This is a genomic window from Bradyrhizobium daqingense (assembly GCF_021044685.1).
GTDB classification, from domain to species: domain Bacteria; phylum Pseudomonadota; class Alphaproteobacteria; order Rhizobiales; family Xanthobacteraceae; genus Bradyrhizobium; species Bradyrhizobium daqingense.
This window is the reverse complement of sequence record NZ_CP088014.1, coordinates 4679672-4734927: the sequence shown is the minus strand read 5'-3', so window position 1 is coordinate 4734927 and position 55256 is coordinate 4679672. Positions and strand designations below refer to the sequence as shown.

General features: G+C 64.0%; 58 protein-coding genes (2 of these 58 running past the window's edge). 19 read left to right on the top strand and 39 right to left on the bottom strand.

Annotation, left to right across the window (positions count from 1 at the left end):
• The 4 genes from purF to LPJ38_RS22250 form a co-directional block, all read left to right on the top strand.
• Window positions 1-490 carry the 3' portion of an amidophosphoribosyltransferase gene (purF, locus tag LPJ38_RS22265; protein WP_145632446.1) on the top strand. 1034 nt of this gene lie to the left of the window's left edge, so the window shows 490 of its 1524 coding nt (coding positions 1035-1524); its start codon lies beyond the left edge, outside the window; it ends in the stop codon at window positions 488-490.
• A 138-nt stretch (window positions 491-628) separates the two neighbouring features.
• The gene (locus LPJ38_RS22260) at window positions 629-1369 is read left to right on the top strand and encodes an SDR family NAD(P)-dependent oxidoreductase (protein WP_145632448.1); all 741 of its coding nucleotides are present in this window, start codon (window positions 629-631) and stop codon (window positions 1367-1369) included.
• A gap of 81 nt (window positions 1370-1450) precedes the next feature.
• Complete coding sequence (locus LPJ38_RS22255; RefSeq protein ID WP_145632451.1) at window positions 1451-2599, top strand: NHL repeat-containing protein; 1149 nt, start codon at window positions 1451-1453, stop codon at window positions 2597-2599.
• Between the two features lie 169 nt (window positions 2600-2768).
• On the top strand, window positions 2769-3995 hold the full coding sequence (locus LPJ38_RS22250; RefSeq protein WP_167520431.1) for an ABC transporter substrate-binding protein: 1227 nt from the start codon (window positions 2769-2771) through the stop codon (window positions 3993-3995).
• 125 nt (window positions 3996-4120) lie between these two features.
• On the opposite strand, the gene LPJ38_RS22245 is transcribed toward LPJ38_RS22250, so the two are convergent.
• The 7 genes from LPJ38_RS22245 to LPJ38_RS22215 form a co-directional block, all read right to left on the bottom strand.
• On the bottom strand, window positions 4121-5374 hold the full coding sequence (locus LPJ38_RS22245) for a TCR/Tet family MFS transporter (RefSeq protein ID WP_145632454.1): 1254 nt from the start codon (window positions 5372-5374) through the stop codon (window positions 4121-4123).
• Window positions 5371-6753 carry a ribosome biogenesis GTPase Der gene (gene der, locus LPJ38_RS22240; RefSeq protein WP_145632457.1) on the bottom strand — a complete coding sequence of 461 codons (1383 nt, stop codon included), beginning with the start codon at window positions 6751-6753 and terminating at the stop codon, window positions 5371-5373. The genes LPJ38_RS22245 and der overlap by 4 nt, the downstream gene beginning before the upstream one ends.
• Window positions 6754-6857: 104 nt before the next feature.
• On the bottom strand, window positions 6858-7406 hold the full coding sequence (locus LPJ38_RS22235; RefSeq protein ID WP_145632460.1) for a hypothetical protein: 549 nt from the start codon (window positions 7404-7406) through the stop codon (window positions 6858-6860).
• A 30-nt stretch (window positions 7407-7436) separates the two neighbouring features.
• The gene (locus LPJ38_RS22230) at window positions 7437-8090 is read right to left on the bottom strand and encodes a tetratricopeptide repeat protein (RefSeq protein ID WP_145632462.1); all 654 of its coding nucleotides are present in this window, start codon (window positions 8088-8090) and stop codon (window positions 7437-7439) included.
• A gap of 169 nt (window positions 8091-8259) precedes the next feature.
• A complete protein-coding gene (locus LPJ38_RS22225; protein ID WP_145632465.1) occupies window positions 8260-9852 on the bottom strand; it encodes a class I adenylate-forming enzyme family protein in 1593 nt (530 codons plus the stop codon).
• A gap of 72 nt (window positions 9853-9924) precedes the next feature.
• On the bottom strand, window positions 9925-10509 hold the full coding sequence (locus LPJ38_RS22220; protein WP_145632469.1) for an NnrU family protein: 585 nt from the start codon (window positions 10507-10509) through the stop codon (window positions 9925-9927).
• 433 nt (window positions 10510-10942) lie between these two features.
• Window positions 10943-11920 carry an acyltransferase family protein gene (locus LPJ38_RS22215; protein ID WP_158644755.1) on the bottom strand — a complete coding sequence of 326 codons (978 nt, stop codon included), beginning with the start codon at window positions 11918-11920 and terminating at the stop codon, window positions 10943-10945.
• On the opposite strand from LPJ38_RS22215, the gene LPJ38_RS22210 reads away from it, so the two are divergent.
• Window positions 11880-13009, top strand: a protein-coding gene (locus tag LPJ38_RS22210; RefSeq protein WP_109866565.1) for an IS3-like element ISRj2 family transposase whose coding sequence is annotated in 2 segments (ribosomal slippage) — window positions 11880-12132 and window positions 12132-13009 — 1131 coding nt in all. Because the reading frame shifts where the segments join, the coding sequence is not laid out codon by codon here. The two genes, LPJ38_RS22215 and LPJ38_RS22210, sit on opposite strands and share 41 nt — an antisense overlap.
• A gap of 35 nt (window positions 13010-13044) precedes the next feature.
• On the opposite strand, the gene LPJ38_RS38325 is transcribed toward LPJ38_RS22210, so the two are convergent.
• From LPJ38_RS38325 to LPJ38_RS22190, 5 genes are all read right to left on the bottom strand, one after another.
• Window positions 13045-13491, bottom strand: coding sequence for an acyltransferase family protein (locus LPJ38_RS38325; protein ID WP_430640296.1), 447 nt, complete (start codon window positions 13489-13491; stop codon window positions 13045-13047).
• A 53-nt stretch (window positions 13492-13544) separates the two neighbouring features.
• Entirely contained in the window at window positions 13545-14807 is a 1263-nt protein-coding gene (locus tag LPJ38_RS22205) for a phytanoyl-CoA dioxygenase family protein (RefSeq protein ID WP_145640990.1), read from the bottom strand.
• Between the two features lie 257 nt (window positions 14808-15064).
• Window positions 15065-15646, bottom strand: coding sequence for a hypothetical protein (locus LPJ38_RS22200; protein WP_167520718.1), 582 nt, complete (start codon window positions 15644-15646; stop codon window positions 15065-15067).
• Between the two features lie 156 nt (window positions 15647-15802).
• Complete coding sequence (locus LPJ38_RS22195; RefSeq protein ID WP_145640994.1) at window positions 15803-16780, bottom strand: ABC transporter substrate-binding protein; 978 nt, start codon at window positions 16778-16780, stop codon at window positions 15803-15805.
• Window positions 16781-16837: 57 nt separating this feature from the next.
• Window positions 16838-18460: a peptide chain release factor 3 gene (locus LPJ38_RS22190; protein ID WP_060735831.1), complete on the bottom strand. Its 1623-nt coding sequence runs from the start codon at window positions 18458-18460 to the stop codon at window positions 16838-16840.
• 155 nt (window positions 18461-18615) lie between these two features.
• Between LPJ38_RS22190 and sugE the strand changes: the two genes are divergently transcribed.
• Window positions 18616-18930 carry a quaternary ammonium compound efflux SMR transporter SugE gene (sugE, locus tag LPJ38_RS22185; RefSeq protein ID WP_145640997.1) on the top strand — a complete coding sequence of 105 codons (315 nt, stop codon included), beginning with the start codon at window positions 18616-18618 and terminating at the stop codon, window positions 18928-18930.
• Here the strand turns inward: sugE and LPJ38_RS22180 are convergent.
• From LPJ38_RS22180 to LPJ38_RS22150, 7 genes are all read right to left on the bottom strand, one after another.
• Entirely contained in the window at window positions 18923-19927 is a 1005-nt protein-coding gene (locus tag LPJ38_RS22180; RefSeq protein WP_145641001.1) for an inorganic phosphate transporter, read from the bottom strand. The two genes, sugE and LPJ38_RS22180, sit on opposite strands and share 8 nt — an antisense overlap.
• Before the next feature lie 11 nt (window positions 19928-19938).
• A complete protein-coding gene (locus LPJ38_RS22175; RefSeq protein WP_008551979.1) occupies window positions 19939-20583 on the bottom strand; it encodes a DUF47 domain-containing protein in 645 nt (214 codons plus the stop codon).
• 154 nt (window positions 20584-20737) lie between these two features.
• A complete protein-coding gene (locus LPJ38_RS22170) occupies window positions 20738-21706 on the bottom strand; it encodes a branched-chain amino acid ABC transporter permease (RefSeq protein WP_145641004.1) in 969 nt (322 codons plus the stop codon).
• A 1-nt stretch (window position 21707) separates the two neighbouring features.
• Window positions 21708-22571, bottom strand: a complete 864-nt coding sequence (locus LPJ38_RS22165; protein ID WP_145641006.1) for a branched-chain amino acid ABC transporter permease — start codon at window positions 22569-22571, stop codon at window positions 21708-21710.
• Between the two features lie 78 nt (window positions 22572-22649).
• A complete protein-coding gene (locus tag LPJ38_RS22160; protein ID WP_145641008.1) occupies window positions 22650-23870 on the bottom strand; it encodes an ABC transporter substrate-binding protein in 1221 nt (406 codons plus the stop codon).
• Window positions 23871-23926: 56 nt separating this feature from the next.
• Window positions 23927-24673, bottom strand: coding sequence for an ABC transporter ATP-binding protein (locus tag LPJ38_RS22155; protein ID WP_145641009.1), 747 nt, complete (start codon window positions 24671-24673; stop codon window positions 23927-23929).
• A complete protein-coding gene (locus LPJ38_RS22150) occupies window positions 24666-25421 on the bottom strand; it encodes an ABC transporter ATP-binding protein (RefSeq protein WP_145641011.1) in 756 nt (251 codons plus the stop codon). Before LPJ38_RS22150 ends, LPJ38_RS22155 begins: the two co-directional genes overlap by 8 nt.
• Before the next feature lie 327 nt (window positions 25422-25748).
• On the opposite strand from LPJ38_RS22150, the gene LPJ38_RS22145 reads away from it, so the two are divergent.
• Window positions 25749-26429, top strand: coding sequence for a hypothetical protein (locus tag LPJ38_RS22145; RefSeq protein WP_167520719.1), 681 nt, complete (start codon window positions 25749-25751; stop codon window positions 26427-26429).
• Between the two features lie 25 nt (window positions 26430-26454).
• On the opposite strand, the gene LPJ38_RS22140 is transcribed toward LPJ38_RS22145, so the two are convergent.
• A complete protein-coding gene (locus LPJ38_RS22140) occupies window positions 26455-26808 on the bottom strand; it encodes an ArsC family reductase (protein WP_145641017.1) in 354 nt (117 codons plus the stop codon).
• A gap of 100 nt (window positions 26809-26908) precedes the next feature.
• On the opposite strand from LPJ38_RS22140, the gene LPJ38_RS22135 reads away from it, so the two are divergent.
• The gene (locus LPJ38_RS22135; RefSeq protein ID WP_145641175.1) at window positions 26909-27280 is read left to right on the top strand and encodes a tRNA-binding protein; all 372 of its coding nucleotides are present in this window, start codon (window positions 26909-26911) and stop codon (window positions 27278-27280) included.
• A gap of 2 nt (window positions 27281-27282) precedes the next feature.
• Here LPJ38_RS22135 and LPJ38_RS22130 read toward each other — a convergent pair whose 3' ends face one another.
• From LPJ38_RS22130 to LPJ38_RS22120, 3 genes are all read right to left on the bottom strand, one after another.
• Complete coding sequence (locus tag LPJ38_RS22130) at window positions 27283-27987, bottom strand: glutathione S-transferase family protein (protein ID WP_145641020.1); 705 nt, start codon at window positions 27985-27987, stop codon at window positions 27283-27285.
• A 415-nt stretch (window positions 27988-28402) separates the two neighbouring features.
• Window positions 28403-28543 (bottom strand): hypothetical protein, encoded by a 141-nt coding sequence (locus LPJ38_RS22125; protein ID WP_158644799.1) that lies wholly within the window; start codon window positions 28541-28543, stop codon window positions 28403-28405.
• A gap of 57 nt (window positions 28544-28600) precedes the next feature.
• A complete protein-coding gene (locus LPJ38_RS22120) occupies window positions 28601-29266 on the bottom strand; it encodes a DUF429 domain-containing protein (RefSeq protein WP_145641177.1) in 666 nt (221 codons plus the stop codon).
• Window positions 29267-30505: 1239 nt separating this feature from the next.
• Here LPJ38_RS22120 and LPJ38_RS22115 point away from each other — a divergent pair.
• Window positions 30506-31831: a vWA domain-containing protein gene (locus LPJ38_RS22115; RefSeq protein WP_145641022.1), complete on the top strand. Its 1326-nt coding sequence runs from the start codon at window positions 30506-30508 to the stop codon at window positions 31829-31831.
• Between the two features lie 82 nt (window positions 31832-31913).
• Window positions 31914-33254, top strand: a complete 1341-nt coding sequence (locus LPJ38_RS22110) for an RtcB family protein (protein WP_145641024.1) — start codon at window positions 31914-31916, stop codon at window positions 33252-33254.
• A gap of 76 nt (window positions 33255-33330) precedes the next feature.
• Here LPJ38_RS22110 and LPJ38_RS22105 read toward each other — a convergent pair whose 3' ends face one another.
• The 4 genes from LPJ38_RS22105 to LPJ38_RS22090 all read right to left on the bottom strand — a co-directional run bounded on the left by LPJ38_RS22105 (window position 33331) and on the right by LPJ38_RS22090 (window position 37516).
• A complete protein-coding gene (locus tag LPJ38_RS22105) occupies window positions 33331-34515 on the bottom strand; it encodes a serine hydrolase domain-containing protein (protein ID WP_145641027.1) in 1185 nt (394 codons plus the stop codon).
• Between the two features lie 68 nt (window positions 34516-34583).
• The gene (locus LPJ38_RS22100; protein WP_167520720.1) at window positions 34584-35276 is read right to left on the bottom strand and encodes a GNAT family N-acetyltransferase; all 693 of its coding nucleotides are present in this window, start codon (window positions 35274-35276) and stop codon (window positions 34584-34586) included.
• A 4-nt stretch (window positions 35277-35280) separates the two neighbouring features.
• The gene (locus LPJ38_RS22095; RefSeq protein WP_145641033.1) at window positions 35281-35628 is read right to left on the bottom strand and encodes a Lin0512 family protein; all 348 of its coding nucleotides are present in this window, start codon (window positions 35626-35628) and stop codon (window positions 35281-35283) included.
• A gap of 223 nt (window positions 35629-35851) precedes the next feature.
• Window positions 35852-37516 carry an acetolactate synthase large subunit gene (locus tag LPJ38_RS22090; RefSeq protein WP_145641036.1) on the bottom strand — a complete coding sequence of 555 codons (1665 nt, stop codon included), beginning with the start codon at window positions 37514-37516 and terminating at the stop codon, window positions 35852-35854.
• Between the two features lie 152 nt (window positions 37517-37668).
• On the opposite strand from LPJ38_RS22090, the gene LPJ38_RS22085 reads away from it, so the two are divergent.
• Together LPJ38_RS22085 and LPJ38_RS22080 are read left to right on the top strand one after the other, a co-directional pair.
• Window positions 37669-38541: a bifunctional helix-turn-helix transcriptional regulator/GNAT family N-acetyltransferase gene (locus LPJ38_RS22085; protein WP_145641038.1), complete on the top strand. Its 873-nt coding sequence runs from the start codon at window positions 37669-37671 to the stop codon at window positions 38539-38541.
• 57 nt (window positions 38542-38598) lie between these two features.
• Window positions 38599-38985, top strand: coding sequence for an ester cyclase (locus LPJ38_RS22080; protein ID WP_145641041.1), 387 nt, complete (start codon window positions 38599-38601; stop codon window positions 38983-38985).
• Window positions 38986-39006: 21 nt separating this feature from the next.
• Here the strand turns inward: LPJ38_RS22080 and LPJ38_RS22075 are convergent, their stop codons facing one another.
• The 3 genes from LPJ38_RS22075 to LPJ38_RS22065 form a co-directional block, all read right to left on the bottom strand.
• Window positions 39007-40227 carry an MFS transporter gene (locus LPJ38_RS22075; RefSeq protein ID WP_145641043.1) on the bottom strand — a complete coding sequence of 407 codons (1221 nt, stop codon included), beginning with the start codon at window positions 40225-40227 and terminating at the stop codon, window positions 39007-39009.
• Window positions 40228-40530: 303 nt separating this feature from the next.
• Entirely contained in the window at window positions 40531-41109 is a 579-nt protein-coding gene (locus LPJ38_RS22070; protein ID WP_145641046.1) for a DUF308 domain-containing protein, read from the bottom strand.
• A 74-nt stretch (window positions 41110-41183) separates the two neighbouring features.
• Window positions 41184-41768, bottom strand: coding sequence for a TetR/AcrR family transcriptional regulator (locus LPJ38_RS22065; protein ID WP_145641048.1), 585 nt, complete (start codon window positions 41766-41768; stop codon window positions 41184-41186).
• A 78-nt stretch (window positions 41769-41846) separates the two neighbouring features.
• On the opposite strand from LPJ38_RS22065, the gene LPJ38_RS22060 reads away from it, so the two are divergent.
• A complete protein-coding gene (locus LPJ38_RS22060) occupies window positions 41847-42344 on the top strand; it encodes a peptide deformylase (protein WP_145641051.1) in 498 nt (165 codons plus the stop codon).
• 113 nt (window positions 42345-42457) lie between these two features.
• On the opposite strand, the gene LPJ38_RS22055 is transcribed toward LPJ38_RS22060, so the two are convergent.
• Window positions 42458-43102, bottom strand: a complete 645-nt coding sequence (locus LPJ38_RS22055) for a hydrolase (protein WP_008552074.1) — start codon at window positions 43100-43102, stop codon at window positions 42458-42460.
• Between the two features lie 147 nt (window positions 43103-43249).
• Between LPJ38_RS22055 and LPJ38_RS22050 the strand changes: the two genes are divergently transcribed.
• Window positions 43250-44131: a LysR family transcriptional regulator gene (locus LPJ38_RS22050; RefSeq protein ID WP_145641054.1), complete on the top strand. Its 882-nt coding sequence runs from the start codon at window positions 43250-43252 to the stop codon at window positions 44129-44131.
• A gap of 33 nt (window positions 44132-44164) precedes the next feature.
• Here the strand turns inward: LPJ38_RS22050 and LPJ38_RS22045 are convergent, their stop codons facing one another.
• Window positions 44165-44527, bottom strand: a complete 363-nt coding sequence (locus tag LPJ38_RS22045; protein WP_145641056.1) for an ArsR/SmtB family transcription factor — start codon at window positions 44525-44527, stop codon at window positions 44165-44167.
• Window positions 44527-45189, bottom strand: a complete 663-nt coding sequence (locus LPJ38_RS22040) for an SRPBCC family protein (RefSeq protein ID WP_145641059.1) — start codon at window positions 45187-45189, stop codon at window positions 44527-44529. The genes LPJ38_RS22045 and LPJ38_RS22040 overlap by 1 nt, the downstream gene beginning before the upstream one ends.
• A 187-nt stretch (window positions 45190-45376) precedes the next feature.
• Between LPJ38_RS22040 and LPJ38_RS22035 the strand changes: the two genes are divergently transcribed.
• A complete protein-coding gene (locus LPJ38_RS22035) occupies window positions 45377-45727 on the top strand; it encodes a cupin domain-containing protein (protein WP_008552081.1) in 351 nt (116 codons plus the stop codon).
• 143 nt (window positions 45728-45870) lie between these two features.
• Here the strand turns inward: LPJ38_RS22035 and LPJ38_RS22030 are convergent, their stop codons facing one another.
• The 4 genes from LPJ38_RS22030 to guaA form a co-directional block, all read right to left on the bottom strand.
• The gene (locus tag LPJ38_RS22030) at window positions 45871-46752 is read right to left on the bottom strand and encodes an AraC family transcriptional regulator (RefSeq protein WP_145641061.1); all 882 of its coding nucleotides are present in this window, start codon (window positions 46750-46752) and stop codon (window positions 45871-45873) included.
• A 213-nt stretch (window positions 46753-46965) separates the two neighbouring features.
• Complete coding sequence (locus LPJ38_RS22025; protein ID WP_145641063.1) at window positions 46966-48225, bottom strand: serine hydrolase domain-containing protein; 1260 nt, start codon at window positions 48223-48225, stop codon at window positions 46966-46968.
• A 41-nt stretch (window positions 48226-48266) separates the two neighbouring features.
• A complete protein-coding gene (locus LPJ38_RS22020) occupies window positions 48267-49313 on the bottom strand; it encodes a hypothetical protein (RefSeq protein WP_145641066.1) in 1047 nt (348 codons plus the stop codon).
• 18 nt (window positions 49314-49331) lie between these two features.
• Window positions 49332-50930 carry a glutamine-hydrolyzing GMP synthase gene (guaA, locus tag LPJ38_RS22015; protein WP_145641068.1) on the bottom strand — a complete coding sequence of 533 codons (1599 nt, stop codon included), beginning with the start codon at window positions 50928-50930 and terminating at the stop codon, window positions 49332-49334.
• Window positions 50931-51138: 208 nt separating this feature from the next.
• Here guaA and LPJ38_RS22010 point away from each other — a divergent pair, with 208 nt between their 5' ends.
• Together LPJ38_RS22010 and LPJ38_RS22005 are read left to right on the top strand one after the other, a co-directional pair.
• Window positions 51139-51471: a DHCW motif cupin fold protein gene (locus LPJ38_RS22010; protein ID WP_145641069.1), complete on the top strand. Its 333-nt coding sequence runs from the start codon at window positions 51139-51141 to the stop codon at window positions 51469-51471.
• Between the two features lie 266 nt (window positions 51472-51737).
• On the top strand, window positions 51738-51947 hold the full coding sequence (locus LPJ38_RS22005; RefSeq protein ID WP_008141931.1) for a cold-shock protein: 210 nt from the start codon (window positions 51738-51740) through the stop codon (window positions 51945-51947).
• Between the two features lie 214 nt (window positions 51948-52161).
• Here the strand turns inward: LPJ38_RS22005 and LPJ38_RS22000 are convergent, their stop codons facing one another.
• Window positions 52162-53463: an RsmB/NOP family class I SAM-dependent RNA methyltransferase gene (locus LPJ38_RS22000; protein WP_145641072.1), complete on the bottom strand. Its 1302-nt coding sequence runs from the start codon at window positions 53461-53463 to the stop codon at window positions 52162-52164.
• A gap of 56 nt (window positions 53464-53519) precedes the next feature.
• Window positions 53520-53942, bottom strand: coding sequence for an MAPEG family protein (locus LPJ38_RS21995; protein ID WP_145641074.1), 423 nt, complete (start codon window positions 53940-53942; stop codon window positions 53520-53522).
• 153 nt (window positions 53943-54095) lie between these two features.
• On the opposite strand from LPJ38_RS21995, the gene LPJ38_RS21990 reads away from it, so the two are divergent.
• Both LPJ38_RS21990 and LPJ38_RS21985 read left to right on the top strand, forming a co-directional pair.
• Complete coding sequence (locus tag LPJ38_RS21990) at window positions 54096-54707, top strand: acriflavin resistance protein (RefSeq protein ID WP_167520721.1); 612 nt, start codon at window positions 54096-54098, stop codon at window positions 54705-54707.
• 68 nt (window positions 54708-54775) lie between these two features.
• A protein-coding gene (locus tag LPJ38_RS21985) for a metallophosphoesterase family protein (protein ID WP_145641076.1) crosses the window boundary here: on the top strand, window positions 54776-55256 show its 5' portion. The gene runs 362 nt beyond the window's last position; only the first 481 of its 843 coding nucleotides appear in the window; it begins with the start codon at window positions 54776-54778; the stop codon falls past the right edge of the window.

The window sequence follows — 55256 nt, the reverse complement described above, 5'->3', positions numbered from 1 at the left end:
TGTCGGCCGCACCTTCATCCAGCCGACGCAGGCGATCCGCGAATCCGGCGTGCGCATGAAGCATTCGGCCAACCGCGCCGCGATCGAAGGCAAGCGCATCATTCTGATCGACGATTCGCTGGTGCGCGGCACCACCTCGAAGAAGATCGTGCGCATGATGCGCGATGCCGGCGCGACCGAGGTGCACTTCCGCCTCGCCTCGCCCCCGATCCTCTATCCCGACTATTACGGCATCGATTTGCCCGACCGCGGCGGTCTTCTGGCGGCGACGCATTCGCTGGAGGAGATGCGCGAGATCATCGGCGCCGACTCGCTCGCCTTCCTGTCGATCGACGGCATGTACCGTGCCATGGGCGAGCCCGGCCGCGACCCCGCCAATCCGAAATTCTCGGATCATTGCTTCACCGGGGCCTATCCGACGCATCTCACCGACCAGACCCAGACCGAGCCGCAGCCGCGGCAACTGTCCCTGTTGGCGGAAGCGAGCTGACGCCTGTCGTCCCTGGGGGATCATCAGAGGCCCCTTTTCGTCATGGCCGGGCTTGTCCCGGCCATCCACGTCTGTAATACCCGCCGGAAAGAACGTGGATGCCTGGGTCAAGCTCGGGCATGACGGAAGTATTCGACGATGACAAAACCCCTCACCGACCGCATCGCTCTCGTCACCGGCGCCTCGCGCGGCATCGGCTATGCCACGGCCATCGCTCTGGCAAAGGCCGGCGCGCATATCGTTGCGGTGGCGCGGACGCAGGGCGGGCTGGAAGAGCTGGACGACGAGATCCGCAAGGACGGCGGCAGCGCCACCCTGGTGCCGCTCAACCTCACCGATTCCGACGGTATCGCGCGGCTGGGTGCCGGCCTGCATGAGCGCTACGGCAAGCTCGACATCCTGGTCGGCAATGCGGGCGTGCTCGGCCCATCCTCGCCGGTCGGCCATATCGAGCTGAAGGCCTTCAACGACGTGATGGCGGTGAACGTCTCCGCGAACTTCCAGCTGATCCGCTGCATGGAGCCGCTGCTGAAGCAATCCGATGCAGGCCGCGCCGTCTTCATCACCTCGGCGGCCGCCAACAAGGCCACCGCCTATGTCAGCCCCTACGCAGCGTCGAAGGCTGCGCTGGAAACCCTGGCGCGCGCCTGGGCGCAGGAGACCGCGAACACCAAGCTGCGCGTCAATCTGTTCAATCCCGGCCCGGTCCGCACCCGCATGCGCGCGACCCTGATGCCGGGCGAAGACCCCGAGACGCTCGATACGCCCGAGCAGGTGGCCGAATTCATCCTGCCGATGTGCGCGCCCGACTGGACCGAGACCGGCAAGTTCTACGACTACAAGACGCGCAGCCTGATGAGCTTCCGCCCGCCGGCCTGATTGACTCCATGACCTCCCCGCGATTGACTGCGCGCGCCTAAGCGGCAGCAAGCCGCAAGGCCAACAATAAGGGAGGTCGCCATGGCATCATGGCACGATCGCGCAAGCCTTGCGCGGGCGCTCGCGAAGGTTTCTCACGCAATTTCGCTTCTGATCGCAGCCGTCGCCCTCGTGCTTCCGGGCATGGCGAGCGCCGGCGACATCCCGACCTTCGCGGTCGATCCCTCCTGGCCGAAGCAGCTGCCGAACAATTGGATCCTCGGCCAGGTCGGCGGCATCACCGTCGATGCGCAGGGCCATATCTGGGTGATCCATCGCCCGCGCTCGCTCACCGACGACGAGAAAGGCGCAAGCCTCAACCCGCCGCGCTCCAAGTGCTGCGTATCGGCGCCGCCCGTGCTCGAATTCGACAGCGACGGCAACCTGCTGCGCTCATGGGGCGGCCCGGGCCAGGGCTATGAATGGGTCGGCCGCGAGCACGGCATCGAGGTCGACGAGCGCGGCTTCGTCTGGGTCGGCGGCAATGCCGACAACGACAACGCCATCCTGAAGTTCACGCTCGACGGCAAGTTCGTCGGCCAGATCGGCAAGTTCGCGCCGAGCCTCGGCAGCAACGACACGACGCAGCTCGGCAAACCCGCCGAGACCGCGATCGACAAGGAGGCGAACGAGATCTACGTCGCCGACGGCTATGGCAACCGCCGCGTCATCGTGTTCGATGCGACGACGCTGGCCTACAAGCGGCATTGGGGCGCCTACGGCAACAAGCCGAACGATGACAAGCAGGCGCCCTATGATCCCAAGGCCCCGGTTGCCCAACAATTCGGCAATCCCGTCCACTGCGTGAAACTCGCCAATGACGGGCTGGTCTACGTCTGCGATCGAATCAACAACCGCATCCAAGTATTCAGGAAGGACGGCACGTTCGTGAAGGAGTTTTTCTACGAGAAGAACACGCTCGGCAACGGCGCCGTCTGGGACATCGCGATCTGGCCGGATCCGAAGCAGACCTATCTGCTCAGCGCCGACGGCGAGAACAACGAAATCCGGGTGATCAAGCGCGAGGACGGCAGCGTCGTCGGCAGCTTCGGCCACAACGGCCGCAACGCCGGGCAATTCCACTGGGTCCATGCCATGGCAATCGATGCCAAGGGTAACGTTTATACCGCCGAGGTCGACACCGGAAAGCGCATCCAAAAATTCAGGCTGACCTCGGACGCGCTCAATTAGCGCCTCAACGCATTTTGACCAAATGTTAACTGACGGATGACGCTTCGACGCAGCGTCATCCGGCTTTAGGCGGATTGCCGCCGACCGTGGGACAGGCTAGAGCCATCAGCCGGAACAAAGGCTCCACCAAGAGGGCCGTCCACATATTTGACAATGGAGGAAGTCTTTCATGATGACGACGTTCGCACGCCATACCGCCGCCTTTCTGGCCTGCGCCGCTTTCGGTTTTGCCACATCCGCCCAGGCTCAGGACAAGACCGTCAAGATCGGCGTGCTCAACGACATGTCCAGCCTCTATGCCGACATCGGCGGCCCGAACTCCGTGGTCGCGATCAAGATGGCGGTCGAGGATTCCGGCCTGCTCAAGAAGGGCTGGAAGATCGAAGTCCTGAGCGGCGACCACCAGAACAAGCCTGACGTCGGCGTCAACATCGCCCGGCAGTGGATCGACAACGAGAAGGTCGACGCGATCGCGGACACGCCGAGTTCCGGCGTGGCGCTCGCGGTGAGCAACCTCGTCAAGGAGAAGAATGCGGTGCTGCTCAATTCGGGCGCGGCCACCGCGGACCTCACCGGCAAGGCCTGCACGCCGAACACCATCTCCTATACTTACGACACCTACATGCTCGCCAACGGCACCGGCAAGGCGCTGACCAAGGCCGGCGGCGACAGCTGGTTCTTCCTGACTGCCGATTACGCGTTCGGTCATGCGCTGGAGCGCGACACCGGCGCGGTCGTCACCGCCAATGGCGGCAAGCTGCTCGGCGGCGTCAAGCACCCGCTCAACACCGCGGACTTCTCTTCCTTCCTGCTTCAGGCGCAATCGTCGAAGGCCAAGATCATCGGCCTCGCCAATGCTGGCGGCGACACCACCAACGCCATCAAGCAGGCCGCCGAGTTCGGCATCGTCCAGGGCGGCCAGAAGCTCGCGGCGCTGCTGCTGTTCATCAACGACGTGCACTCGCTGGGCCTCAAGACCGCGCAGGGCCTGACCTTCACCGAGTCGTTCTACTGGGACCTGAATGACAAGACCCGTGAATGGTCCAAGCGCTTCGCGGCGCAGGCCAGCAAGAACGCAATGCCCTCGATGACCCAGGCCGGCAACTACGCCATGGTGCTGCATTATCTGAAGGCGATGGAAGCGCTCGGCGGCAATCCCCGTGATGGTGCCAAGGTCGTCGCCAAGATGAAGGAGCTTCCGACCGACGATCCGCTGTTCGGCAACGGCCCCCTGCGCCAGGACGGACGCCGCCTGATCCCGGCCTATCTGTTCGAGGTGAAGAAGCCCGAGGAGTCGAAGGGTCCGTGGGATTATTACAAGCAGATCGCCACGATCGCCCCGGAAGATGCGGCCAAGCCGCTCAAGGACAGCGACTGCCCGCTGGTGAAGAAGTGACCGCGTAGCGGTCATCGCAAAGGTCTTGACGGCGTCATGCCCGGGCTTGTCCCGGGCATCCACGTTTGAGGCCAGAGAGACAGAACGTGGATGGCCGGGACAACAAGCCCGGCCATGACGGACAATCAGCTTTCCTTCGCCCCACCCAACGTCCGCACCGCGATCGCGACGCACACCACCATCAGCACCGCAGCAAGCAGGAACGGCGCGCCGGGCAGATGCAGCGGGGCGCTGGCGCCGATGAAATAGGAAAATGTCAGCGTGAACAGGAACGGGCCGACGAGCTGCGAGACGCTCTGCACGCTCGCGGTCGCGCCCTGCAACTGGCCCTGCTGATCGGGCGCGACCAGCCGCGTCATCAGTGCTTGCGAGGCGGCGCCGGAGATACCCCATAGCGCTAGAATGGGAATGCCGAGCCAGGACAGCGGTCCCGTGGGCGCAGCGCCCAGGACGACGAAGCCGAGCGCGCCAGCGCACAGACCGAGCAGCAACGCGTTGCGCTCGCCGAGCGCGCGCACGATCGGGCCGATCGCAAGCCCCTGCACCACCATGGCGCAGATACCGACCATGGCGAGCGTCAGTCCTACGGTCTTGGAGTCCCAGCCGTAGCGATAGGTCGCATAGAGCACGAAGGTCGAGGGCAGGACGACATGCGCGACCTGCGCGATGAAGTTGACGACCGACAAGGCGGCCAGCACGGCATTGGACCGCAACAAATTCAGCGCCCCGACCGGACTGGCACTGCGCCAACGAAACGGTGCACGTTTGTCGGACGCTAGCGATTCCGGCAGGACAAAGAGCCCATAGAGCGCATTGGCGAAGCTTAAGCCCGCCGAGGCCCAGAACGGCAGGCGCGGATCGACATCGCCGAGCAGGCCGCCGAGCGCCGGCCCCAGGATGAAGCCCGCCCCGAAGGCCGCACCGATCCTGCCGAAGACCGCGGCACGCCGTTCCGGCGGGGTGACGTCGGCGATATAGGCGAACGCGGTCGAGATGCTCGCCGAGGTGATGCCGGAGATCACCCGGCCGATGAACAGCCAGAGCAGCGACGGCGCCAGCGCCATCAACACGTAATCGGCCGCGAGCCCGAAATTCGACAGCAGCACCACCGGCCGGCGCCCGAAGCGATCCGACAGTGCGCCGAGCAGCGGCGAGAACACGAACTGCATCAGCGCCCAGGCGGTGCCGAACAGGCCGAAGATGCGCGCCGCATGCGCGGTGTCGTTGTCGACGAAGCTTTCGATCAGCTTGGGCAGGATCGGCATGATCACGCCGAGCGCGAGCATGTCGAGCAGGATGGTGACGAAGATGAAGGCGACCGCGCCGCGCCGGATCGGCGCTGCACCCTGCGCCGTCGCCCCGCCGGAGCCGTCACTCACGACGGCCGCTTGCGCTTGTGCGCGAAGGGATTGGCCTTTTCGCGAAGCGTGATGCGGACCGGCGTGCCCGGCAGTTCGAACGTCTCGCGCATCGAGTTGGTGAGATAGCGCAAATAGGATTGCGGCACCGCATCGGCACGCGAGCAGAACAGCACGAAGCTCGGCGGGCGCGCCTTGGTCTGGGTGATGTAGTTCAGCTTCAGCCTGCGCCCGGAGACGGCCGGCGGCGGATTGGCCTGGATCGCCTGCTCGAACCAGCGATTGAGCGCAGCCGTCGGCACACGCCTGTTCCAGATCGCATAGGCGTCCTGGATCGCCTGCATCAGACGGTCGATGCCCTCGCCCATCAGGCCCGACACGGCGACGATTGGCACGCCCTTGAGCTGCGGCAGCCAATGGTCGGCGTCGCGGCGCAGGCCCGAGATCGCGCCGCCGCCCTTGGTCTCCATCAGGTCCCATTTGTTGACGGCAAGCACGACCGCCCGTCCCTCGCGCTCGATCAGATCGGCAATGCGCAGGTCCTGCTCCTCGAAGCGGTTCTGCGTGTCCATCATCAGCACGACGACTTCGGCAAAGCGCACCGCGCGCAACGCGTCCGCGACCGATAGCTTCTCCAGCTTTTCCTCGATGCGCGAGCGCCGGCGCAGGCCCGCGGTGTCGAACACGCGGAAATCGCGGCCCTTCCAGTTGATCTCGACCGCGATGGAATCGCGCGTGGTGCCGGCCTCCGGGCTGGTCAACAGGCGCTCCTCGCCGAGCAGATGATTGATCAGCGTCGACTTGCCGGCATTGGGCCGGCCGACGATGGCGACCCGGATCGGACGCGTGGCGGCCTCTTCCTCCGAGATCGGCGCGTCGTCCTCGTCCTCGTCCTCATCGACCGGCTCGGGCATCAGCTTGGCAAGCTCGTCATAAAGCTCGCCCATGCCCTCGCCATGCTCGGCCGAGATCTGGATGGGATCGCCGAGGCCGAGCGCAAAGGCTTCCATCGCACCGGCATCGCCATGCTTGCCTTCGCTCTTGTTGGCGACCAGCAGCACCGGCTTGTTGGCCTTGCGGGCGAAATCGGCGAAGGCACGATCGGTCGGCGTCAGGCCGATACGGGCGTCGATGACGAAGAACAGCGCGTCGGCCTGGGCGATCGCGGTCTCGGTCTGCTCCTGCATGCGCGCGGTCAGCGAGCCCTTGGCACCCTCGTCGAGGCCGGCGGTATCGATGATGGTGAACTCGAGATCGCCGAGCCTGGCCTCACCCTCGCGACGGTCGCGGGTGACGCCCGGCAGGTCATCGACCAGCGCGAGCTTCTGCCCGACCAGACGGTTGAACAGCGTCGATTTGCCGACATTGGGCCGGCCGATGATGGCGATCGTGAAGGACATCGGTCATTCGTGCGCTGCCGGGGCTGCGCCTGTCAATGCAACGGGACTAATTGTTTGAGCATGATCTTTTCGGAAAACCGCTTCACACTTTTCCGGATCATGCTCTATCGCGAGAAGCTGCCGCTCGGCAGCGGCGCCGGGAAGGCGCTTTGCGACTGCTGCTGCGGGGCCTGGGCCGGTTGCGCCTGCTGGACGGGCTGATCCGGCGGCGGCGCGGTGGTACGCCTGCGGACGATCTTGTGCTTGGGCGGGGGAGCCGCCGTCGCCGGCGCGGCCTCCGGCTGGACCTCGCCATCGACTTCGCCGGCGGGCGCTTCAGCCGGTGCGGCCGCCGTGGCGGGCTGCCTGGACTTCGCTGACTTGGCCCCCTTCGCCGGCCTCGCCGGCTCGGGCGGAGGCTCGGCAGGCAGCGCCGCGACGGCCGGCGCGTTCGGATCGGGCTGCTGCTGCGCGCCCTTGTACAGGTCCTTCGGCACGCCCTGCTCGAGGCCCGGCACGCCCTCGGGAAACACCGGCTTGCGGTCGCCCGGCAGCTTCTTCTTGGTGTCGAGGAAGTCGAGCATGTCGCTTGGATCGAAGCTGGAGCAGCCGCCCAGGACGCCAGTGAAGGCGATCAGGACAGCGGCTGCGATCAAGCGTGGCGTGCGGCGCATCTTGTGTCTCGTTACGTCAGAGAACCGTCGTCAGCTTTTGGCGACGGGGGGCAGCAGGGCTTGAAGCGCCTCGGCGCGCGAGCGCAGGCCGGGCGGTGTTTCGTTATCCTCGGAGATCGCGTCGAGCCATTTGCGGGCCGCGGTCATGTCGTTGTTGCGCCAGGCCGAAAGCGCCAGCATTTCGCGGGCGCTGTGGCGGAAGGTCGATTTCGGCGCGGCGGAGGCCTCCAGCCGCTGCTGCATGTCGGCATAGCTCGCGCTGTCGAGCATGAGACCGGCGGCCCGGAGCTTGGCCAGATCCTGCCACTCGCCGCCGACGCTGCGATCGGCGGCGATGTCGTCATACATTTTTGCCGCGGCCTTGGAATCGCGGCTGGCGGCCTCGCCCGCAGCGCGCAGCCGCGCCAGCGTGCGATAGCCCGACGGGGCCTTGGCGGCGAGCTCGGTGAAGGCCTTCTCCGCGTCCGCGTGCTTGTCCTGCTCGGACAGCTCGACGGCCTTCTCGAAGGCCGCGCCGGCCTCGGCGGCTTTCTTGGACTCCAGATACTGATAGCCGCGCCAGCCGGCGACGCCAGCGACGATCAGCACCATCAGGACGATGAAGTAGATCGAATACTTGTCCCACAGCTTCTTGAGCTGTTCGCGACGCATTTCCTCGTCGACTTCGCCAAATAAATCAGACACTTATGCCAATCCCATGCCCATTCGGGTGCGCGCGCCAAAGCGTTCGCGTCAGGAATCCCGTTCCCCACGTGGCGGCGAGGTACCCTAACGATATGGCGGTGGCAAGGCAAAGCGAGCCCAATCAAGGCGTTAACCACCCCGGAAAGGCCCGGAGAACCGTCTGCCCAGCTCAGCTTCCGAGCAGCTCCCGCAGCTGCCGCTTCAGCACCTTGCCATTGGCATTGCGTGGCAACGGCTCGGCGGTGATCGCCACGGTCTCGGGAACCTTGTAGTCGGACAGCCGCTCCGCGCACCAGGCCCGCAAGTCGGTGTCGGCGACCGGGCTGCGCGTCACCACGACGGCGTGGACGCGCTCGCCCAGCACCGGACAGGCCTTGGCGATGATCGCGCTCTCGACCACGGCGGGGTGGCCGGCCAGCACGGATTCGACCTCGGCCGAATAGATCTTCAGGCCGCCGCGGTTGATCATGTCCTTCTGCCGGTCGAACACGCGGACGAAGCCATCGGCATCGACGGAGCCGAGATCGCCGGAGTGCCAGAACCCGCTGGTGAAGCTCTCGGTGGTGGCCTTCGGATTGTTCCAATAGCCCTTGATGACGGAGGCGCTCTGGATCCAGAGCTCGCCGATCTCGCCAGGAGGCAGCTCGCGCCCGTCCGCCCCCATCGCGACGATACGCGCGCCCGGACACGGCAGGCCGACGCTGTCGATATGGCTCTCGGTCAGCTCGCCCGGCATGATCGTCGAGGGCGACGTCGTCTCGGTCGCGCCGTAGCAGTTCATCAGCTTCAGGCCGGGAATCTTCGCCTTGAGCCTCTCGATGGTCGCGACCGGCATCGGCGCGCCGCCGAAGCCGCCGATGCGCCAGCTCGACAGGTCATAGCCGTCGAAATCGGGCTGGAGCAGGCAGAGATTGTACATCGCCGGCACCATCACGGTGTAGGTGACGCGCTCGCGCGCGGCGAGCTTGAGGTAATCGGCCGCCTTGAACTCGGGCATGATGATCAGCGCGCCACCGCAGCGGATCATGGTCGTGATGTTGGCGACGACGCCGGTGACATGGCCGAGCGGCACCGCGGCGACCGAGCGATCCGCTGCCGTCAATTGCAGACAGGACACGAACACCATCGAGGAGTGGACGATGTTGCAATGGGCCAGCATCGCGCCCTTCGGCTTGCCCGTGGTGCCCGAGGTGTAGAGGATCATCGCGGTGTCCTCTTCGTTCACCTCGACCGGCGCAGGCGCCGCCGCGTTGTCGGAAAGCGCGGCGAAGCGGGACCGGGCCGGATCGTCGTCGATGGCGATGCGATGGATCAGATCGGGCGTATCCTGCGCATCGGGCAGCCGCTCGGCGAGCGCTGCCTCGTGGATCAGGAGCTTCGCGCCGCAATCGGCAAGCACATAGGCAATCTCCGGCTTTTGCTGACGCGTGCTGAGCAGGACTGTGACCAGCCCCTCATGGGCGGCGGCAAACAGCAGCAGCGGAAATTCGATGCGGTTGCCGAGCAGGATGGCGACGCGGTCGCCGCGCTCGAGGCCAAGCTTGCGGAACCCCGCCGCGATCCGCGCGGCCTGCTCCACCGCCTGCCGCCAGCTCAGGCGGACATCGCCGCAGATCAGCGCTTCGCCGTCTCCATTGCGGTCGCAGGCTTCCGCGACCATCGCCCAGAGGCCAGCCGGCCGCTCCGCGAACGCCGGCACCACCCGATCGCCAAAGCGCACCTCGAGCCGCATCGGCGGGATCTGAGATTGCGACCAATCCATCGAAGAACCTCGGCTTGTTGCTCTTGCCAGCTTCCGCGCATGGACAGCCGGGTTGCGTCTTGTGCTGACCGGCTAGACCCCGATCACGGGGACGCCGATCACGACCGGATGGAACGCAAAGGCCAGCGCCAGGTAAGCAACGACGCCGACCGCGACTGCGATCAGATCGTTGCTGACGCCGCCGACGGGTATCGGCGGCCCACCGCCATCGGTGCGACGCTTCAGCGTGATGCGATCATACACCGCCCAGCCCAGGAACGAGCCAAACAGGATGATGGAGCCGAGATCGCCATTGGCGAGCAGGTGCGCAGCGGCCCACAGCTTGATGCCGGCCAGCATTGGATGCTTCAGCGTCGCATAAATGCGGCCGCGCAAGTAAGAGGCCACCACCAGAATGACTGCGGGCAGCATCAAAGCCAGCGTGATGTGCTTCATCGCCTTCGGCGGATACCAGAGGTCGATCCAGCCGGTGCTGCGGTAATGGGCATAACCCCAGATGATCAGCGCGAGCCCCGCCAGCGAGACCAGCGAATAGAGGATCTTGTAGGTCCCCTCGCCGAGCTTCGCGATCGCCTGCGCGCGCGCCTTGCGTTTCGTCGTGAAGACATGGGCTGCGAAAAACAACACCAGCCCCAGGATCATGACCACCAGACCCACGACTTCCTCCCCTTCGGCCAGCGCCCCGTCTCTGAGGTATCATCGATCGGCGGCCGCTCGCAACTCTCACGCCTCATGGTGAGGAGGCGCAACGCGCCGTCTCGAACCATGCAGGCCCGGCTGTTGCAACACCTCGGCCTTTCATCCTTCGAGACGCGCGCGAGCGCGCTCCTCGGGATGAGGGGATAGAGCTATTTGTCGAGCTCGCGATTGTCGACATAGCGGATTGCATGCTGGGCTGACCGTCGAGCACGGTGCACGGATCGTCCGAGAAGGGGATAGGCTTGATCTGCGGGAGCCGCAAGTCGGCGGCGGCCGATGCTGCCAGTCGGAGAGATGAGAATGCCGCGCCACATGATGCGCAAGATTACCCGAGTTGAAGATGGCATTGCTTCTCACAACGCCAACCCCGCAGTTATTCACGTGCTCGCGCTCAACCCGGGGTCGTCGCCCGGCCTGCCGTCTTCGCTGAAGCGTCGTCGGCCGAGTACCCTCCCGGCCCGGCGTAGCTTTGGAGGTCTCTGCGTCCCTCGGCTGTATCGACAGTTTGCCTCACATCCCGAGGGGAGAAGCTCGATAACCCGAGGACGGCGGTCTGGAGTTTGCGTCCTAACCCCATACCTGGCTTCTCCACGACCAGATGGACCGTGGTTGCAACAGCCACCGAGAGAGGGACGGTAATCCCGACCATCAAAGCGAGCCGGATGACCGGATCGGAGGTGACCAGGGAGACGGCGGCTGCTACCAAGATAAGCGCGGGAATATGCGCGACATAGACGGAGTATGAGATCTGACCAAGCATGCGTAGTGGCGCCGCCTGCAACAGCCTAATGGGGTTGCAAGCGAGCACGGCAACTAAGACGGCCGCGCCGGTGGTCTCTAAACTGTGCTGGGCCAAAAGTCCTAGATTATCCATCGCGCCGAGGTTGACGCGGAGCGCCTCGATAGAGCCCAGGTGCCAACCCGAGAATGATCGCGGGCCGATCACGGCGTGAGCGAATACGAGCAGCATCGCGCCTCCGATGCCCCAGTAGCGTTCAACGCGAAACTGGACCTTCTCGACCAGCCTATAGGTCAGCACGCCAGCAGCGAAACTGAATAGCAACATGTTCGTCATCACCCAAAGCGGAACAAGATGGGCGGGCCAGAATTGCAGGCCGAAGCAGAGAATCAAAGCCAGCGGTGCGTTGAGCAACATAAGCGGCAACAATATGCTGCCAACGATTTCGACGTGCAGGGTCCAGTAGACCGGGTTGATCTCATTGGTCGCAAAGAGAAGACAAGAGCTGGCCCCGCAAATTCGGACAGTAGCTTGAGTGGATTTTCTGCCTGACAGCGGCGAGGATTCTTGCTGCGAATCAGGAGCGAAGATGACGAAGAAGAGCCGCCGGACGCATTCTCCGGCATTCAAGGCGAAGGTTGCTTTGGCTGCGGTCAAAGGAGACAAGACACTGGCGGAGCTGGCGCAACTGTTTGATGTTCATCCGAACCAGATCACGATCTGGAAAAACCAGCTCCTGGAAGGCGCCGCCGGCGTGTTTGGGCATGACAAGACATCGGCCGAGACGCCGGTCGATTTGAAGGCGTTGCATGCCAAGATCGGCGAGCTGGCGTTGGAAAACGATTTTTTGTCCGGCGCGCTCACCAAGGCGGGCCTGCTGAGCGCAAAGCGATGATCGACCGCGGTCATGATCTTTCTATCGTGCGCCAGGCGAAGGTCCTGAAGCTGGCTCGCAGCACGGTCTACTATGAACCTCGGCCAGTTTCGGCCGAGGACCTTGCCTTGATGCGTCGGCTCGATGAGCTGCATCTCGATTATCCCTTCGCGGGAGCGCGTATGCTGCGATCGTTGCTGCGGCGGGAGGGGGTATACGCCGGTCGCCGCCACATCGCGACGCTGATGAAGCGCATGGGGATCGAGGCGGTCTATCGTCGCCCGAACACGAGCAAGCCGGCTCCGGGTCACAAGATCTACCCGTACCTGTTGCGCGGATTGAAGATCGAGCGGCCCGACCATGCGTGGGCAATGGACATCACCTACATTCCGATGCGGCGTGGCTTCGTCTATCTCGCGGCGGTCGTCGATGTGTTCAGCCGACGGGTCCTGGCCCATCGCGTCTCGATCACAATGGAGGCGGCCTTCTGCGTCGAAGCGGTCCAGGAGGCGTTGGCGAAGCACGGCAGGCCCGCGATTTTCAACACGGACCAGGGCAGCCAGTTCACCAGCCTCGAGTTCACCGATGTGCTGCTGGACGCGAAGATCGCCATCAGCATGGATGGCAAGGGCGCCTGGCGCGACAACGTGTTTGTCGAGCGGCTCTGGCGCACGGTCAAATACGAAGAAGTTTATCTCCGCGCCTACGACAGCGTGTCCGAGGCGCGAGCGTCAATTGCCAAGTATCTGGCCTTCTACAATCAGGGACGCCCTCACTCGAGCCTTGACGGGCGCACGCCCGACGAGGCTTACTTCGGCACGCAAGCTATGGTGATGGCCGCATGACCGTCGCCGACGATTTTGTCGTCGCTCTGGTCGGGCTACGCCCTCCCGACGCAACGACAAAATCGTAAAGCCCCGCGTTCAGCATAACCCGGCAGGAATCCACTTAAATCCAGCGGGGCGCTGTCCAAACAACCGGGGCCAGCTCTACAGCCAGGCAGCCGATCTGCCGACGCGGTGAACGTCGGCCTCAACCAATCACTAAGTGGTAAGTCGGGTACCCATTGGCGAGTCAGAGCCGCTACAAGAAGTGCTATGAGGAGACCAACCCACGCCAGCGGGACTATGCGGAACAGCCGACGTACATAGTAACCGGTCACAGCTCGCAGGGAGTAGCCATCGAAGGAACTCGCCAGCACGAAACCGCTGAGGACGAAGAATAAAATGACCGGCGCCCTCCCGCTCATCGGGACGAGCAACAGGTTTTGGAAGCCAACCGAGAACTCTGGCGTCCAGGTGACCACGCAATGAACAAGGATCACCATAAGCGCGGCCAGTCCACGCAAAGGTTCCAAAGCCGGAAAGTATCGCTTCTGCATCACGCCGATTGGCCAAGACGGTCTATCGCAGCGAGCGCGGCATCGGGGCCGAGCTCGTTGGGAGCATTGCTGTACTGTACCACCATGTAGTCGGGACGCTTATCGTGACCCTCGGCCAGCTGTCGGACCCTGATCAACGCATCGGAAGCTAGGCTCCCCATGCCTTTACTGGCCGCGATCTCACCGGCTTTGAGAGCCCAGAAGTAGTCTGGTGTGAGGCTGATCACCTTGTGCAGCGCCTGCGCGACGAGCTGTTGATCGATCGTCTTAGAGGCAAAGAGCAGGTATCGATCTTCTGTGAAAGGCAGCGCGTCGAACGCCTTCAGAAATTCGGCTTGGCGCTGTTCGGAGATCCCGCTTGTCTCCTCCAACTCGATGATCAGGTCGATGGCCGATCCAACACCCGGAACCACATCGAAGTTACGAGAGCTCAGGAAACCCTGACGGTAATGCCCGTTGTCGTCGTGACAGTCGACAGCGACTCGGAAGTCGACCGACTGGCGCCTGCCGCCGGACGAGCCAATGGGTGACGTGTGAAGTTGCTCGCCGTGGAAGAGAATTGCGTCGCCAAAAGCAAGCGTGAACTCCGCGTGCTTGCCAAGCGCCGCGAGCGCCTCCGGAGTGCAGTTCTGGTCGAATATGGGCTCCCGATACAAGTGAGGATAGACGCGCAGGATTCCGTCCGCATCCGCATCATGAAGGGGAAACCACATGTTGAACTGAAACAGGTGGTGCGGCCGATTGAAATCTCGATGGATGTTCGCCGGCGTTGGCATAAAAATCTCAGTCAGCCCAGCCGGTGTCGCTCGCTGAAAATCCGTGCCCTCGAAGCGGCCCGACGCCTTGGCTGCGTCTACGACCTCTGGCGGTAGAACAAGCCGCGGTATGCCGCCGTCGTAACGCGTGGGATTTGGCAGCTCCATCGCAGAGAAGAAGTCGTGGAGGAGCCGAGACCACAATCGTTTCGAACGGAAATCCTTAATGGCGTGGCTGAGGCCCTGCAGCGTATCCAGAGACGGGGGAACCCCGGTGCGGTAGAACAGTTCGAGCTCGGACGCGGCCTTGGGACCCGCGAGCTCGATCATTTTCAAGCGGCCGGCTTTGATCGGTTCGATGTTCCGCACGAGCACGACTTGACCGGACCGCAGGGCGCCAAACACATCGATCCGGCCGTTCAGGACGTCCGAATACTCGGCATCGACCAGCGACGCCGTGCTCTTAGACGGCTTCCCGAAAAGTCGCTTACCAATGTCGCGCAACATATCTGCCCCCTCAGGACGCCCCCCTGCTTCGACAACGACACATTAACCGATGACAGTTCAAGGCGCCCCTCCCTTTCGGCCAGCGCCCCGTCTCTGAGGTATCATCGATCGGCGGCCGCTCGCAACTCTCACCCCTCATGGTGAGGAGCGCGCCCTTGCGCGCCGTCTCGAACCATGCGGGCCCGGCTGTTGCAACACCTCGGCCTTTCATCCTTCGAGACGCGCGCGAGCGCGCTCCTCGGGATGAGGGGATAGAGCTATTTGTCGAGCTCGCGATTGTCGACATAGCGGATTGCGATCGGCCGCCCCGCGAGCGCGCCGCCGAGTCCGCTGGTGAACTTCAACGGCAGGCAGGCCTTCAGCGATGAATTGATAGCGCTGAGATAGGTGGTCCTGATCTCGGCGGGCACGCCCGCGGTCGCGTATGTGAGACGCGGCGGGCCGATCAGGCCGCCCGTCTTGTTAAAGCTGAAGCGCACCGACATCTGCATGCCTGCACGCGCATGGTCCGATGGCGGCGACCAGCAGCTGCGCAGCTCGGCGAAGAGGTCGCCGATGGTGTCGAGATCGTGATCGGGCTTCTGGTATTTGGCGCGGTCGGCCTCGGACGGCACGCTCTGGATCGTGAGCTGAAGGTTCTGGCCGTAGGGGTAGTCGATCTCGGGAATGCAGGGGCCGGGCTCGAGCGGGCTGCAATAGGACGGCGTGCAGGGCCGGCCGTCGAGTACGCTGCACGGCTCGTGCGAGAACGGGATCGGATTGATCTGCCGCGGCCGCGCGTCGGCTGGGGCGGCCGAAATTGTCGCCTGCAAAAGAAGAGCAAGAATGCAGCGCGACATGTGCCGAGACCGCAATGGCATTTGCAACAGGTGGCGACGGTTGTGAAAGGTTCAAGGCTGGCCGCGATACGACGATGGCCTTGCCGACAGAATTTCAAAGCTACCCCGTGCAGGCAGCCGCACCAGGTAGAAGACTCACTCGGCAGCAAATTCGCGTCACTCGATAATTCGATCCGCTTGTGCCACCAGCGTGGGCGGCAAGCTCAGCCCTAACGCATTGGCTGTCTTGAGATTGAGCAGGAACTGGAATTCATTCGGCTGCTGGACCGGCAAGTCCGTCGGACGCGCCCCTCTCAAGACGCGGTCGACATAGTCCGCCGCGCGACCGACGAGATGAGGAATCGAGACGCCGTACGACATCAGCCCACCCTCTGTGACGAAGAATGGGAACGGATACATCCCCGGCAGACGGTGGGTGGCCGCCAAGTCGAGAATCAATCGCCGGTGAACGATTGGGAACGCGTCGGGAAAGATCAGCAGCCCGCCGTGTGGCTGCTCGGCAAAGCGGGAGATCGCCTGTTCGAGCTCGGCGGCGTCGTGTGCGGGCGCCGGAACAAGCTGGAGCTGGACAGCCGGAATGACCGCCTCCACGGACGGCATCAAGATCATGGGAGCCGTTCGCGGATTGAAGACCGCGGCGACCCTTCGCATCTCCGGTGCGGCCTGCTTGAGCAGTTGCAGCCACTTGCCCGCCATTTCAGGCTCGAAAGTCGTGAAGCCCGTGATATTTCCACCGGGCTTGCCCAGACTTTGAACGAATCCCGCACCCACTGGATCGGCAACGACCGCGAAGACGATCGGCAAGCTCGGCGCGCGGCGCCTCAAGGCTTCCACTGACGGCGTGCTGATCGCCAGAAGCACGTCCGGCCGCATCTCCACCAGCTCGGCCGCCTGAGCATCCGCCAGATTCGGATCGCCGGCCCACCAGCGATAGTCGATCTGGATATTGCGTCCCTGTTCCCAACCGAGTTCACCCAGACGCTGTCGCAGTTTCTGGTAGCTGGCCTGGCTCTCCGGATCGCTGGCCTTGCCTCCCGCCAGCGCACCGATCCGCCGCACATGACCTTGCGCGGATGCGCCGAACGGGTATGCCGCCGCGCCCGCAGCGAGCATGATGAATTCGCGCCGCCTCATGACCGTCGACCTCGCTATGCGTTGCCGTCCTGCATCACGGAGAACGTCCGGGAAACATTACCCCTTCTTCTTGACGTCCTTGACGTTGGTGAACTCGATGCCCTCGGCCCGCTCCCTTGTGTAGCCGAGATAAAACTCGTTTCGTGCCAGATACACGGGATCGCCGTCCACATCGTCGGCGATGCTCGACGTATTGGCGGCGATGAAGGTGTCGAGCTTCTTGCGATCCTCCGAGGAGACCCAGCGCGCCAGCTGGAACTCGCTGACCTCGAACTCCACCGGCAGCGAATATTCCGCCTCGAGCCGCGCCTTGAGCACGTCGAGCTGCAGCGCGCCGACGACGCCGACCAGCGCCGGCGCACCGTCGCGCGGCCGGAACACCTGCACCACGCCCTCTTCCGACATCTGCTGCAGCGCTTCCTTCAGCTTCTTCGCCTTCATCGCATCGGTGAGACGAACGCGGCGGACGATTTCCGGCGCGAAGCTTGGCACGCCGACGAAGTTGAAATCCTCGCCCTCGGTCAAGGTGTCGCCGATGCGCAGCGTGCCGTGATTGGGAATGCCGACGACGTCGCCGGCAAAGGCTTCGTCCGCCACCGAGCGATCCTGCGCGAAGAAGAATTGCGGGCTCGACAGCGGCATGCTCTTGCCGGTGCGCACGAGCTTGGCCTTCATACCGCGGCTGAGCTTGCCCGAGCAGAGCCGCGCAAACGCGATACGGTCGCGGTGGTTCGGATCCATGTTGGCCTGGATCTTGAACACGAAGGCGCTCATGCGCGGATCGGTGGCCTCGACCTTGCGCTGGTCGCTGTCCTGCGCGCGCGGCTCGGGCGCGAACCTGCCGAGGCCCTCCAGGAGGTCGCCGACGCCGAAATTGCGCAGCGCGCTGCCGAAATAGACCGGCGTCAGATGGCCTTCGCGGAACGCTTCGAGCTCGAACGGCTTCGACGCCTCGGTGACGAGCTCGAGCTCGTCCTTCACCGCCGACACGTCTAGGTTCGCATTCAACTTGGCGAGCTCTTCGATCTCGATCTGCTGCGCCGCGCCGGTCTTGGCGCCGCCGCCTTCGAGCAGGCGCACGCCGCCATTGACGACGTCATAGGTACCGAGGAAGTCGCGGCCGCGGCCGACCGGCCAAGTCATCGGCGTGGTGTCGAGCGCCAGCGTCTTCTCGATCTCGTCGAGCAGCTCGAACACGTCGCGGCTCTCGCGGTCCATCTTGTTGATGAAGGTGATGATCGGGATGTCGCGCAGGCGGCACACCTCGAACAGCTTCCGGGTCCGCGCCTCGATGCCCTTGGCGGCGTCGATGACCATGACCGCGGAATCGACCGCGGTGAGCGTGCGGTAGGTGTCTTCCGAAAAGTCCTCGTGGCCCGGCGTGTCCAGGAGGTTGAAGACGAGGCCTTCGAACTCGAAGGTCATCACCGAGGTCACGACCGAGATGCCGCGCTCGCGCTCGATCTTCATCCAGTCCGAGCGCGTGTTGCGCCGCTCGCCCTTGGCCTTGACTTGGCCGGCGAGATTGATCGCGCCGCCGAACAGCAGCAGCTTCTCGGTCAGCGTGGTCTTGCCGGCGTCGGGGTGGGAGATGATCGCAAAGGTCCGCCGCCGCGCCACTTCGGCGGCAAGCGGAGAACGGGCCGGCGATTCGGCTGCGGTGGTGGCGATGTCGGACATGGCGGGAGCGTTTGGCAGGGAAAATGGGCCTGATCAAGCCTCATTTGGTGATTGCGGGGGCCTCCGGCCAGCCCCATATCGGCCTTCGGGAGGGACGACCTTCCCGTTTCTCAGCACCTCAGCGGGGACGACCCTGCCTTGATTGGAGGGTCGTCATGGCCTGGAGCATCCTGTTCGTCGCCGGTCTTCTCGAAATTACCTGGGCGATCGGACTGAAATACACCGAGGGCTTTAGCCGGCTTGTTCCGTCCGTGGTCACGCTCGCGGCCATGGCCGGCAGCGTCATCCTGCTCGGATTCGCGCTCAAATCACTGCCCGTGGGAACCGCCTACGCGGTCTGGACCGGGATCGGCGCGGTCGGCACCGCGACGCTCGGGATATTTCTGTTCGGCGAGCCGGCGACCGCCCTCCGGCTTGCCAGCATGGGACTGATCGTGGCCGGCATCATCGGGCTGAAGCTCGTCACTTGACGAGCTGGACCACCCACCAGGTCAGCGCGGCGACGATCGCCGAGGCCGGAATCGTGATCACCCAGGCATAGACGATGGAGCTGGCGACGTTCCAACGCACGGCCGAGACGCGGCGGGCGGCGCCGACGCCGACGATGGCGCCGGTGATGGTGTGGGTGGTCGAGACGGGAACGCCGAGGAAGGTCGCCATGAAGAGGGTCACCGCGCCGCCGGTCTCGGCGCAAAAGCCCTGCATCGGCGTCAGTTTGGTGATGCGCAGCCCCATGGTGCGCACGATGCGCCAGCCACCCATCAGCGTGCCCAGCGCCATCGCGGCCTGGCAGGACAGCACCACCCAGAACGGCACGGAGAACTCGCTGCCGAGATGGCCCTGCGAATAGAGCAGCACGGCGATGATGCCCATGGTCTTCTGCGCGTCGTTGCCGCCATGACCGAGCGAATAGAGCGAGGCGGAGGCGAATTGCAGGATGCGAAAGGCGCGATCGACCGCGAACGGCGTCGAGCGCACCGAGGCCCAGGACACGATCGCCACCAGCACCATCGCGAGCAGGAACCCGACGAGGGGCGACAGCACGATGGCCAGCACCGTCTTGGACAATCCGCTCCACACCGCCGCCGAAATGCCCGCCTTGGCCAGGCCGCCGCCGACGAGCCCGCCAATCAGCGCATGCGACGACGAGGACGGGATGCCGAGCGCCCAGGTCACGAGGTTCCAGACGATGGCACCGACGAGCGCTGCAAAGATCACCTGGGCATCGACCACTGCGGGATCGATGATGCCGGTGCCGATGGTCTGGGCGACGTGCAGCCCGAACACCAGGAAGGCAATGAAATTGAAGAACGCAGCCCAGAATACAGCGAATTGCGGCCGCAGCACGCGGGTTGAGACGATGGTCGCGATCGAATTGGCGGCGTCATGCAGGCCGTTCAGGAAGTCGAACAGCAGCGCGACGGCGATCAAGCCGACCAGGATGGGAAGACCCAACGCAGCATCCACGGCGGCCCGCCCTACACCTGCTCGATGACGATGCTGTTGATCTCATTGGCGACGTCGTCGAAGCGGTCGGCCACCTTTTCGAGATGGTCATAGATCTCGACCCCGACGATGAAATCCATCGCATTGCCGTCGCGATGCTTGAGGAACAGCTCCTTCAGGCCGATGTCGTGGAGATCGTCGACACGCCCCTCCAGCTTGCCCAGCTCTTCCGTGATCGCAGTCAGCATGGCGACGTTCGGACCGATCGACTGCATCAAGGGCAGCGCGCGTCCCACCAGATTGGCGCATTCGATCAGGAGCCCGCCGATCTCGCGCATCGGCGGCTCGAAGGTGCGGACTTCGAACAGCATCACCGCCTTGGCGGTCTGCTGCATCTGGTCGATGGCATCGTCCAGCGATGTGATCAGGTTCTTGATGTCGCCGCGGTCGAACGGGGTGATGAAGGTGCGGCGCACCGCCGTCAGCACCTCACGGGTGATGTTGTCGGCATCGTTCTCGAACTGGTTGACGCGCTGGCAATAGACCGGCGTCTCCTCGCCCCCGTTCAGCATGCCCTGGAGCGCGATCGCGCCCTGGATCACGGTCTGGGCATGACGGTCGAACAGGTCGAAGAAGCGTTCTTCCTTGGGCAGGAAAGCACGAAACCATCGCATCATGGGGATAGGCTACCGGCTGGAAATGGTCAGGCCCGAATGGGCTGTCATAAAACTGTCATAGACCATTTTCGATCCGCGCGCGTGTCATCTCGCGCGCGGAGCCGGATCATCCACCGCTTTCCAGCGGCGAGTAAATCGAAGGTAGATCAGCTACTTAGAGCGATCGCCGGAAGTAATGCGCAATTTCGCCGATGACACCGCGGCGGAAGGTGAGCACGCAGACCACGAAGATCGCCCCCTGGATCACCGTCACCCATTGGCCAAACCCCGCCAGATACTGCTGCATGGCGATGATCACGAAGGCGCCGACCACGGGACCAAAGATGGTGCCGAGACCGCCAACCAGCGTCATCAGCACGACCTCGCCCGACATCGACCAGTGCACGTCGGTGAGCGAGGCGTTCTGCGCCACGAACACCTTCAGCGCACCGGCAAAGCCGGCCAGCGTGCCTGACAGGACGAAGGCGAGGAACTTGTACTGGTCGGTGCGGTAGCCAAGCGAGATCGCGCGCTGCTCGTTCTCGCGGATCGACTTCAGCACCTCGCCGAACGGCGAGTTGATGATGCGGAAGATCAGGAGAAAGCCGGCAAGGAAGCCGACCAGCACGACGTAATAGAGCACCGTCGGCTTGGAGAGGTCGAGCACGCCGAACATGCGTCCCTGCGGGATGCCCTGGATGCCGTCCTCACCATGGGTGAACGGGGCCTGGAGATAGATGAAGTACAGGAGCTGCGACAGCGCCAGCGTGATCATCGAGAAATAGATGCCTTGGCGGCGGATCGAGATGTAGCCGGTGATGATCGAGAGGGCGAACGCCGCGACGACGCCGACGAGGATGCCGAGCTCGGGTGGCAGCGCCCACACTTTCAGCGCATGCGCGCTGCAATAGCCCGCCGTCCCCAGGAACATCGCGTGGCCGAACGACAGCAGGCCGCCATAGCCGACCAGCAGGTTGAAGGCACAGGCGAGCAGCGCGAAGCACAGCGCCTGCATCACGAAGAACGGATAGACTCCCGTGAACGGCACCGCCGCCAGCAGCAGCGCCATCACCACGAAAACGATCATCTCGTCGCGCATGGCGCGAGGAGTTACCGGCAGCGTGTCGTCCGTCAGGGTCGTCATATCAGGCTGCCCTTCCCGTCAATCCCGTTGGCTTCACCAAGAGCACCAGCACCATCAGCACGAACACGACGGTGTTGGAGGCCTCGGGATAGAAATATTTGGTCAGGCCCTCGATCACGCCGAGCGCAAAGCCGGTGATGATGGAGCCCATGATCGATCCCATGCCGCCGATCACGACCACCGCGAACACGACGATGATGAGGTCGGCGCCCATCAGCGGCCGCACCTGGTTGATCGGCGCCGAGAGCACGCCGGCGAGCGCGGCAAGACCGACGCCGAGACCGTAGGTCAGCGTGATCATGCGCGGCACGTTGATGCCGAAGGCGCGCACCAGCGTCGGATTTTCAGTGGCAGCGCGCAGGTAAGCGCCGAGCTGCGTCTTCTCGATCAGGAACCAGGTCGCAAGGCACACCACCAGCGAGAACACGACGACCCAGCCGCGATAGATCGGCAGGAACATGAAGCCGAGATTCATGCCGCCCCTGAGCTGGTCCGGAATGGCGTAAGGCAGGCCGGACGAGCCGAAATAGTTCTGGAACACGCCCTGGACGATCAGCGCGATGCCGAAGGTCAGGAGCAGGCCGTAGAGGTGATCGAGCCCGGTCAGCCATTGCAGCATGGTCCGTTCCAGGATCATGCCGAAGATGCCGACGATGATCGGCGCCAGCAGCAACGCCCACCAGTAATTGATGCCGCCGAGGTTCAACAGGAAATAGGCGACGAAAGCGCCCATCATGTAGAGCGCGCCGTGGGCGAAATTGATGATGTTGAGCATGCCGAAGATCACGGCAAGCCCGAGACTGAGCAGCGCGTAGAACGAGCCGTTGATCAGTCCCACCAGTAGCTGAGCGTAGAGAGCCTGCATCGATCCCGCACCCGGTCCCTTCTTGTCATTCCTCAACGGCAGGCCGGCGGCGTTGCGCGCCGGCCTGTACCGTCACCGTTACTTCTTCACGAGCGGACAGACGCTCTCGGACAGCGGCCGGAATGCCTGATCCGCCGGCGTCGTGCCGATCAGCTTGTAGTAGTCCCAGGGTCCCTTGGATTCCTCGGGCTTCTTGACCTCGAACAGATAGGCGGGATGAAGCTTGCGTCCGTCCGCGCGGATCGTTCCCTGACCGAACAGCCCATCGTCCGTCGGCATTTCCTTCATCTTGGCGACCACCTTGGCCCCGTCATGCGGGTTGCCGCCCATGGCCTCCAGCGCCTTGAAATAGTGGAGCAGGCCCGAATAGACGCCGGCCTGCACCATCGAAGGCATCGCCTTGTTCTTCATGCGCTCGGAAAAGCGTTTGGAGAAGGCGCGAGTGCCGTCGTTCAGGTCCCAGTAAAAGGTCTCGGTGAAGTTCAGTCCCTGCGCAACCTTCAATCCGAGCGCATGGACGTCGGTGATGAACAGCAGGAGCCCCGCGAGCTTCTGGCCGCCCGAGACGATGCCGAACTCCGCCGCTTGCTTGATCGTGTTGGTGGTGTCGCCGCCGGCATTCGCCATGCCCACGATCTTGGCCTTCGACGCCTGCGCCTGGAGCAGGAAGGAGGAAAAATCCGCCGTATTGAGGGGATGCTTGACCGTGCCGATCACCTTGCCGCCTGATTTGAGGACCACGGCAGTGGTGTCACGCTCGAGCGCATGGCCGAAGGCGTAGTCTGCGGTCAGGAAATACCAGGTATCGCCGCCGGCCTTCACCAGCGCCTGCCCCGTGCTGTGGGCCAGCATGTAGGTGTCGTAGACCCAGTGCACCGTGTTCGGCGAACACTGGGCGTTGGTCAGATCGGACGTCGCCGCGCCCGTGTCGATCAGAATCGAATTCTTCTCCCGGACGACATTGTTGACCGCGAGCGCCACGCCCGAGTTCAGAACGTCCATGAAGATGTCGACCTTCTCGACATCGATCCACTGCCGCGCAATCGCAGTCGCGATGTCCGGCTTGTTCTGATGGTCGGCCGAGATCAGGTCGATCTTCCAACCCTTCGCACTCAGGCCGGCATCCTCGATGGCCATCTGCGCCGCCAGTGTCGATCCTGGCCCGCCGAGGTCGGCATAGAGCCCGGAATTGTCAGTGAGCACGCCGATCTTGATGGTCTTGTCCTGAGCCGTCGCCGCACTCGTTGCCGTGAGCGCGATGGCGGTGCCGAGCAACATTGCTGAAATGATCCGTCTCATGGCCGCTCCCAATACCCTCTCTTTATACTCATCAGTGAAATTCGCTCGGCCGCCGCTCAGACACCGAGATAGGTGTGGAGCTTGTCCATGTTGGCGGCAAGCTCGGCGTTGGAAAACCCATCAATGATCTTGCCGTGCTCGACCACATAGTAACGGTCGGCCACGGTCGATGCGAAGCGGAAGTTCTGCTCGACCAGGAGGATGGTGAAGCCCTCCTTCTTGAGCCGCGCAATGGTGTGGCCGATCTGCTGGATGATGACGGGCGCAAGGCCCTCGGTGGGCTCGTCCAGCATCAGGAAGCGCGCGCCGGTGCGCAGGATGCGCGCGATCGCCAGCATCTGCTGCTCGCCGCCCGACAGCTTGGTGCCCTGGCTCTTGAGCCGCTCCTTCAGGTTCGGGAACAGATCGAAGATCTGATCGAGCGGCAGTCCGCCTTCCCGGACCACCGGCGGCAGCATCAGATTCTCCCGCACGTCGAGGCTGGAAAATATCCCCCGCTCCTCCGGGCAGAACGCGATGCCCATGCGCGCGATCCTGTCGGAGGTCGCGCGGATGATGTCCTGGTTGTTGAACTTCACCGAGCCGGTACGCTTGCCGATGATGCCCATGATCGACTTCAGCGTGGTCGTCTTGCCGGCGCCGTTGCGCCCGAGCAGGGTGACGACCTCGCCCGCATTCACGTCGAAGTTGATCCCGTGCAGGATGTGGGACTCGCCGTACCAGGCTTCGAGGTTGCGGACTTGAAGGATGTTGCCGCCGGTCGCAACCTTTGCCGGAGCCTCGGCGATCGCAGTGTCAGGCATGACCGGCTCCCAGATAGGCTTCCTTGACGCGCTCGTCCTTGGTGAGCTCCGAGTAATGGCCTTGCGCCAGCACCTGCCCGCGCGTCAGCACGGTGATGATGTCGGAGAGATTGGCTACGACGCTGAGATTATGCTCGACCATCAGGATGGTGTATTTCGCGGAGATGCGCTTGATCAGCGCCGCGATCTTGTCGATGTCCTCGTGGCCCATGCCGGCCATCGGCTCGTCCAACAGCATCATCTCAGGGTCGAGTGCCAGCGTCGTTGCGATCTCCAGTGCGCGCTTGCGCCCGTAGGGCATCTCGACTGCGGGCGTGTTGGCAAACTCGCTGAGGCCGACATCGTTCAACAGCTCGCGCGCGCGATCGTTGAATCGGTTGAGCACGGATTTGGAGCGCCAGAAGTCGAACGAAGAGCCGTGCTGGCGCTGAAGCGCGACGCGGACGTTCTCCAGCGCGGTGAGATGCGGAAATACCGCCGAAATCTGGAACGAACGAACCAGACCCATGCGGGCCACGTCGGCCGGCGCCATCGCCGTGATGTCCTGCCCCTTGTACAGGATCTTTCCGGCAGACGGCTTGAGGAACTTGGTCAGAAGGTTGAAGCAGGTCGTCTTGCCGGCCCCGTTCGGGCCGATCAACGCATGAATGCTCCCACGGCGAACCCTAAGCGCAACGTCGCGGACGGCGAAGAAGCCCGCGAACTCCTTGGTCAAGCCTTCCGTTTCGAGAATGAACTCATCGGCCAAACAGATTTCCCCCTGCCCGCGCGACGCGCTGGCCGCGCGTGGCTGTCCTTGTTTACTTCGGCTTTCCGGATGTCTTGGAGCCAATTGGAGCCCATCCGGAACGCCTCCTCCGGGCGCGGAATATGCCGGAGGTGATGGGGGTTAGGCAAGGCGGAAAGCTGAGCAGATCAGGCCTCCGGCTGGGATACAAATGCTCCCTTAGTCGGAGATGTTTGATGGCGCCTGCCCGGCCTCCCGGTTCGCAAAAGCACCGGTCGTCAAGTCGTCGTTAACGGTCTTTCGTCCCGCGCGCCAGCCTTCATAGAAAATTTTCCCGCGGCGAGGATCATGTGCGGGCTTCTGAATGCCGGGAATATTGTTTTGGATTTCGCAAGCGCCGCGCCCTCCGTCGTCAAGTCGATCAGGCAGCGTGATCTCCTGAACACGTGGCTGCGACTTTATGCGCGCCAGCAGGTCACACCGGCGATCTGGGAGTACCAGCCCGCGCGCCTCGAGGAAGAGCTGTCTGATCTCATCTATTATACGGTCGACGGTTCGGGACCGACGCCGCACCTGACCATCCAGAGCGAAAACACGCGCATCTCGCGCGCCTATGGACACACCGGCAAGGGCATCCTGCTGCACGACTATGTCGGACCGCGGCTCGCGCCCTTCGTGATGCCGGTCTATCATGAATGCGTCGCGCGCGGGCTTCCGGTCTACAGCGTTGCCGACGTCGACGATATCTACGGACGCATCGTCGCCTATGAGCGGCTGCTGCTGCCGTTCCAGACCGAGGACAAGGTCAGCCACGTCATCGCGTCGGTGAAGACGTTCTGCGAGGACGGCGGCTTCGAGATCAAGAACCTGATGCGCGGAAATGACGCGCCACCACGTCCCCGGCTACGCGCCGTGATCGATCGCGACCTGTTTCATCGCACCCCTGGCCGTATCGCGGCGGCGGACGTCGTCGAGCTCGCCGATCAGTCCGGCTCCAGCGTCTCCACCGAGACCATCGAGCTGAACTAGCGGTCGACGCGATCCGGCACCTACTCTATTTGGTCCTGACTTCCTTGGCGTAGATATCCGGCTTGAAGCCGACCAGCAGCTTGCCGCCGATTTCCAGCACCGGCCGCTTGATCATCGATGGTTGCGCTAGCATCAACGCCAGCGCCTTCTTCTCGCTGAGGCCTTCCTTGTCGGAATCGGGCAGCTTCTTGAAGGTCGTGCCGGCGCGATTGAGCAACGTCTCCCAGCCGACCTTGTCGCTCCACTGCTTGAGCTTGTCCTTCTCCACCCCCGCCGTCCTGTAGTCGTGAAACTCGTAAGCGACGCCATGACTGTCGAGCCAGGCACGCGCCTTCTTCATGGTGTCGCAGTTCTTGATGCCGTAGATGATATTGGGCAAGTCATTCCTCGCGCATGCGTGATGCTTCGGCTGCAACGTTGTACGAAACTCCGGTTCGCGCGACAATATTGCGAACCACGCCATCCCGAACGGACAGATGATGCACGTCACCCACGATCCTGCGGCCGCCGCCTTGCCGGCCATCGATTTCAACAGCTTCCTCGCGGTCGATATCCGCGTCGGCACCATTGTCGACGCAAAACCGTTTCCGGAGGCGCGCAAGCCGGCGTGGCGGCTGTGGATCGACTTCGGCCCTGCGATCGGCGTACGCAAGAGCTCGGCGCAGATCACCGAAAATCATCCGCTCGAGACGCTGGTCGGACAACAGGTCGCCGCCGTCGTCAACTTCCCGCCACGTCAGATCGGCCCCGTCGTCTCCGAGGTGCTGACGCTCGGCTTCCCCGATGCCGAAGGCAAGGTGGTGCTGGTGCAGCCGAGCAAGCCCGTGCCGAACGGCGGACGGCTGTTCTAGCTTCAGGGCCGCTGCGGAATGTTCAGCCCGCGCTGCACCGCCGGACGCGCAAGGCCCCGTTCGAGCCAGGCGCCGACCGATTTGAACTGGGCGAATTCGACCAGATCGCCGGCGCCATAGAAACCGATGAGATTGCGCACCCAGCCGAGCATGGAGATGTCGGCGATGGTGTAGGCGTCATCCATGAACCATTGGCGGCCGGCTAGATGCGTCTCCATCACGCCGAGCAGGCGCCTGGCTTCGTCGACGTAGCGGTCACGGGGCCGCTTGTCCTCGTAATCCTTGCCGGCGAATTTGTGGAAGAAGCCGACCTGGCCGAACATCGGCCCGATGCCGCCCATCTGGAAGTGCAGCCATTGCAGTGTCTGGTAGCGGCGGGCGGCGTCCATCGGCAGCAGCTTGCCGGTCTTCTCGGCGAGGTATTGCAGGATCGCGCCGGACTCGAACAGCGGCAGCGGCCTGCTGCCGGGACCGTTGGGATCAAGGATCGCGGGGATCTTGCCGTTGGGATTGAGGGAGAGGAATTCCGCCGTCTTCTGGTCGTCCTTGCCGAAATCGACGAGATGGACCTCGTAAGGCAATCCGATTTCCTCCAGCATGATCGAGACCTTGACGCCGTTGGGCGTCGGCAAGGAGTAGAGCTGAAGCAGCTCGGGATGCTTGGCCGGCCAGCGCTTGGTGATGGGAAAGACGGACAGATCGGACATCGGGACCTTCGGAGCAGGGACTGAGGCGCGCCCAATCTAGGCAAGACGCCGCACGGCGCAAGTCGCTCTTCGTCCCGTGGAAGGCTTAAGGCGGCAGCGTTGCCAACGCCACGATCGGGGTCCTCACCTGATACTGCAGTCGATACTCCGTGAACCGCTGGCCCGTGATCAAAAGCAGAGCCGTAAAGGCAATCGCGAGCATCGCGGTTGCCCATTGGCAGACGTCGTACATGGTCTTTGTCCCTCAGCAGCCTTGGCTTAAACGTCGGCTGAAATGCCATGTTCCTGATCCGACCGAAAATATTGCTACTTTTTCCCGCATTGTGGAAGAAGCCAGCGCACTGTTCCGCTGCTGCGCGACGGGACCATTGGGCCGTCAAAGCGTTGTCGCTGGATGAGCATCGAGAAACGCGCCCTACTCGACCATGCCGAGCGTTGTCGCCGTGTCGCCGGTGAGCTTGCGCATCGCGAGGCTGCGCGGCGACTCGAGTCGATGGCCGACGAGTACGAAAAGAGAGCCGCAAGCCTGGATGAGGACGATGTTGGTCTGAAGCATGCTCATCATCGTCGCGGCTATGAAGGAGACGGAAGCGCACGCGAAGGATGACCGGCGTCAATAGTTGATCTCCATCCGCAAGCCGTGCGGATCGGTCTTGCCGTCACCGACGGAGTGCGTGCTGTCGCGTGCCGCGACCGCGCAGGCGCAGGCATCGATGAGATCGTCGCGGCCGATGCCTGTGCCGTGGCGTAGCGTCAGCCATCTTTCGATGCTGGTGAAGCCTTGATCTTTCAGCAGGGTAATGCGCTGCGCTCGGCCGCGCGGCGACGTCTTCGGCTCGAGCCGAACGCGGCCGGCCAGATTCCAGAAGATCAATTCCGGGTGCGCTTCTCCGATCGTCACTTGCAGCGCAGGCGTCATGACGTCGTCGACCTCCTTGAGCTTGTCCCTGATATTCCAGAGCTGCGCTGAAACGCCCCTGCCCTTACCCTCGTGCTTCCAATAATAGCGATTGGCCGCGGCCATGTCGGCGAACGTCCAGAGATCGCGGCGCGCGCCGAGAAACACGGAGGCGCCGATCAGCTCACGCGCCTGCAGATCGCAGGTGCGATAGCCGCTCCACTCCAGGCCGATCGGCATGTCGATCATCGCGCGTGCATGCGGCATCGCCAGCAGGCGCGTCAGGCCCGGCGAATAGTCGAAGCCGTGATCGCCGCGCGCGTCGATCCACGCTGCGACCCAGCCGCAGCGAAATCCGTCGAGCCCGAGATAGTTCGGCACGACAGCCGTCTTGTCGTCGGTGTCCTGCAATTTTCACACGCGCTTCGCTTGACATCCGCAAGTTGCGGGCGTATCTCCCGCGGCCTCGCGAATACTTCCGTTCGCGACAGACCATGAACCGAGCGATGTCGAACCGCTACGAAAGAATTGTCCGCATGCCGAATAGCCCCAAGCTATTCGATGTCGCATGCCCGGCTCATGGGAGCGATCTTGCCTGACCGCAAGATCGACCGTCCGCTTCTCACGGACCCTCCCGAGCCTGCCGCTCCGGAGGGTTTTTTGTTGCCCGCCGCGCGGCTCAACCGAACATCCCGGCATGGGCCGGAACGGGAGACCCGGATCCCGGGGCTCGCGCTGAGAAGGCGCGTGCCCAAGTGCGCGGGGCCTGCCGGAGGGAACGAGGCGATGAGCCGGACACCGATGGCAGAGCGAACCCAAAGGGTTCGCAAAGTGCGGCGCGCCGATAGCGCCGCGATAGAATTTTCTTGAAATTGGTTGGCCGCAATGATCGCGGCCCAACCGACGCCGGTGGTGAAGATCTCGGATACTTCTCCGCAAGGCAAAGCGGGTAATGCCTCCCGCCTTTGACACACGCACCGGGATGCGGCCTCGGAAAAGGTACGCTCGCGGCCCGGCGCAGGATCTGTCCGCAAGGACAGCTCCTGCGTTGTCGTCACTGAAAGCCGACATCGCCCGTTCCCCAGCGCACCCATCAATGGCCGATGCGAAAGCATCGGTCTGGCGGTGGTGAAGATGACTGTTACTTCGGTAGAGCGCCGTGCTGGCTTGCCAGAACGGAGGTCGCGGGTTCGTCTCCCGCCGGCTGAAATGCCGTAGCTCAGTTTGCCCGACAGGGCAGCAACAGCATCGCCCGTTCCCCGCCAACCCCATCACGATCCGTGGTGAAGATGTCTGTTACTTCGACTCATAATCGAGAGGTCGCGGGTTCGAATCCCGCCCGGTGTACATGCACCGGTAGCTCAGTGGATAGAGCGCTACCTGGCCTGCAAGGGTAAGCTGCAGGCCGGGGTCTCAGCATCGCCTGTTCCCGGATCGTGTCTTTCTCGTCTCCACCGCCGGTGGTGAAGAGCGCTGTTACTTCGGTGTCGGAGGTTCGAATCCTCCCGGACGTCAGTCCGTAGCTCAGTTGGTAGAGCACGTTCAGCCCGCAAGGGCAGTCCAGCCTCGCTTGTTCCCCGGCACCCGTTTCATTCCCCATCAACCCGAGAGGAGGTCGTCATGGTCAGGCTCAACAAGATCGTTCGCGCCTTCACGCGTGAGGGCGCCCGTGCCATTCGCTTCACGCCCGAGATGGAGCTGAAGCGGGCGCTGATGAACTGCCTCCTGTGGGAGGACCAGTTCTACGAGGACGGCGTCGCGATCGCCGACCGCATCAAGGCGCTGGTGCCGAAGGTCGCGCCTGCCCGCGTCGCGCAGCTTGCGATCGAGGCGCGCGAGGTGATGAAGCTGCGGCATGCGCCGTTGCTCATCGTCCGCGAGATGGCACGCAACGAAAAGCACCGCGCCCTCGTTGCCGACACGCTTGCCCAGGTGATCCAGCGTCCCGACGAGATGACGGAGCTGCTCGCGATCTACTGGGCGGATGCGCTCGGCCCTCAGCAGCAGCGCAAGCGTCAGCCGATCTCGGCGCAGGTCAAGAAGGGCCTTGCCCGCGCACTGACCAAGTTCGACGCCTATCAGCTCGCCAAGTGGGACCGCGACGGCGCGGTGCGGATCAGGGACGTGCTGTTCCTGGTGCACGCCAAGCCGAAGGACGCCGAGCAGGAGAAGGTGTGGAAGCAGCTCGTCGATGGGGAGCTCGCTTCCCCCGACACCTGGGAGGTCTCGCTCTCGGCCGGCAAGAGCAAGCGCGAGACCTTCGAGCGGCTGATCGCCGAGAAGAAGCTCGGCGGCCTGGCGCTCTTGCGCAATCTGCGGCTGATGCAGAACGCGCAGGTGCCGCGCGAGACCATCGCAGGCGCGATCGAGGCGATGCGGACGGATCGTATCCTTCCCTATCGCTTCATCACGGCGGCGCGTTATGCGCCGGACTTCGAGCCCGAGCTCGAAGCTGCGATGCTCAAGTCGGTCAAGGACCATGTCCGGCTCCAGGGCCGGACCCGGCTCCTGATCGACGTATCGGGCTCGATGTTCGCGACGCTCTCCGCGCAGTCGGAAATGACGCGCGCGGAGGCGGCGTGTGGCCTCGCCATCCTCGCCCGCGAAATCTGCGACGAGGTTGAGATCTTCACCTTCAGCAATGAGGTCGTGAAGGTCCCGCCCCGCCGCGGCTTCGCACTGCGGGACGCGATCATCAACTCGCAAGCGCACGGCGGGACCTATCTCGGCAAGGCCGTCACGGAGATCGACCGCAAGGGCGATCGCCTGATCGTCTTCACCGACGAGCAGAGCCACGACCAGGTGCCCGAGCCCAAAGCACTGGGCACCATGGTCAACGTGGCCTCGTATCAGCACGGTGTGGGCCACGGTGCCTGGACCCGCGATAACGGCTTCTCCGAGGCCGTGGTCGCGTGGATCGCAGCATCCGAGACGGCGTTGAACTGATAGGCGACGACAACGGCCCCGGACGCGGGACACCGCGCCCGGGGCCAGCGAATTCTCCAAGATATGAAGCAGGAATGAAGCCATGCGACGACCCGATCCCTACATGGAACGCGCGCGCGAGCTCTGTCTCGCCGCCGGCATCGATCCCGACTCGCGCGTCGGCGAAGGACGCGGCCAGCCCGCCTGGTGCCTGTACAAGGATGCCGCGCGCAAGGAGCATCTGGCCCGCGAGGCCAATGCGACCGCGAGCTCGATCGCCGAGTTCCGGATGCAGGACACCCGCTTCCAGAATGCGCCGCTGAAGGTCTTCGGTCCGCACGAGGAGGCGACCATCGCGCAGATGCGCAACTGCATGGCGGTCGGCAATGTCGTGTCGGGCGTGATCTGCGCCGACGGCCATCTCGGCTATGCCCAGCCGGTCGGCGGGGTCATCGCCTATGAGAAGCAGATCAGCATCTCCGGCGTCGGCTTCGACATCGGTTGCGGCAACATGGCGGCCCGGCTCGACACGCGCTTCGACGACATCGCGGAGATCGCTCCCACGATCATCCGCGACGTCGCCAAGGTGATCTCGTTCGGCGTTGGCCGTGCCAACGCAGAACGGGCCGAGCACGACCTGTTCGACGACGGCGACGCCTGGCGCGAGAGCGACATGGAGTCCTACCGCCAGAAAGCCGTGAGCCAGCTCGGCACGGTCGGATCTGGCAACCACTATGTCGACCTCATGCGCGACGAGGAAGGCTTCGTTTGGATCGGCGTCCACTTCGGAAGCCGTGGTCTCGGGCATACCTCCGCGACGCGCTACCTCAAGGCCGCCGGCGGCAAGGACGGCATGAACGTTCCGCCCGCCGTGGTCGACGAGGATTCAGAGCTCGGCCGCCGCTACATCGCGGCGATGCAGCTCGCCGGGCGCTACGCCTATGCGGGCCGCGAGTGGGTGGTCGAGCGCGTCCGCCAGATCATCGGCGGCATCGTGACCGAAAGCGTGCACAACCATCACAATTATGCCTGGCGTGAGACCCACGACGGGCGTGATCTTTGGGTGGTGCGCAAGGGCGCGACGCCGGCGTTTCCCGGCCAGAAGGGATTCGTCGGCGGCTCCATGGGCGACGACGCCGTCATCCTCGAAGGCGTCGACAGCCCGGAAGCCAAGGCGTCGCTGTACTCGACCGTGCACGGCGCCGGCCGCCTGTTCGGACGTAGGGAGGCGAAGCGGCGCTTCTCGCGCGCGGAGATGGACCAGTGGCTCAACGAGCGCGGCGTCACCTTGATCGGTGCCGACCTCGACGAGAGCCCGATGGCCTATCGCCGCCTGCCCGACGTGCTCGCGCAGCACGCCGGCACTGTGCGCGTGCTGCACACGCTGCGGCCGTTCGCCGTCGCCATGGCCGGCGAAGGCGAGTTCGATCCGTGGAAGGACTGACGCAAAAAAAGGCGGGAGGCGATTGCCTCCCGCTGATGTCGCGGCACGGATCGGCGAGCCAAGTCTCCCCTTCGCGTCAAGCTCGAACGGCCTGATAGGCCAGGCGCTTGAACTCGAAGAAGAACGGATTCCAAAAACCCATGTAGCGTTGCGCCATCAGCACGCCGGCGGTATTGGCCTCGGGGCAGATCCACCAATGGGTACCGGCAAGGCCGCCCCATTGGAATTCACCGGTGGAGTTCGGGGGATCGAACGGCGTCGGCGCGAAGGTCACGGCGCCGCCGAGACCAAAGCCCTTGCCGGGGATCGGACCGAGATTGGCGAAGCGGATGGTCTGGCCTTCCGGCAACTGGTTCGTCATCATCAGCCGCAGCGTCTCCGGCTTCAGCAGCGCATCGGAACCGGGTAGCAGCGCGCGCACCAGCGCGAGCATATCGGGCAAGGTCGAGACCAGGCCTCCGCCACCCGACAGCCGCGGCAGCGGCCGCCAATAGGCCTCCGGATAAGGCAGATGGTCGGCCCGGGTCAGGCCGGGCTTCATGGGATCGAGCACGTCGGCGCCGTTATAGAGTGCGACGAGCCTGCCCCGCTGCGGTTCAGGGACGTAAAAGCCGGTATCGGTCATGCCGAGCGGATCGAAGATCCGCGCTTTGAAGAAAGCGTCGAGCGGCTGGCCGGAGACGACTTCGACGACACGGCCGAGCACGTCGGTCGCCACCGAATATTCCCAGGCCTCGCCGGGGTGGTAGGACAGTGGCAGATCGGCAAGCTTGTCGATCATGTCGGAGAGCGGCGTCAGCGGATTGAGCACGCGCGCCTCGTTGTAGCCTTTGAACAGCACCGTGCCGGGATCGAAGATGCCATAGCTGAGACCGGAGGTATGGGTCAGCAGCTGCCGGATCGTGATCGAGCTTTTGGCAGGCTCGACATCGGCAAGGCTCGTCGCGCCCTGCTTCAGCACCTTGCGATGGCCGAGTTGCGGCAGGAACTTCTCGACGGCATCGTGGAGCCCAATGCGGCCTTCCTCGACGAGCAGCATGATCGCGCAGGTGACGAAGAGCTTTGTGTTCGAGAATGCGCGGAAGATATGGTCGGGCCGCAGCGCTGTGCTTGCTTCGCGATCGGCAAAGCCGACGCATTGCTGGTCGACCACCTCGCGCCCACGCAGCACCGCCCAGGATGCGCCCGGTATGATCTCCTGATCGACGTAGCGCTGCATCGCCGTCCGTGCGGCGGAAAAATCGGGTGTCCTGGCGTCCATGCGTTTCCCCAATGATGGCTCGGATGGATATAGCGCGAATTCGTCGAGGAGGAAGCCCGCGGCCAAGCCTATTCCTGCTTCATCAGCACGGTGATGTGCAGGCGACGGCGGATCGTCATGCCCTGCCGCTGGTAGAGCGCGATGGCGGACGTGTTGTGGGAGAATACGTGCAGGAATGGAAACTCGCCGCGCGCCTCGATCTGGCGCGCGACCGCCGCGAGCAGCGCCTGCGCATAGCCGCGGCCGCGATAGTCGGGATGGACGCACACCGCCGTCATCTCGGTGAACTTGCCCGGCTTCATCCGCTCGCCGGTCATCGCAACCAGCTCACCGCCGATGCGGATGCCGAGAAACGTACCGAGCTGGTGCGTCCTCGCCGCGAACGGACCCGGCTTGGTCAGCTCCGTCAATGCCATCATGGCCGGCACGTCGGCGGCGCCCAACGTGACGATCTCGGCATCGCGGAGCGGGCTATCGGCCGGCGAGCCGATCATCTGCTCGCCGGTCTCGGCGAGCACGACCTTGAAGCCGGCGGGCACGTCGACCGGCTCCGGCGTGAACAGCACGGCGACCTGCGAGCGCGACATGAGATCGCCGAGCGCGGCAAAGCTGGCCGCGGACATGTCGATCATGTCGGCAAACGGCGTCATGTCGACGGGATAGCGCAGCGCCCGCGGGCCGCCTTCAGCCAGATGCTTGTGGCTGGTCGTCAGCGCGCTCCAGATCGGACGATCCAGCAGCGCCTCATCGCGGTCGGACACCGGCCTAGTCCTTGTCGAAGCTGACGATAACGGCGGCGTTGGCGATGAGGATGGGATCGTTCGCCACTTCCGTGGCCGAAGGAATCTCCAGCCCGCCCTTGACCGCGGTGACGGTCACCGTGCCGTAGGGCAGCTCCTTCGCAACGGCTTCCTTGTCCACCGCTTCGGGGTTGGGCACCCCGATCCTGACATCGACGAACATGTCGTTCGCGGTCTTGCCGATCATCCGGAAGAAGCCGAGGCTCGAATGCCTGATGGCATCCGACACCGCACGCTTCGCCGCCTTGGTGGCATCCCTGCCGTGGACGTCGACGCCCATGCCCATCTCGGTGACACAACGAACGCGAGTCATTTTCTGCTTCCTGTGATTGGTTGAGTTGCGAGTGTCGGCGATCAGAGTGCGAGAGACAAGTGTCGTGCACCACTCCGTGTCCCGGACGCGCTGCAGCGCGGCAGCGTTGCGGCGCAGAGCCGGGACCCAGCAGGCGATACGGTTCGCTGATGCATGGGCCCCGGCTCTGCAGCGCATCGCCGAAGAGGCGCTGCGCAGCGTCCGGGGCACGAGACCGAAGATGTCACGCCTTTGCTTTCTCATGCGCGCGCAATTCGTCCACCAGCACCCGCACGTTCTCCGAATAGTCGATTGGAATCGAGACCAGGTGCACGCCGCCTTCCCTGAAGGCGGCGTCGAGCGTCGGGCCGAAACTGTCGATGCTCGCGATGCGATGCCCTTTGGCGCCATAGGCCTTCGCGTACTGGACGAAGTCGGGATTGCCAAAGGTCATGCCGTAATCGGCGAATTGATCGACCGCCTGTTTCCAGCGGATCATTCCGTAGGCGTTGTCTTCCAGCACCAGCACGACGAGATTGAGCTTGAGGCGGACGGCGGTCTCCATCTCCTGGCTGTTCATCATGAAGCCGCCGTCGCCGGCGACCGCGAGCACGCGGCGGTCCGGATAGAGCATCGCGGCCATCATGGCGGAGGGCAGGCCCGCGCCCATGGTCGCCAGCGCATTGTCGAGCAGCAGCGTGTTGGCGACGCGGGTGCGGTAGTTGCGCGCGAACCAGATCTTGTACATGCCGTTGTCGAGCGCGACGATACCGTTCTCTGGGATGACCTGACGGATGTCGTGCACGATCCGCTGCGGCGTCGGTGGCCAGCGCGCCTCGGTGGCGCGATCGGCGATGTGCGCGAGGATCTCCTCGCGCAACGGCAACAGGGCCGCGGCCTGCGGCAGCTTGCCTTCGAGCCGGTCAGCGAGCAGCTCCAGGCTAGGGCCGACGTCACCGACGACCTCGGCGTCGGGGAAATAGACCAGCTCGACGCTCGCTGGCGTGTAGCTCACGTGAATCACCTTCGGGCCCGACGGCCCCATGATGAAAGGCGGCTTCTCAATCGGATCGTGGCCGATCGCGACGATGAGGTCGGCGGCATCGATCGCGTCATGAACGTAGTCGCGTTCCGACAGCGCGGCAGTCCCCATGTAGAGATTGGTGCCGCCGGGCACGGTGCCCTTCCCCATCTGCGTGGTGAAGAAGGGAATGCCGGTCCGCCGCACGAAGCTTGCGATGCCATGCGTCGACCGCGGCCGGCTGGTCGCAGCGCCCATCATCACCAGCGGACGTTTCGCGGCCAGGATCATCGCGGCGGCACGGTCGAGCGCGGCACGATGGGCGACCGGGATTTCGATCGGATGAACCGGGATCACGGGGATCGGCGACACTTCGTCTCCGGCGATGTCCTCGGGCAGCTCGAGGTGCACGGGCCCCGGTCGCTCCTCCATCGCCACGCGAAAGGCGTCGCGCACCACGGTCGGGATGCTGGAGGCGCTGACGATCTGCCGCGACAATTTCGTCAGCGGCTTCATGGTCGCGACCACGTCGACGATCTGGAAGCGCGCCTGCCGGCTGCTCATGATCGGCTTCTGGCCGGTAACGAGGATCATCGGCATCGCACCGAGATGCGCATAGGCTGCACCGGTCGACAGATTGAGCGCGCCGGGTCCAAGCGTCGACAGACACACACCAGGCTTGCCGGTCAGCCGCCCATACGTGGCAGCCATGAAGGCGGCGGCCTGCTCGTGGCGGGTCAGGACCAGCTCGATCCTCGAGGTGCGCAGCGATTCGACCAGATCGAGATTCTCCTCGCCGGGCACACCGAAGATGCGGTCGACTCCTTCGTTCTCCAGCGCCGCGACAAACAGGTCCGATCCCTTCACCTTGTGATCCTGCCCGCTCATGTCGCCTCCGCTTGCTGTGCTGCTGATCGAGTTCCGGGGAGCGGGCATGGTAGCCGCTCACAGCGAGGGCACAACTCACAAAGAGGCGCTCGATTGCGGCCCGGTCAGTCACTCGGTTGACAGGCGACGATATCTGACTAAAGTCAGATATCATGCTCGACCCCGTTTCCCGCGTCCGTCGCTTCAATCGCGCCGTCACTTCCGCCGTCGGCGCGCTCGATACATCATTCCTGGGGCGCGGCCGGCCGCTCGGCGCGGCGCGCGTGCTCAACGCGATCGGGCACGGGCGCTCGGACGTAGCCGAGATCCGCGACTATCTCGACCTCGATTCCGGGCTGATGAGCCGCCTGCTCCGCAGCCTCGAAGAGGAAGGCATGATCGAGACCGCCGCGCGCGAGGACGATGCGCGCCGGCGCGTGGCAAAGCTCACGCGAGCGGGCCGGCGCGAGTTCGCAGCCTATGAGGCGCTGTCGAACGCACAGGCCGACGGTATCCTTGCGCAACATTCGCAAGCCGAGGCGCTGCTGGCAGCGATGGACCTGATTGCCTCCGCGCTGACGCGCGAGCGCGTCACGCTGAACGAAATGGACCCGCAAAGCGATGAGGCCCGTTATTGCCTCGGGGAGTACTATGCCGAGCTCGGCCGCCGCTTCAAACAGGGCTTCGACGTCTCGTTGTCGCGCGACCCTGATGCCAAGGACATGCGCCGTCCGCGCGGCACGTTCCTCGTCGCGATGTCGGACACGCTGCCGATCGGTTGCGTCGGGCTGAAGGGCACCGATCACGGCTATGCCGAGATCAAGCGGCTGTGGGTCGCATCCGCCGCGCGCGGATTGCGACTCGGCCGGCGCCTGATGGACGCAACCGAGCAGGCTGCGCGCGGCCTCGGCATCACGCTGCTGCGGCTCGACACCAACAGCGCCCTGCCCGAGGCGGCCCAGCTCTACCGCAACACCGGCTGGCGCGAGATTCCGCGCTTCAACGACGACCCGTATCCCGATCTGTTTTTCGAGAAGCGGCTGTGACGCCGCGAGACGGATCCGCCTCCTGCTGCGTTGTGTCTGCAGCATGGGAGCCTCACAATGAACAGCGCCGATCTCGCCGACCTCTACCGCAGCTACATCGCCTGTTTGAACCGGCAGGACTGGCCTGCGCTCGGCCGGTTCGTGCATGACGATGTCGTCCACAACGGCCGGCCGCTCGGGTTACCAGGCTATCGCGCGATGCTGGAGCAGGATTTCCGAGACATCCCGGATCTGCGCTTCGACATCGCGCTGCTGGTCTCAGAGCCGCCGAGAATTGCGACGCGCCTGCAGTTCGATTGCGCGCCAGTCGGAACGTTCCTGGGACTTCCCGTCAACGGCAAACGCGTGTCCTTCTGCGAGAACGTGTTCTACGAATTCGGCGACGACAAGATCCGGCAGGTCTGGTCGGTGATCGACAAGGCCGCCATCGAGGCGCAGCTCTGACGCTGCGCCTCGATCGCAAATTCACGCCGGCGCCGGTGCCGCCTCGCCTTGCGGCTTGGCGAATGGGCGGAAGGTCATCGCCATCAGGAAGGCACCAAGGCCCATCGCCCAGGATGCGATGTAGAGCCAGGCATAGCTGGAGAACGCGTCGTAGATCAGGCCGCCGGCGAGCGGGCCGGTGGCCATGCCGAGGCTGCCGGCCATGGCCGTGCCGCCGATCACCGTGCCCATCATCTTGAGCGGAAAGTTCTCGCGGATGAGCACGGCGTAGAGCGGCATGGTACCGGCATAGATGAAGCCGAAGGCGGCCCCGACCACGTAGAATGTCGCGAGCTGATGCGCGAAGACATAGGCGAGCGCGCCGAACGCCTGGAGCAGCAGGCCCGAGACCAGCACGCGCTTGGCGCCGAAGCGATCGCCGAGCAGCCCGAAGGCGATGCGGCCGCCAAGGCCGGCAAAACCCTCGATGCTGTAGATCGTCACCGCCGCGACCAGCGGAATGCCGCAGCTCACGGCGTAGCTGACGGTGTGGATGATCGGGCCGGAATGGGTGGCGCAGCAGAAGAAATTGGTCGCGAGCAGGATGATGAATTGCGGCGAGCGCAGCGCCTCGCCCATCGTCAGTTCACCCTGCGCCGCCTCCGCCCCCGATGGCGCGGCCGCAGCCTGCGCCAGCGCGGGCGGACGGCGCACCAGGAACGCCACCGGGATCATGATGACGCCAACCACCAGCGCAACGATCTGCATCGAGGTGCGCCAGTCGTGGCCGGAGACGAGCCAGGCCGCGAACGGCGCCATCGTCATCGGCGCCATGCCCATGCCGGCCGAGACCAGCGACACCGCGAGGCTGCGTTGGGTCTCGAACCAGCCGGTCACCGCCGCCATCATCGGCGCGAAGATCGCGGCGCATGCCGCGCCGGTCAGAAGGCCGAACACGATCTGGAACACGATCAGCGAGGTCGCCTGGCTCGCGGCGAACAGGCTGAGCGTCAGCACGATCGATCCCGTTAGCACCACCGGAAGCGGCCCGAACCGGTCGGACAGCGTGCCCCAGGCCATGCTGGTGAAGGCCATGGCCAGAAAGCCGATCGTCATCGCGCTGGAGATGCCGGTCACCGACCAGCCGGTGTCCTTCGCGATCGGCTGCAGGAACACCGGCAGCGAAAACATGCCGCCGATGGCGACGCAGCCGAGCAGGCCGCCGGCGGCGACGATCACCCAGCGATAGGGGGATTGGGTCATTTGGGTCTCCCGTCAGATCTGTCTCGCGTGGAAGACGAACGGGAACTGCGCCGGCCGACACTGCGACCTCAGTTTCGTAGCACGTTACCGCGAGCCGCCAACCCAAGTGCGAAAACAACCCCATGCACAGTAGCCGCCCCTTGCGGGATCAATGACTTAGCGAGCAGCCTTTGGCACCCGGCGACTCACGCTTTCGATGCCGGACAGGTCACAGACAGTTTGACACGTCGGGCAAAACACCTCCACGATGGCATCATCCATAGAACGTCACGCCGTATCCGGCGTGACGTCCGTTGCGTGACTTCACGCGGCCGCGTCACGCCGCCAGTCGGTAACCGTCAGCCAGACCGCGGAGACCAGGAAGTAGAGCGCGCCGACCGCGGCATAGCCCGCAACGTTCGCGATCGACGGCACCGCAGGCATCGAGGCCTGGAAGATGAAGAAGCCGCCGGCAAGAGCCGACTGGCCACCGCTGAGCACCATGGCCCACTGCGCGCCAAAACTCTTCCAGCGTCGCACGGCCGTGCCGAGCTGAAGCAATCCGGACAGGATCGCCCAGGCCCCGAAGATTCCAAGCACCCAGTTCATGCTGACCTGCAAGGCCAAGGCGACTGCGACGGTAGTCGCGAGGCTGACCAGCAGGTTGAAGCCCTGCGTGCGGTTCTGGTTCAAGCCGCCGCTGCGAAGCGCGTCGAGGTAGTTGGCCGCGGCGTCCCAGGCGGGATAAGCGACGAGCAACGCCGCTGCCACCGCTGCGGACGATGGCGCGATCGCGAAGGCCGCAACGACCCAGGCGACGGAAAACGCGCCGCGCAGGAAATAATACTGCTTCAGCCATTGCGTATCTTCGGCTGTCTCCAAAGCGAGTTCATGACGTTTCATTGCAGTCTCCTTACCTACTAGTTGGTAGTTTCACGAAGCGAGATTGTTGCGGCCGCCCACGACGGAGGATCGCGTCAGTGCCTGGTGGAAAGCCGCTCCAACAGCGGCCGGGTGATGGTGCCGAACATTTTTGGATCGCCATAGGCGCGCGCCGACAGCATCGCGCCGTGAACGGTCGCCATGAACGCTTCGGCCTCGACCCGGGCCGCGCTCGAGAGATGCAGCCGCCCCTGCCGCTTGCCGCGCTCCAGCACCGACGCCAGCCACGACCCAAGGAAACGGAAATGCGCGCGGACTTCGAGCGCCACCTCCTCCGGTAGGATCGGAAGCTCACTGGCAAGCAGCGCGCACACGCAGAAGGGAGCCGTCGCGTCCTTGATGCACGCCTCCCAATACGCGATGTAGCTTTTGAGTTGCTCGGCGGGGTCGATGACGTTGCGTTCGAGCGCCGCCAGTCCCGCTTGCGCCTCTTCGCGATAGCGGGACACCAAGGTGCGGACCAGATCGACCTTGCTGGCGAAATGGTGGTGGATGCTCGGCTTGCGGATGCCGACGACATCGGCGATGTCGGCGTAGCTGAAGCCGTTGTAGCCGCCCGCGATGATCAGCGTGCGCGCGCAGGCGAGAATGTCGTCGGCCGTGGAGGAAGAGTTGCTCATACGGCATGATCTACCTTCTAGTCGGTAGTCTATCAAGAGAGGATGCTTCAACCATCCGTGAGTGGTAGGAGCGAGGGCATGACCATCCGCCCCATCCTGCGTTATCCCGATCGTCGGCTCGCGAGCCCTGCCCGTCCCGTCACCGCGTTCGACGACGCCTTGCGCGCGCTCGCGCAGGATCTGCTCGACACCATGCGGGCCGCGCCCGGCATCGGCATCACCGCGCTGCATATCGGCGTGCCCTTGCGGGTCGTGGTGCTGGAGCTCGAGGCCAAGGACGGCGCGCAGATCTACGTCAATCCGCAGATCGAGTGGGCCTCGCCCGAGATGATCATGCATCGCGAGGGCAGCGTCTCGATGCCTGGGGTCAACGACGAGGTGCAGCGCCATGCGCGGGTGCGGATCAGCTATCAGGATCTCGACGGCAACATGCAGAGCGAGGAGTCGGAAGGCTTGCGCGCGGTGTGCCATCAGCACGAGATCGACCAGCTCGACGGCCAATTCTGGATCCAGCGGCTGTCGCGACTGAAGCGCGAGCGGCTGGTGAAGAAGTTCGAGAAGATGTCGAGACCCTGACGCGATCAGTGAAATTCGCTATGCGCCAGCGCCGGAGGCCAGGCGGATGGACTGTGCCAGCGGCCCACGCTTTGCGCGGCCGCTGGCTCCTTACACGGTCAGATCATCTTGCGTCAGCGCGGCACAGGCGTGTTGAGCAACTGCTGCTCCCACAGATACGCGATACCGCTCCCGCCGGCATGTTCCGTGATCACCTTCGTGAGCGCGACAGCTTGATCGATCCGAGCCCAGTCGCGCTGCCACTCGGCAGCGACCGCCAGCCAGGTCATCATGTTCACACCGCCCGCGATCATGCGCTGGATTGCCACCTGATGGGCCTCCACAGAAACGGCGCCAGACGCGTCGGTGACCACCGTGACATCCCAGCCTTCGCCGCGAGCCTGAATCGCCGGCATCGCGACGCAGATCTCGGTCCACAGGCCCGCAATGATGAGCTGCTTGCGGCCCGTGGCCTTCACTGCGTCCACCACCTTTCGATCCTCCCAGGTGTTGATGAAGGTCCGGTCGATCACCTCCTGGCCAGGGAAAACCTCCGTGATCTGAGGGAAAAGAAGGCCACCCCGTTCAGCGATCACCGTGGTCAGGATCGTCGGGACGCCGAAGGCTTTGGCGGCCTTGGCGAGACCTGCCGTATTGTTGATCACCATCTGCGGTTCATGGCTGTTCACGTTCGCAAGCTGGTAAGGCTGGTGGTCAATCAAGACGAGCACCGAATCTTCGGGGCGAAGAAGCGAAGCAAGGCCGTTACGAAAAGTCATCGTTGCATCCTTTACTGCCGTCGTGAGCGGCATTGGTTCGGAGGCGCACGTCAGCAGCGACGTCGCCCGACACCGACATTGGCGTTCCTGGATGCGATACGATAGTGTGCCGCAGCGGAACGCTGTGTCGCCGAATGGGGAACGCTGTTGGATATCGAAGAGATACGGACATTCGTCGAAGTTGCCGACGCCGGAGGAATTTCGTCCGCTGCGGCCCGGCTGGGGGTCGCGAAATCGATCGTCAGTCGTCGGCTTCTCCGGCTCGAAGCGGAACTAGGCGTCCAACTTCTTGCAAGAACGACCCGCGGAGCTGCGCTCACGGAGGCCGGCGTCACGTTCCGAGACTATGCAGCCAGGGTCCGCGCCGAGATCGACGCAGCGAGGGAAGCGATCCTGCCCGCCGGAGACCTGCGCGGCCGCTTGCGGGTTGCAGTGCCGCTTTCATTCGGCCCGACGCACTTTGCTCCCATCCTTGCAGAAATGGCGCGCCGCCATCCCCACCTTCAGATCCAAACCTGCTACAGCGATCGCTTCGTCGATCTCGTCGCCGACGGCTATGATTGCGCGATACGGATCGGCTATCTTCAGGACTCCAATCTGATTGCAAGACGCATCGGCCCAATCCATGGGAAGCTTCTCGCGAGCCCTGACTACATCAAGACCAACGGATCGCCGGAGTCGCCGGAGGAGCTCGTCGCCCATGAGGCGCTGATGCAAGGCACCGAAGCGTGGCAACTCATGGATGGCGACAAGATCATCACGGTTCGTCCGCAGGGACGCTTCAAGGCCGACAACGGCACAGCGCTCCTCGCCGCCGCAACGGCAGGACTCGGGATCGCCTACCTTCCCGATCGCCTCACCCATGAACATGTCGCGTCCGGCGCGCTTGTCCCGGTGATGACGCGGTATCCCCCGCCCCCGGCGGGTGCCTATGTGATCCGTCCGCCGGGCCAGCATCCGGCGCGGAAGATACGGGTCCTCACCGAACTGCTGATCGAGTATTGCGAGCCGGGTCCGCATCCTGCCTGACCTGGCTTCTTCACCCCCAGCTTCGCAACGTCCTCAAGCCCTTTTTCCGCTCCGCTTGGTGATCGGCGCGTTGCGGCGTTCGCGTTTGCCGCGGGCGATCTCGGTTGCCAATGCGTCCAGCTTCGGCTCCCAGAAATTCCTGAACTGGCCGATCCACGCATCGACAGCGCGCAGCCCTGCAACGTCGACCGAATAAAGGCGCCGTTGCGCCTCGGCGCGAACGGTCGCAAAGCCGCTTTCTCGCAGCACCTTGAGGTGCTGCGAGACCCCCGCCTGCGTGATGCCGAACTCGGCCCCGATCACGTCGACGACCTCGCCGGAGGCCATTTCGTTTTGGCCGAGCAGCTCGAGGATGCGACGGCGCACGGGATCGGCGAGGACCTCGAAGACGTGCATCAGCTTCCTGTGCCGGGATGGGTGATGTCGGGTGGCATCTCGCCGCGATAGAACGCGATGGTGCGGTCCGAGCGCTCCTTGGCCGAAGCCGGATCCACGCCGCTTGCGACATGCGCCGCGCGCCAATATTCGCCGCTGGTCGTCATGAAGTCCTTGCCTTCAGGCGAGCCCATCCATGCCTCGGCCGTCTCATGGTCCACCGATGCCCCTGTCGCAAGATAGCGCTCGAGTCCCGCGAGCGCGAGGTCCCAGCCGATTCCCACCGCACCGGGGCCGAACTGATTCCAATGATCCTCGATGATCGCGATGTGCTCAAGCGTCAAACGCGCCTGGCTTCGTTCCGCGGCCAGGCTGACGTCGATCCAGCTGACCGCGCCGCCGAATTCCCACGTCGCTGCAAAATGGGTCGGCGGCGTGCAGGCGGTGATGGTGCCGCCGGCATTGCCCTTGAGCTGATACTTTCCGCCGATCTGAAGGTCACCCTCCACTGGCAGGAACCAGCGCGGGATACGCTCCCTGCTGGTCACGGCGTCCCAGAGATCGTCGACGCTGGTGTCGTAAAGCCGCGTCAGCGTCACGGCACTCGCCGCTTTCCCGTCTTTGTCGAAATTCTTCACCGAACGCGTGACGAGCCCGAGGACCCTGGCGATGTCGATCTCCATTTGCGCTTCTCCCTGTCGCTTTCGTGCGAGCCACGGAATATCGATCAACACTAATATAAGTCAATACTTATATTGCCGGACGTTGCTGCGTCAAACCGCCTCGCGTGCGCTCGCGAACCAAATACCCGGCCAGGCGTCTATCGGTGCCCTCCCCGCCAAACTTGCCTGCACAAGACGGAAGGAACTCATGAAAGTTCGCAAATTCGCCATCACCGATGCTTCGCTCGAACGTTCCCCGGGACAGGACGGCGATATCTTCGCCGGCAATGTGATCGACCAGCGCCACGGCGGACCGATCACCATCGGCTTCGGCCGCTACGCGCCCAACCAGAATCTCGACGAGAAGCTCACGGTCGACGATGTCATGCTCGTGCTCGAAGGAAAACTCTCGGTCACCAGCAACGGCAGCACCGTGACCGCGGGGCCGGGCGAGATCGTCCATATGCCGAAGGGCGAGACGGTCACCATCCGCTCGCACGAGCAAGGCGCCGTCACCGCGTACGTCACCTATCCGCATTGGCAGGAGGCGCGCGAGTGAGGCGCGCCTGCCGCGGCCTATCCTTCGAGACGCCCGCCTGCGGCGGGCCCTCAGGATGAGGTTTTGCTTGCGGCCAGATCGTAGACCCTCATGGTGAGGAGCCCGCCTGCGGCGGGCGTCTCGAACCATGAAGGCCGAGGTCGCTATTTCAGCGGCAGGAAAAGCTCCGCGACCGTTTCGTGCTCCGGTACCTCCGGGAAGAAGCTCAGCCGCTGACAATAGATCGGGAAGTCGCGCACTTCCTCGCCGCTGGCGGGAAGCCAGTCGCGATAGAGGTAGAGCGCGGCGGGCTCGAGATTGTCGGTGTAGCCGACGACGCGCAGCACGGCGCAGCGTCCGCCGGGAATCTCGCCGGCCTTCATCCCTTCGCCATCAGCCGCGATCGGCAGTTCGGTGCCGACGCAAAGGTCCACGCTGTAGTCGGCAAGGTTCGCGGGACGCCGCTCGGAACGCCAGACATTGAAGGTTGGATTTGTGCTGGGATGGAGCCCGGCAGCCTTTCGCCACGCGATGAAGCGCTGGATGGTAGCGGGCAACGTTGCCGGGTCGCCCCGGTGCTCCATGATCGCCACCTTCGCGGTGGGCACCTCGCGGATGGTCACGTCGTCGGTGGTAAAGATTCTCTGCATGAGCTTGCTCCTAGCGATATCGAGAGGCCCGAAGGCCGCAAGCCACGGTTTCCAATCCGGCGATTTCCGGAATGAGGACGGCGATTGCCCGAACCGTTGCCGAAAGGCGCGGGCGAAGGCGTCCGGCGCGTCGTAGCCGGCCTCCATCGCGATGTCGGTGACATCGAGCGCGTCCATGTGGGCAAGCCGATGCGTGGCCCGCTTCATGCGGGCCAGCTGGACATAACGATGCACCGACAGTCCGAAGGTCGCGGTAAACTGCCGGTGGAAATGAAATTTCGAGAAGGCGGCGACACTGCTCAAGCGTTCCAGGTCGAGATCATCGTCGAGATGCCGGTCGATATGGTCCAGCACCCGCCGCATCCGGTCCTGATAGTTTTGCAGTGCCGCCTTCATGGTCCCTCCTCCGTGGCAGCTCCATCTAGGCGCTGGCGGCAGCGGCACGCTCGACCGATCTTGCGATTTTGCCGGGACATCGCGGCATTCGCCGGCCCGTAGGGCGGATTAGCGAAGCGTAATCCGCCATGTGTCAGCGGCGCTGAGCGAGAGATGGCGGATTACGCCAGCGGACTGCGCTTCCGCAACCGCGGGCTAATCCGCCCTACGCACCTATCCCGCCATCAGAGCCTTCGCCAGCGCCATATACGCCGGCAGCGTGACGGGGTCGTTGGCGGCGTTGCCGGCCATGGGATGCGAGGCGTAGCGGGCGATCACCATCTCGGCCTTGGGATCGATGTAGATGCCCTGGCCGTGGACGCCGCGCGCCATGTAGGCGCCGTGGGCGTTGTGCGTGACCCACCACTGGTTCCGATACGACGCACCCGGCAACGTGGTGTAGCCGGCCGGCTTGAATTTTTCGGGGTCGCCGCCGCGCGCGATGTCCTCGACCACCTGCGACGGCACGATCTGGCGGCCGTTGAAGCGGCCGTGATTGCGCATGGTTTCGCCGAAGCGGGCGAGATCGCGCAGTGTGGTGGAAAGACCGCCGCCGCCGCTCTCGGTGCCGATGCGGTCGACATGATAATGCGCATCCTCCTCCGCCCCCATCTTCTGCCAGATGCGTTCGGAGAGCAGATCGGACAGCGTCATGCCGCTGGCGCGCCTGACGATCCAGGCCAGCACGTCGGTATTGACGGTCTTGTAGGCGAAGGCCTTGCCGTGCTCGCCCTGCTTCTTCTGCGCGATCAGGAAATCGAAAATGGTGGTCGCGCCTTCGTAGCCCGGCGGGATCGGCGCCATGCCGTTGGCGCGCCGCAGGCCCCACACGTCCGAATTCTTGTCGATATAGATCTCGGTGTAGAGCAGCCCCGTGGTCATATCCATGACCTCGTGTACGCGCGCATCGCCAAACGCGCTCGCCTTCAGCTCCGGCACATAGTCCGTCACGGGGACTTGCGGATCGACCTTGCCCTCGGCGACCAGAATCCCCGCGAGCACGCCGGTGAACGACTTCGTCACCGACATCGCGATATGCGGCTTGTGCGGCTTCAGCGCGCCGAAATAGCGCTCATAGATCAGCCTGCCCCGATGCAGCACCGCGATGCCGTCGGTGTAGGTCTCCTCCAGCATCGTGTCGAACGTCATCGGCCGGCCGTCCATCGTGGTCGAGGCGACCGCGCCGATGTCGTGATCCGCGCGCGGCAAAGGCGAGGCCGGCCCTGCCCCGCGCCAGACATTCACCGTCGGCACCAGCTGGCGGATGTTGCTCCAGGCCCAGCGCAGCTCGGGGAAATTGCGGAAGGAGCCGTCCTGGAAGGTGATGAGGCGATCGGGGGACGGCGGGAAGCCGCGCATCCAGCCGAGGGCTTCGGGGTCGGATTCGGTTGCGGCTGAACTAGAACTCTGGCTGGTCGCTGGAGCGATGGACATATAGGGCTAACTCCGGAAGCATGACGCAGAAAGAGTATCGATTATGACGTAACTCGCGCAAGACGTGAGCCTGCAAATCGCGGACTCTGCCAGTCTCCCTTGTTCTCAATGCTCAACCAGCGATCAGGCCCGGCGTCGAGCCAGCTCACAATGGCTGGGTCGAAATGCATGACAAAGCTGTCTTCCTGCTCCATTTGGCCTGTCTTTAGGTCAAAAAAGTCGATTTGGCAGGCTGGAAAAAATTTGTCCAGCAACCCATCGAGTTTCTGCAGGAGACTCTGCCGGCTCGCATCGCCAGTAGAAAATTCGGAGTGCACAGAGAAACTGCCGTACAGGCAGTCGTCAACCTGACCCGCCACGTAGATCGTTCGTCCCAGCACACCGCGCAGGCGCTCAGCATCGTCGTTGCCATACTTCCTGATCGGATACTGGATTCCGCTAGTGCGTAAATGAATCACGCAGTCTCCGGTTTCGCGATCCCAGAGTGGTTCGTGCGCCAGCCTTGCTATCGTATTCTCAGTTAGCTCACCAAGCACGATGAGAGAGAAATCCGATGTCAGCGTTTCGACGGTCGGACAAACGCGATAACCCACGGTCTTGAACTGATCGAAAATCGGCTGCATCAAAGTCGCGCCAGGAAAAGCCGCTAATGCAGCCGTAAGAAATCGCTTCTGCGTATCAAGACCACTTGAAAACCACGCATCATAAAAGGTTGTCCGACCGCTTAGGTCCTTGCACCCTTCAGGCAGCGTCTCTCCAGGAGCCGGCAGCGGCGGACGTATTCCGTTGATCGTAATGCCGAAGTAGTTGCACACTTGCTCGACTGACATGCCTCCATGAAATGGAGGTCCGATCGTTACATCCAGCAGGCAAGTCTCACCCTCCACATCGGTTCCGTTTTCCAACGTTACCGAAAAGTGTCCGCCTCGATAGCGAATGTAGACCTCTTGGCCGTCTCGGGTCTGGCCCCAAAACTGCGCAGGCGCGTATCCGCCGCCTTCAAGTTGCACAAGATCAAGTTCGAGCGGCACCGGCTTGGGCGGAGTGAAGTAGCGCGAGAGTGAATACTTAGATCGGAAATGATTCATTCCTGTCGCCGATCGAGTTCATTCCCACTCAATCGTCCCGGGCGGCTTGCTCGTCACGTCATACACCACCCGGTTCACGCCCTTCACCTCGTTGATGATGCGCGTGGCCGTCTCCCCTAAGAACTTCATGTCGAACTGGTAGAAGTCCGCGGTCATGCCGTCGGTTGAGGTGACGGCGCGGAGGCCGACGACGTAGTCGTAGGTGCGACCGTCGCCCATGACGCCGACGGTCTTCACGGGAAGCAGCACGGCAAAAGCCTGCCAGATCTCGTCGTAGAGGCCGTGCTTGCGGATCTGGTCGATGTAGACGGCGTCCGCTTTCCGCAGGATATCGAGCTTGTCGCGGGTGATGTCGCCGGGGCAGCGGATGGCGAGGCCCGGGCCCGGGAACGGGTGGCGGCCGACGAAGATTTCGGGCAGGCCGAGCTCGCGGCCTAGCTTGCGCACCTCGTCCTTGAACAGCTCGCGCAGGGGCTCGACGAGCTTCATGTTCATGCGCTCGGGGAGACCGCCGACATTGTGGTGCGACTTGATGGTGACCGAGGGGCCGCCGGTGAAGGAGACGCTCTCGATCACATCAGGATAGAGCGTGCCTTGCGCCAGGAAGTCGGCGCCGCCGATCTTCTTGGCTTCCTGCTCGAACACCTCGATGAAGAGGCGGCCGATGGTCTTGCGCTTGGCTTCGGGGTCGGTGACGCCTTCGAGCTCGCCCAGAAACTGTTTCGAGGCATCCACGTGCACGAGCGGGATGTTGTAATGGTGGCGGAAGAGGTCGACGACCTGCTCGGCCTCGTTGAGGCGCATCAGGCCGTGATCAACGAACACGCACGTCAGCTGATCGCCGATGGCCTCGTGGATCAGCACGGCTGCAACCGCTGAATCGACGCCGCCGGAGAGGCCGCAGATCACCTTGCCCTTGCCGACCTGCTGGCGGATTTTCGCGATCTCCTCCTCGCGGAAGGCGCGCATGGTCCAGTCGCCGGAAAGGCCTGCGATCTTGCGGACGAAGTTGCGGATGAGCTTGGCACCGTCGGGCGTGTGCACCACTTCGGGGTGGAACATCAGGCCGTAATATTTGCGCTTCTCGTCCTGGATGATCGCGAACGGCGCGTTCGGCGAGGTGCCGGCGACGGAGAATCCCGGCGGCATCCTGGTGATGCGGTCACCATGGCTCATCCAGACCTGGTTCTTGCTGCCTGACGACCAGACGTCCGCGAACAGCTGGCTTTCGGCCTTGACCTCGACATCGGCGCGGCCGAACTCGCGGTGATGGCCGCCCTCGACCTCGCCGCCGAGCTGCGCGGCCATGGTCATCTGGCCGTAGCAGATGCCCATCACGGGCACGCCGGAATCGAAGATGGATTGCGGGGCGCGGGGCGAGCCGGCCTCGTGCACCGATTCAGGGCCGCCGGAGAGAATCACCGCCTTCGGCTTCATCTCGTCGAAGGCAGCTTCGGCCTTGTTGAACGGGACGATCTCGCAATAGACGCCATCCTCGCGCACGCGGCGCGCGATCAGCTGCGTCACCTGGCTGCCGAAGTCGACGATGAGAATCTTGTCGTGCGCCGAGGCCACCGAGGGCGTCGACGCGGAGCGGTCGTTCTGTGCTGCTGTCATGGCCAGCAAATACGCTGGCACCGCCCGCGCCGCAACCGCGGCGGCGGCGCGCCCACATGCTTCTTTGGGCATGGACAGGCGACGTATGGGTAAGTATTATTGACCTAATTGCGCCGGCGTCTGAAAGAAGGCCGATCACAGTGACGGAGACTGCGGGAGGTGCGTGCGCTAACAGAAGCGCCGCCGGCTCTGAAACAGGACCCACCCCATGCAACTCCCCGCCTCGCCCTTCACCGTCACCGACTGGAGCAAGGTCGAGCCGACCACGCATCCCGGCGAGCGCGGCGAGGCCAAATGGCGCACGCTCCAAATCGGTGATCTCCGGGTGCGGATGGTGGAATATTCGCCGGGCTATCTCGCCGACCATTGGTGCGATCGCGGCCACGTGCTCTACGTGCTGAAGGGCGAGCTCGACAGCGAGCTGCGCGACGGGCGCACATTCAAGCTGACGGCCGGGATGAGCTACCAGGTCTCGGATTTCGGCGACGCCGCCCATCGGTCCTCGACGGCGGCCGGCGCGACGCTCTTCATCGTCGACTAGGACGCGAGCGCGCGGTTAATTTGCACCGCAAAATAGCAAAGTCGCGGGAGGTGCCGAGCCACGGGTGGTGCCTTGAAGTGGCCCCAAATTCTCGCTATATTGTGATCATCGATACTTGGCCGAACGACTGGGCCGCTTCGCTTCGTTGATTACGGGCGCGCACGCTTCAGATGAATTCTCCAAACATCGACTCATCAGGGACCATGGGCGCAATGCTGCGTACCGGTCCGCGTGCGTACCTCTCTAACTAACTAAAGGAAATTCCCATGGCTATGGGCACCGTGAAGTGGTTCAACACCCAAAAGGGTTATGGTTTCATCCAGCCGGACGACGGCCAGAAGGACGTGTTCGTGCACATCAGCGCCGTCGAGCGCGCTGGCCTCTCCTCCCTCAACGAGGGTCAGAAGGTCTCGTTCGACATCGTCGCCGATCGTCGCAGCGGCAAGTCCTCGGCTGACAATCTCCGCGTCGGCTAACGCCCACGCACCGTTCTGACCGCGGACGTACCGGCAGAACGTCAGAAAAATGAAAGCCCCGCGACCGGGATCCGGTCTGCGGGGCTTTTGCTTTTGGCCGCGGCGTCATTCCGGGGCGCCCGCAGGGCGAGCCCGGAATCCATCGCGCGGCCGTCTCTGCGGCTCTATGGATTCCGGGTTCTCGCTGCGCGAGCCCCTGAATGACGAGCTAAATTTAGCCTGCTTTCCGCAGCACCGAGACGAAAAACCCATCCGTGCCGGTCCGCCGCGGCGTCATCAGCCAGCCTTCGTCGGACTGCAGCGCGGCTTCGCCAAAGGCTTCCGCCTTGTCCCAGAGCACGCTCGCGGTCTGCTCGGGCGGCACGACGGCGAACTCGGGATGGCGGGCGACGAACGCCCTCACCTGCTCGCCGTTCTCCTCCGACAGCACCGAGCAAGTGATGTAGGCGATGCGGCCGCCCGGCTTCACTAGGGGGACCGCGCGCTCCAGCACCTCGGCCTGGTCGCGCAGGCGAATCTCCAGCGCGCCCGGCCGCATCCGCCATTTGGCGTCGGGGTTGCGACGCCAGGTGCCGGTTCCTGTGCAGGGCGCGTCGATCACGACGAGATCAGCCGAGGCGCGGATGTCGGAGAGCGGATCGGCATCGCCCTTGGGCGTGCGGATATCGGCATTGTGGACGCCGGCGCGCGACAGGCGTTCGTGGATCGGGGCGAGCTGGCGCTTGTCGCGATCGGTCGCGATCAGCCGGCCCTTGCCCTGCATCAGGGCTGCGAGCGCCAGCGTCTTGCCGCCGGCGCCGGCGCAGAGATCGATCACCTGCTCGCCGGGCTTTGCCGCGGTGAATTGGGCCGCAAGCTGCGATCCCTCATCCTGCACTTCAATTCCGCCCTTGATGAAATCCTCCTCGGCCTGGATGCCGGGGTTGCGCGCATCGGCCGAAAGCTCGATGCGAAGGCCGGTTGCGGACCATTGCGCCGGTTTCGCATGAAGATGAGCAAGCGCACGCAGCACCTTGTCCCGATTGGATTTTAGCGTGTTGACGCGCAGGTCGAGCGGGGCCCGGCTCGCCATCGCGGCGGCTTCAGCGGCTCGGTCCTCGCCGAACACTTTTGCAAGGTGCGAATCGAGCCATTCGGGATAATCGCCGGCAACCGCGGCCGGGGCATCGGCGAGGGAGCGCGAGGCGAGCGCGGCTTGCTCGGCCTCGGTCAGCGGCGCCGGGGCGAACCGGCTGCCGTCGCACAGCGCGGCCATGGTGGCGGTGTCCATGTCGCGCTCGAGGCGCAGCATGCCGATCAGGCGCGCCCGCGCGGTGTCTGCGTCCATCAGCCAGGCGCTGGAGGCGTAGCGGCGCAGCACGTCCCAGACCAAGCCGGCGATGGCGGCGCGGTCGCCGGAACCGGCAAAGCGGTGCGCGGTGCCCCACTCCTTCAGCGCCTTGGCCGCGGGCACGCGGTCCTTCTCGATGGTGTCGATCAATTCGATGGCTGCGGACAGCCGGGCAGCGGGCGTCATTTGAATGCCTTTGGACCAGATTTTCTGTTTTGCGCGTGATGCGCCGGCGCAGGCCGTCAGATCAGCAGGAGCAGCTTCAGCGCGAAGTAAATCCACATCGCCAGCAGCACCAGCACACTGGCGAGCCACACCGTCGAGCGGCGGCCGAGATCGTTCGAGGTGACGAACACCCCCGCGTGGGCGAAGCGCGTCACCACGAACACCCAGGACATCAGCACGATGAACAGATCGGCGCGCCGGAGCGGCAAGGCCAGCGCGATCAGGACGTAGAACAGCACCGGCAGCTCGAACTGGTTGCGGTAGCAATTGGCGATTTGCGTGGCGCCCTTGGGCCAGTTCGGCTCGCCCAGCGCAATGTCGCGGATCTTGGTCTCGCCCGAGACCAGCGACTTGCGGCGTGCCAGCACCATGCCGATCAACAGCGCGAAGGTGAGAGCGACCTGCACGAAGACCGGCAGCAGGACCATTTGAACGGACATCGGAACTTTCCCGGGAGGCGAAATGCCGCCGACGTCATTAGCGGCGCGTTTTGGCCGTGACAATGAACGAGATGAACCGGCGTTCCCGGTGCGGCGACCAAACGTCGATCATCACAGCGATTTTGGTCCCTTAGGACCGAGGCGAGCGCCGCCATGAACATCCTGTCCAGCCTTTTCGCCCAATCCGCCGACGGCCGGCACGGCGTTCTGATGTCGGCGCTGGCGGGTATCGCGGCCGCGCTCGCGGTGGCGCTGGCGATGACGGTCTATTTTCGCTTGAGCTACCGGACCTGGCGCGAAGTCGCCAGGCATGGCCTGGCCACCCTGGCCGCGATCCTGCTGTTCGGCTTTGCCGCCTACGACATGCGCCACGCGGCGCTCGCCTATCTCGGCCTCAACCCGTCCAAGCCCGCGGTCGAGTTCGAGATCCGCATGCCCCGGGAGATGCTGACGGGGGTGACCGACACCCAGATCGAGCTGCACACCGACCGCAACCAGACTCTGGCGCTGGTCGATGGCGTGCGCGACCTCGCCGACGGCCGCGCACTGCTGCGCGGCGCGGTGGTGCTCAACCACCGCACTGCGGACCGCGTGCTGGTGGTGAACCTGCCGGGCAAAGGCACGTTCGAATTCCGCCTCCGTCTGCCCGCCGAGCCGCATCGCAGCGAGTTCAGCCCCTGGCACCTCGCCGACCGCATCGCCTCGCCACTGGCCGGGCCGATCGCGCCGCAGGACGGCTACACGATCCGCTACCGCGTGCTTTAAACTTTGTTCGATGCGAACGATGCGCGCAGCGTCATCGTTCCGACGTTCGGCCGGGCCTATGATCGGCCATGTCCGAATTTCGTCTCACACAGATCTCCGACACCCATCTCGGCCAGCGCTTCCCGGGCCTGATCGAAAACTTCCATCGTGTCTGCGAGCACATCGATGCCGACAGGCCCGACCTCGTCATCAATACCGGCGACGTCTCCTTCGACGGGCCGACCAGCCGCGACGACGTCGCATTCGCCAAAAGCCTGCATGACGCCCTGCCCGTCGCCTGCCGCTACCTACCCGGCAATCACGACATCGGCGACAATCCGACCGCGATCGGGCCGGCGCCGAAGCCGCCGGTCAGCGAGGCGCACCGCCGGCAATTCTGCGAGATCATTGGTGAAGACCATTGGTCGTTCGAGGCCGCGGGCTGGCGCTTCATCGGCCTCAATTCGCTGGTGATGAATTCAGGGCTCACCTTCGAGGCCGAGCAGTTCGACTGGCTAACGTCCGAGACCGCGCGCACCAATGGCAGGCCGGTCGCGCTATTCCTGCACA

Bases quoted from the DNA above. Each gene is read 5' to 3' on its own strand.
- LPJ38_RS22130 (WP_145641020.1), bottom strand. From the start codon at position 27,987: ATGTCCGATCTGTCCGTCTTTCCCATCACCAAGCGCTGGCCGGCCAAG.
- LPJ38_RS22260 (WP_145632448.1), top strand. From the start codon at position 629: ATGACAAAACCCCTCACCGACCGCATCGCTCTCGTCACCGGCGCCTCG.
- LPJ38_RS22115 (WP_145641022.1), top strand. From the start codon at position 30,506: ATGGTCAGGCTCAACAAGATCGTTCGCGCCTTCACGCGTGAGGGCGCC.
- LPJ38_RS22255 (WP_145632451.1), top strand. From the start codon at position 1,451: ATGGCATCATGGCACGATCGCGCAAGCCTTGCGCGGGCGCTCGCGAAG.
- LPJ38_RS22225 (WP_145632465.1), bottom strand. From the start codon at position 9,852: ATGGATTGGTCGCAATCTCAGATCCCGCCGATGCGGCTCGAGGTGCGC.
- LPJ38_RS22060 (WP_145641051.1), top strand. From the start codon at position 41,847: ATGACCATCCGCCCCATCCTGCGTTATCCCGATCGTCGGCTCGCGAGC.
- LPJ38_RS21995 (WP_145641074.1), bottom strand. From the start codon at position 53,942: ATGTCCGTTCAAATGGTCCTGCTGCCGGTCTTCGTGCAGGTCGCTCTC.
- LPJ38_RS22195 (WP_145640994.1), bottom strand. From the start codon at position 16,780: ATGAGGCGGCGCGAATTCATCATGCTCGCTGCGGGCGCGGCGGCATAC.
- LPJ38_RS22040 (WP_145641059.1), bottom strand. From the start codon at position 45,189: ATGGAGATCGACATCGCCAGGGTCCTCGGGCTCGTCACGCGTTCGGTG.
- LPJ38_RS22090 (WP_145641036.1), bottom strand. From the start codon at position 37,516: ATGAGCGGGCAGGATCACAAGGTGAAGGGATCGGACCTGTTTGTCGCG.
- LPJ38_RS22030 (WP_145641061.1), bottom strand. From the start codon at position 46,752: ATGAAGGCGGCACTGCAAAACTATCAGGACCGGATGCGGCGGGTGCTG.
- LPJ38_RS22025 (WP_145641063.1), bottom strand. From the start codon at position 48,225: ATGTCCATCGCTCCAGCGACCAGCCAGAGTTCTAGTTCAGCCGCAACC.
- LPJ38_RS22055 (WP_008552074.1), bottom strand. From the start codon at position 43,102: ATGACTTTTCGTAACGGCCTTGCTTCGCTTCTTCGCCCCGAAGATTCG.
- LPJ38_RS22085 (WP_145641038.1), top strand. From the start codon at position 37,669: ATGCTCGACCCCGTTTCCCGCGTCCGTCGCTTCAATCGCGCCGTCACT.
- LPJ38_RS22045 (WP_145641056.1), bottom strand. From the start codon at position 44,527: ATGCACGTCTTCGAGGTCCTCGCCGATCCCGTGCGCCGTCGCATCCTC.
- LPJ38_RS22235 (WP_145632460.1), bottom strand. From the start codon at position 7,406: ATGCGCCGCACGCCACGCTTGATCGCAGCCGCTGTCCTGATCGCCTTC.
- sugE (WP_145640997.1), top strand. From the start codon at position 18,616: ATGGCCTGGAGCATCCTGTTCGTCGCCGGTCTTCTCGAAATTACCTGG.
- LPJ38_RS22175 (WP_008551979.1), bottom strand. From the start codon at position 20,583: ATGATGCGATGGTTTCGTGCTTTCCTGCCCAAGGAAGAACGCTTCTTC.
- LPJ38_RS22075 (WP_145641043.1), bottom strand. From the start codon at position 40,227: ATGACCCAATCCCCCTATCGCTGGGTGATCGTCGCCGCCGGCGGCCTG.
- LPJ38_RS22165 (WP_145641006.1), bottom strand. From the start codon at position 22,571: ATGCAGGCTCTCTACGCTCAGCTACTGGTGGGACTGATCAACGGCTCG.
- LPJ38_RS22035 (WP_008552081.1), top strand. From the start codon at position 45,377: ATGAAAGTTCGCAAATTCGCCATCACCGATGCTTCGCTCGAACGTTCC.
- LPJ38_RS22000 (WP_145641072.1), bottom strand. From the start codon at position 53,463: ATGACGCCCGCTGCCCGGCTGTCCGCAGCCATCGAATTGATCGACACC.
- LPJ38_RS22250 (WP_167520431.1), top strand. From the start codon at position 2,769: ATGATGACGACGTTCGCACGCCATACCGCCGCCTTTCTGGCCTGCGCC.
- LPJ38_RS22200 (WP_167520718.1), bottom strand. From the start codon at position 15,646: ATGTCGCGCTGCATTCTTGCTCTTCTTTTGCAGGCGACAATTTCGGCC.
- LPJ38_RS21990 (WP_167520721.1), top strand. From the start codon at position 54,096: ATGAACATCCTGTCCAGCCTTTTCGCCCAATCCGCCGACGGCCGGCAC.
- LPJ38_RS22020 (WP_145641066.1), bottom strand. From the start codon at position 49,313: ATGAATCATTTCCGATCTAAGTATTCACTCTCGCGCTACTTCACTCCG.
- LPJ38_RS22205 (WP_145640990.1), bottom strand. From the start codon at position 14,807: ATGTTGCGCGACATTGGTAAGCGACTTTTCGGGAAGCCGTCTAAGAGC.
- LPJ38_RS22080 (WP_145641041.1), top strand. From the start codon at position 38,599: ATGAACAGCGCCGATCTCGCCGACCTCTACCGCAGCTACATCGCCTGT.
- LPJ38_RS38325 (WP_430640296.1), bottom strand. From the start codon at position 13,491: ATGGTGATCCTTGTTCATTGCGTGGTCACCTGGACGCCAGAGTTCTCG.
- LPJ38_RS22065 (WP_145641048.1), bottom strand. From the start codon at position 41,768: ATGAGCAACTCTTCCTCCACGGCCGACGACATTCTCGCCTGCGCGCGC.
- LPJ38_RS22010 (WP_145641069.1), top strand. From the start codon at position 51,139: ATGCAACTCCCCGCCTCGCCCTTCACCGTCACCGACTGGAGCAAGGTC.
- LPJ38_RS22160 (WP_145641008.1), bottom strand. From the start codon at position 23,870: ATGAGACGGATCATTTCAGCAATGTTGCTCGGCACCGCCATCGCGCTC.
- LPJ38_RS22005 (WP_008141931.1), top strand. From the start codon at position 51,738: ATGGCTATGGGCACCGTGAAGTGGTTCAACACCCAAAAGGGTTATGGT.
- LPJ38_RS22135 (WP_145641175.1), top strand. From the start codon at position 26,909: ATGCACGTCACCCACGATCCTGCGGCCGCCGCCTTGCCGGCCATCGAT.
- LPJ38_RS22070 (WP_145641046.1), bottom strand. From the start codon at position 41,109: ATGAAACGTCATGAACTCGCTTTGGAGACAGCCGAAGATACGCAATGG.
- LPJ38_RS22170 (WP_145641004.1), bottom strand. From the start codon at position 21,706: ATGACGACCCTGACGGACGACACGCTGCCGGTAACTCCTCGCGCCATG.
- LPJ38_RS22190 (WP_060735831.1), bottom strand. From the start codon at position 18,460: ATGTCCGACATCGCCACCACCGCAGCCGAATCGCCGGCCCGTTCTCCG.
- LPJ38_RS22125 (WP_158644799.1), bottom strand. From the start codon at position 28,543: ATGCTTCAGACCAACATCGTCCTCATCCAGGCTTGCGGCTCTCTTTTC.
- LPJ38_RS22145 (WP_167520719.1), top strand. From the start codon at position 25,749: ATGTGCGGGCTTCTGAATGCCGGGAATATTGTTTTGGATTTCGCAAGC.
- guaA (WP_145641068.1), bottom strand. From the start codon at position 50,930: ATGACAGCAGCACAGAACGACCGCTCCGCGTCGACGCCCTCGGTGGCC.
- LPJ38_RS22095 (WP_145641033.1), bottom strand. From the start codon at position 35,628: ATGACTCGCGTTCGTTGTGTCACCGAGATGGGCATGGGCGTCGACGTC.
- LPJ38_RS22105 (WP_145641027.1), bottom strand. From the start codon at position 34,515: ATGGACGCCAGGACACCCGATTTTTCCGCCGCACGGACGGCGATGCAG.
- LPJ38_RS22110 (WP_145641024.1), top strand. From the start codon at position 31,914: ATGCGACGACCCGATCCCTACATGGAACGCGCGCGCGAGCTCTGTCTC.
- LPJ38_RS22155 (WP_145641009.1), bottom strand. From the start codon at position 24,673: ATGCCTGACACTGCGATCGCCGAGGCTCCGGCAAAGGTTGCGACCGGC.
- der (WP_145632457.1), bottom strand. From the start codon at position 6,753: ATGTCCTTCACGATCGCCATCATCGGCCGGCCCAATGTCGGCAAATCG.